At 61.8% G+C, this 42,274-nt stretch carries 42 protein-coding genes, 1 pseudogene and 1 riboswitch; of the genes and pseudogenes, 16 read left to right on the forward strand and 27 right to left on the reverse strand.

Features of this window, described 5'->3' with window-relative positions; translation table 11 throughout:
• Positions 1–126: 126 nt before the first annotated feature.
• The 3 genes and pseudogenes from ATY75_RS35575 to ATY75_RS23290 form a co-directional block, all read left to right on the forward strand.
• A pseudogene (locus ATY75_RS35575) lies at positions 127–309 on the forward strand (amino acid ABC transporter permease); the annotation flags it as partial.
• Positions 310–312: 3 nt separating this feature from the next.
• Positions 313–1,113, forward strand: a complete 801-nt coding sequence (locus tag ATY75_RS23285) for an amino acid ABC transporter ATP-binding protein (RefSeq protein WP_088939399.1) — start codon at positions 313–315, stop codon at positions 1,111–1,113.
• Positions 1,114–1,206: 93 nt separating this feature from the next.
• Complete coding sequence (locus ATY75_RS23290) at positions 1,207–2,403, forward strand: FAD-dependent oxidoreductase (protein ID WP_088939400.1); 1,197 nt, start codon at positions 1,207–1,209, stop codon at positions 2,401–2,403.
• Positions 2,404–2,448: 45 nt separating this feature from the next.
• Here the strand turns inward: ATY75_RS23290 and ATY75_RS23295 are convergent, their stop codons facing one another.
• The 6 genes from ATY75_RS23295 to metA all read right to left on the reverse strand — a co-directional run bounded on the left by ATY75_RS23295 (position 2,449) and on the right by metA (position 8,323).
• The gene (locus ATY75_RS23295) at positions 2,449–3,177 is read right to left on the reverse strand and encodes an SIS domain-containing protein (RefSeq protein ID WP_088939401.1); all 729 of its coding nucleotides are present in this window, start codon (positions 3,175–3,177) and stop codon (positions 2,449–2,451) included.
• A gap of 17 nt (positions 3,178–3,194) precedes the next feature.
• Positions 3,195–4,346, reverse strand: coding sequence for an N-acetylglucosamine-6-phosphate deacetylase (gene nagA, locus ATY75_RS23300; RefSeq protein WP_088939402.1), 1,152 nt, complete (start codon positions 4,344–4,346; stop codon positions 3,195–3,197).
• The gene (locus ATY75_RS23305; RefSeq protein ID WP_088939403.1) at positions 4,346–5,377 is read right to left on the reverse strand and encodes an SIS domain-containing protein; all 1,032 of its coding nucleotides are present in this window, start codon (positions 5,375–5,377) and stop codon (positions 4,346–4,348) included. Before ATY75_RS23305 ends, nagA begins: the two co-directional genes overlap by 1 nt.
• Complete coding sequence (locus tag ATY75_RS23310; RefSeq protein ID WP_088939404.1) at positions 5,374–6,147, reverse strand: GntR family transcriptional regulator; 774 nt, start codon at positions 6,145–6,147, stop codon at positions 5,374–5,376. Before ATY75_RS23310 ends, ATY75_RS23305 begins: the two co-directional genes overlap by 4 nt.
• Positions 6,148–6,283: 136 nt before the next feature.
• Entirely contained in the window at positions 6,284–7,306 is a 1,023-nt protein-coding gene (locus tag ATY75_RS23315) for an aldose epimerase family protein (RefSeq protein ID WP_088939405.1), read from the reverse strand.
• A 93-nt stretch (positions 7,307–7,399) separates the two neighbouring features.
• Positions 7,400–8,323 (reverse strand): homoserine O-succinyltransferase, encoded by a 924-nt coding sequence (metA, locus tag ATY75_RS23320; protein ID WP_088939406.1) that lies wholly within the window; start codon positions 8,321–8,323, stop codon positions 7,400–7,402.
• A gap of 50 nt (positions 8,324–8,373) precedes the next feature.
• Positions 8,374–8,451: riboswitch (SAM riboswitch) on the reverse strand.
• 154 nt (positions 8,452–8,605) lie between these two features.
• On the opposite strand from metA, the gene ATY75_RS23325 reads away from it, so the two are divergent.
• Together ATY75_RS23325 and ATY75_RS23330 are read left to right on the forward strand one after the other, a co-directional pair.
• Positions 8,606–10,468, forward strand: a complete 1,863-nt coding sequence (locus tag ATY75_RS23325) for an ABC transporter ATP-binding protein/permease (protein WP_088939407.1) — start codon at positions 8,606–8,608, stop codon at positions 10,466–10,468.
• A gap of 64 nt (positions 10,469–10,532) precedes the next feature.
• Positions 10,533–10,697 (forward strand): hypothetical protein, encoded by a 165-nt coding sequence (locus tag ATY75_RS23330; protein ID WP_190241412.1) that lies wholly within the window; start codon positions 10,533–10,535, stop codon positions 10,695–10,697.
• Positions 10,698–10,716: 19 nt separating this feature from the next.
• Here the strand turns inward: ATY75_RS23330 and ATY75_RS23335 are convergent, their stop codons facing one another.
• The 4 genes from ATY75_RS23335 to ATY75_RS23350 all read right to left on the reverse strand — a co-directional run bounded on the left by ATY75_RS23335 (position 10,717) and on the right by ATY75_RS23350 (position 14,533).
• Positions 10,717–11,346 (reverse strand): DUF5666 domain-containing protein, encoded by a 630-nt coding sequence (locus ATY75_RS23335; protein WP_088939408.1) that lies wholly within the window; start codon positions 11,344–11,346, stop codon positions 10,717–10,719.
• 114 nt (positions 11,347–11,460) lie between these two features.
• A complete protein-coding gene (locus ATY75_RS23340; RefSeq protein WP_088939409.1) occupies positions 11,461–13,281 on the reverse strand; it encodes an ABC-F family ATP-binding cassette domain-containing protein in 1,821 nt (606 codons plus the stop codon).
• 3 nt (positions 13,282–13,284) lie between these two features.
• The gene (locus ATY75_RS23345) at positions 13,285–13,941 is read right to left on the reverse strand and encodes a thiamine diphosphokinase (protein ID WP_190241413.1); all 657 of its coding nucleotides are present in this window, start codon (positions 13,939–13,941) and stop codon (positions 13,285–13,287) included.
• A 61-nt stretch (positions 13,942–14,002) separates the two neighbouring features.
• A complete protein-coding gene (locus tag ATY75_RS23350) occupies positions 14,003–14,533 on the reverse strand; it encodes a MarR family winged helix-turn-helix transcriptional regulator (RefSeq protein WP_088939411.1) in 531 nt (176 codons plus the stop codon).
• A gap of 116 nt (positions 14,534–14,649) precedes the next feature.
• Between ATY75_RS23350 and ATY75_RS23355 the strand changes: the two genes are divergently transcribed.
• Together ATY75_RS23355 and ATY75_RS23360 are read left to right on the forward strand one after the other, a co-directional pair.
• Positions 14,650–16,188, forward strand: a complete 1,539-nt coding sequence (locus ATY75_RS23355; protein WP_088939412.1) for an MDR family MFS transporter — start codon at positions 14,650–14,652, stop codon at positions 16,186–16,188.
• Positions 16,189–16,575: 387 nt separating this feature from the next.
• Positions 16,576–18,120: a M48 family metalloprotease gene (locus ATY75_RS23360; protein WP_088939413.1), complete on the forward strand. Its 1,545-nt coding sequence runs from the start codon at positions 16,576–16,578 to the stop codon at positions 18,118–18,120.
• 101 nt (positions 18,121–18,221) lie between these two features.
• Here the strand turns inward: ATY75_RS23360 and ATY75_RS23365 are convergent, their stop codons facing one another.
• The 5 genes from ATY75_RS23365 to ATY75_RS23385 all read right to left on the reverse strand — a co-directional run bounded on the left by ATY75_RS23365 (position 18,222) and on the right by ATY75_RS23385 (position 24,606).
• Positions 18,222–19,085: an RNA polymerase factor sigma-32 gene (locus tag ATY75_RS23365; RefSeq protein ID WP_012559312.1), complete on the reverse strand. Its 864-nt coding sequence runs from the start codon at positions 19,083–19,085 to the stop codon at positions 18,222–18,224.
• Between the two features lie 381 nt (positions 19,086–19,466).
• Positions 19,467–20,039 (reverse strand): CarD family transcriptional regulator, encoded by a 573-nt coding sequence (locus tag ATY75_RS23370; protein WP_003543775.1) that lies wholly within the window; start codon positions 20,037–20,039, stop codon positions 19,467–19,469.
• A gap of 394 nt (positions 20,040–20,433) precedes the next feature.
• Positions 20,434–20,772: a ferredoxin FdxA gene (fdxA, locus tag ATY75_RS23375; RefSeq protein ID WP_003567552.1), complete on the reverse strand. Its 339-nt coding sequence runs from the start codon at positions 20,770–20,772 to the stop codon at positions 20,434–20,436.
• Between the two features lie 193 nt (positions 20,773–20,965).
• The gene (locus ATY75_RS23380; protein ID WP_064841098.1) at positions 20,966–21,370 is read right to left on the reverse strand and encodes an RNA-binding S4 domain-containing protein; all 405 of its coding nucleotides are present in this window, start codon (positions 21,368–21,370) and stop codon (positions 20,966–20,968) included.
• 2 nt (positions 21,371–21,372) lie between these two features.
• Complete coding sequence (locus ATY75_RS23385) at positions 21,373–24,606, reverse strand: helicase-related protein (protein ID WP_088939414.1); 3,234 nt, start codon at positions 24,604–24,606, stop codon at positions 21,373–21,375.
• Positions 24,607–25,389: 783 nt separating this feature from the next.
• Here ATY75_RS23385 and ATY75_RS23390 point away from each other — a divergent pair.
• The 3 genes from ATY75_RS23390 (at position 25,390) to ATY75_RS34705 (ending at position 26,180) form a co-directional block, all read left to right on the forward strand.
• Positions 25,390–25,545: a DUF3309 family protein gene (locus ATY75_RS23390; protein ID WP_003543790.1), complete on the forward strand. Its 156-nt coding sequence runs from the start codon at positions 25,390–25,392 to the stop codon at positions 25,543–25,545.
• A gap of 27 nt (positions 25,546–25,572) precedes the next feature.
• Positions 25,573–25,833 (forward strand): glycine zipper domain-containing protein, encoded by a 261-nt coding sequence (locus tag ATY75_RS23395; protein ID WP_003543792.1) that lies wholly within the window; start codon positions 25,573–25,575, stop codon positions 25,831–25,833.
• A gap of 188 nt (positions 25,834–26,021) precedes the next feature.
• Positions 26,022–26,180, forward strand: coding sequence for a hypothetical protein (locus ATY75_RS34705; RefSeq protein WP_190241414.1), 159 nt, complete (start codon positions 26,022–26,024; stop codon positions 26,178–26,180).
• A gap of 91 nt (positions 26,181–26,271) precedes the next feature.
• Here ATY75_RS34705 and ATY75_RS23400 read toward each other — a convergent pair whose 3' ends face one another.
• Positions 26,272–26,997, reverse strand: a complete 726-nt coding sequence (locus ATY75_RS23400; protein ID WP_088939415.1) for a beta-ketoacyl-ACP reductase — start codon at positions 26,995–26,997, stop codon at positions 26,272–26,274.
• A gap of 68 nt (positions 26,998–27,065) precedes the next feature.
• Positions 27,066–28,247, reverse strand: coding sequence for an acetyl-CoA C-acetyltransferase (locus ATY75_RS23405; protein WP_088939416.1), 1,182 nt, complete (start codon positions 28,245–28,247; stop codon positions 27,066–27,068).
• Between the two features lie 238 nt (positions 28,248–28,485).
• Here ATY75_RS23405 and phaR point away from each other — a divergent pair, with 238 nt between their 5' ends.
• The gene (phaR, locus tag ATY75_RS23410; RefSeq protein ID WP_003567563.1) at positions 28,486–29,058 is read left to right on the forward strand and encodes a polyhydroxyalkanoate synthesis repressor PhaR; all 573 of its coding nucleotides are present in this window, start codon (positions 28,486–28,488) and stop codon (positions 29,056–29,058) included.
• On the opposite strand, the gene ATY75_RS23415 is transcribed toward phaR, so the two are convergent.
• The 5 genes from ATY75_RS23415 to mtgA all read right to left on the reverse strand — a co-directional run bounded on the left by ATY75_RS23415 (position 29,053) and on the right by mtgA (position 32,163).
• Entirely contained in the window at positions 29,053–29,460 is a 408-nt protein-coding gene (locus ATY75_RS23415; RefSeq protein ID WP_064841104.1) for a hypothetical protein, read from the reverse strand. The two genes, phaR and ATY75_RS23415, sit on opposite strands and share 6 nt — an antisense overlap.
• A gap of 144 nt (positions 29,461–29,604) precedes the next feature.
• Positions 29,605–29,790, reverse strand: coding sequence for a 50S ribosomal protein L32 (gene rpmF / locus ATY75_RS23420; RefSeq protein ID WP_003543812.1), 186 nt, complete (start codon positions 29,788–29,790; stop codon positions 29,605–29,607).
• A gap of 156 nt (positions 29,791–29,946) precedes the next feature.
• Positions 29,947–30,594, reverse strand: coding sequence for a glutathione S-transferase family protein (locus ATY75_RS23425; protein ID WP_088939417.1), 648 nt, complete (start codon positions 30,592–30,594; stop codon positions 29,947–29,949).
• A 13-nt stretch (positions 30,595–30,607) separates the two neighbouring features.
• The gene (locus ATY75_RS23430) at positions 30,608–31,330 is read right to left on the reverse strand and encodes a DUF1868 domain-containing protein (protein WP_065092543.1); all 723 of its coding nucleotides are present in this window, start codon (positions 31,328–31,330) and stop codon (positions 30,608–30,610) included.
• Positions 31,331–31,425: 95 nt separating this feature from the next.
• Complete coding sequence (mtgA, locus tag ATY75_RS23435) at positions 31,426–32,163, reverse strand: monofunctional biosynthetic peptidoglycan transglycosylase (protein ID WP_088939418.1); 738 nt, start codon at positions 32,161–32,163, stop codon at positions 31,426–31,428.
• A gap of 134 nt (positions 32,164–32,297) precedes the next feature.
• On the opposite strand from mtgA, the gene ATY75_RS23440 reads away from it, so the two are divergent.
• On the forward strand, positions 32,298–33,212 hold the full coding sequence (locus ATY75_RS23440) for a polyprenyl synthetase family protein (RefSeq protein ID WP_088939419.1): 915 nt from the start codon (positions 32,298–32,300) through the stop codon (positions 33,210–33,212).
• A gap of 8 nt (positions 33,213–33,220) precedes the next feature.
• Here ATY75_RS23440 and hisC read toward each other — a convergent pair whose 3' ends face one another.
• From hisC to ATY75_RS23460, 4 genes are all read right to left on the reverse strand, one after another.
• Positions 33,221–34,282 carry a histidinol-phosphate transaminase gene (gene hisC, locus ATY75_RS23445; RefSeq protein WP_088939420.1) on the reverse strand — a complete coding sequence of 354 codons (1,062 nt, stop codon included), beginning with the start codon at positions 34,280–34,282 and terminating at the stop codon, positions 33,221–33,223.
• Positions 34,279–35,529, reverse strand: coding sequence for a flavodoxin-dependent (E)-4-hydroxy-3-methylbut-2-enyl-diphosphate synthase (gene ispG / locus ATY75_RS23450; protein WP_064841110.1), 1,251 nt, complete (start codon positions 35,527–35,529; stop codon positions 34,279–34,281). The genes hisC and ispG overlap by 4 nt, the downstream gene beginning before the upstream one ends.
• A gap of 209 nt (positions 35,530–35,738) precedes the next feature.
• The gene (locus ATY75_RS23455; RefSeq protein ID WP_065092546.1) at positions 35,739–36,932 is read right to left on the reverse strand and encodes an MFS transporter; all 1,194 of its coding nucleotides are present in this window, start codon (positions 36,930–36,932) and stop codon (positions 35,739–35,741) included.
• 65 nt (positions 36,933–36,997) lie between these two features.
• The gene (locus tag ATY75_RS23460) at positions 36,998–37,774 is read right to left on the reverse strand and encodes a DeoR/GlpR family DNA-binding transcription regulator (RefSeq protein ID WP_064841112.1); all 777 of its coding nucleotides are present in this window, start codon (positions 37,772–37,774) and stop codon (positions 36,998–37,000) included.
• Between the two features lie 206 nt (positions 37,775–37,980).
• Between ATY75_RS23460 and ATY75_RS23465 the strand changes: the two genes are divergently transcribed.
• The 4 genes from ATY75_RS23465 to ATY75_RS23480 all read left to right on the forward strand — a co-directional run bounded on the left by ATY75_RS23465 (position 37,981) and on the right by ATY75_RS23480 (position 41,415).
• Positions 37,981–38,850, forward strand: coding sequence for a DMT family transporter (locus ATY75_RS23465; RefSeq protein WP_088939421.1), 870 nt, complete (start codon positions 37,981–37,983; stop codon positions 38,848–38,850).
• Between the two features lie 153 nt (positions 38,851–39,003).
• Positions 39,004–39,777, forward strand: coding sequence for an amino acid ABC transporter substrate-binding protein (locus tag ATY75_RS23470; protein ID WP_065092549.1), 774 nt, complete (start codon positions 39,004–39,006; stop codon positions 39,775–39,777).
• 199 nt (positions 39,778–39,976) lie between these two features.
• Positions 39,977–40,657, forward strand: coding sequence for an amino acid ABC transporter permease (locus ATY75_RS23475; protein ID WP_064841116.1), 681 nt, complete (start codon positions 39,977–39,979; stop codon positions 40,655–40,657).
• A complete protein-coding gene (locus tag ATY75_RS23480; RefSeq protein WP_064841117.1) occupies positions 40,654–41,415 on the forward strand; it encodes an amino acid ABC transporter ATP-binding protein in 762 nt (253 codons plus the stop codon). The genes ATY75_RS23475 and ATY75_RS23480 overlap by 4 nt, the downstream gene beginning before the upstream one ends.
• A 42-nt stretch (positions 41,416–41,457) precedes the next feature.
• Here ATY75_RS23480 and ATY75_RS23485 read toward each other — a convergent pair whose 3' ends face one another.
• Complete coding sequence (locus tag ATY75_RS23485) at positions 41,458–42,030, reverse strand: NAD(P)H-dependent oxidoreductase (RefSeq protein ID WP_088939422.1); 573 nt, start codon at positions 42,028–42,030, stop codon at positions 41,458–41,460.
• Between the last annotated feature and the right edge of the window lie 244 nt (positions 42,031–42,274).

Genomic DNA, 42,274 nt, shown 5'->3' on the forward strand with positions numbered 1-42,274 from the left:
ATCACCATCGCCGTCTTGCACGCTCCCATCAGGGCGATCGCCAGAATCCGGTTGCTCTATCGACTGCGCGAGCCGCCGCGAAGGCGACGATCCATCGCACATAGACAGCTAAGTTAGCGCATATGGGAAACTTTCCGAGCGCTGGAAGTGTATCTCGTGATCTCGGCCGTTTATTTCGGTATCTGCTACCCGGTGTCACAATGTCTGCTTCTGCTCGAGCGCAAGATCCATGCGGGTGTGCCATTGTCATTGGCCAGACGGCGTCGGCTGAAATTGACCAGGGCCTATCTCGCCGAGGGGAAGGTCTGACCCATGACCACCACTCCAACCCAAAATACCTTCGTGGCAAAGCAGCCGGTCGGTCGCCCCGCTGTCAAAATTAGCGGATTGCGCAAGTCTTTCGATGGGCGTCTGGTGCTTGACCGCGTCGATCTCGAGGTTCCCACAGGCAAAATCGTCAGCATCATTGGCCAGAGCGGTGGAGGAAAGACCACCCTCATGCGCTGCGTCAATCTGCTCGAGCGACCCGATCAGGGAACGATCACTGTCGGCGATGAGACGATCTTCGCTAACGGCAAGGTGACCTGCCGCAACCTTGCAAAGCTTCGGCAACGCGTCGGCATGGTGTTCCAGCGTTTCAACCTCTTCCCGCATCTGACGGCCGTGGAGAATGTCATTCTCGCTCAGATGCAAGCAGCCGGGATTGCCGAGAGACAGGCCGTGGAACGGGCCGTGAAACTTCTGACCAGAGTGGGCCTTGCCAAGCGGGCGATGGCTTATCCGGAGCAGATGTCGGGCGGCGAGCAGCAGCGTGTGGCGATTGCACGCGCCCTGGCGCTGGAACCAACGGTTTTGCTGTTCGACGAGCCGACTTCGGCGCTCGATCCTGAATCGACCGGCGAAGTTCTCCGCGTCATGCGGGAGCTCGCCGCCGACGGCATGACGATGATCCTGGTCACCCACGAGTTGCCTTTTGCGAAAGAAGTGTCGGACTGGGTCGTGTTCATCGATGGCGGTCTTATCATCGAGCAAGGAACCGCCGGAGATGTGCTTGACCGTCCAACGGAAGCACGCACGGCTGCCTATGTCGCGCGCTACGCTTCCCCAGGCTAGCTCGAGTGACCTCAATCGCTCCGGCGGCGCATTGCGCCGCAACAGAGTCCGGCCGGCATCAGGCCTCGCTTCTCTAAGGTAAATACATATCCGATGAACAAGCTCACAACAGATATCGCCGTCGTCGGCGGCGGTGTGATCGGCATGGCAACCGCTCTGCGGCTGCGTGCCGACGGTCGCGATGTCGTGCTGATCGAACCGAACAAACCCGGTTCGGGCGCATCTTACGGCAATGCCGGAACGATTGCCGACTATGCGATCATTCCCGTCGGCACACCCGCTGTCCTTAAAAATCTTGCTGCGCTTCTGCTCAATTCCGACAGCCCTTTATCCATCCGCAAGGCCGCATTGCCGACGTTATTTCCATGGCTGGTACGTTTTGCCTACGAATCCCTCCCTCACAGATACAGACACAATACGAGCCGCATCGTCGACCTTCTCTCCGACGCTTCATCGGAATGGCTCGAACTCGCAGCAGAAATCGGCGCATCCGATCTCTTGAGCACGAAGGGATGCCTCTATCTCTACCAGACGCCCGAGGCCTTCCAGACGGCCGCTTCGGATGTCGAACTTCGCCGAAACTACGGGATAGCGCAGCAGCTTCTCACTCCCGACGACGTGCAAAGCCTCGAACCCAAGCTGCCGCAGGTCCATGGCGGAGGGCTTTTCTTTCCGAAGGCGATAAACGTCACCGATCCAGGCCAAGTCATGAGCGTGATGGAAGCCGCCGCCAGACAAGCGGGGGTCGAGTTCGTCCGAGACTCCGTGACGACTATTTCGCGTGAGCGGAATGGAGTGAGGATGCTGGCTTCAGCCCACAGCATTCATGCCAGAGCAGTCGTGATCGCCGCCGGGGCACATTCCCGGAAGCTGGCTCTGCAGCTCGGAGAGCGGGTTCTACTGGATACGGAGCGGGGTTATCATCTCGAGTTCGATATGGAAACATTGCCGGTGGAACGGCCGGTATGCCCGACGCATCATGGATTTTACCTTTGCCCGATGCGTGGCCGCTTGCGCGTGGCCGGCACTGTGGAACTCGGCGGCATTGCTGCTCCTTCGAACCCGAGGCGCCTGGAAGTGTTGCTTGCAAATGCGCGCAGGATTTTCCCAACGCTTGGTGAACCGAGCCGGAGCTGGATGGGTTTCCGCCCTTCCATGCCCGATTCCGTTCCCGTTATCCGGCCTTCAAAGGGAGGCAGGGACGTCGTGTTTGCCTTTGGACACGGGCATATCGGTTTGACGCTGGCACCGCGGACCGCCCGCATGGTCAGCACCATTCTCGCCGCTTGATCGCGTCATGGACCATGCTTGCGAGCAGCAGGCCTTTTATCCGACTCAGAGATGCGGGTTGCGCGGCCGGTATTTCTTGACGAGTTTCTGGTTGATCTCGGCGGCCCCCGGCATGTTGGCGCTGAGATAAACCGGCGCATCGCCGGATTTCGAAAGCTCCGAAGCGACTTCGGCGAAGATCGCATTGATGACCGTCACTCCGACCGCCGTCGAGACCGGCCCGACCCGAAGCCCCGTGCCTTCGAGGTCGAGAACGGCATCACCCGGCGGCAGCCCGTTGTCGAGCACGATATCGGCGACTTCTGCGAGCCGGCGGCGGCCGTTGGCGATCGCCGTGGAATAGGCGATCGAGGTGATGGCGATCACCTTGGCGCCGATCTCATGCGCATAATCGGCGGCCTCGATCGGCGCGGCGTTCACGCCCGAATTGGAGGCGATGATGATGACGTCGCCCGGCTGCATGCCGTAACGCTCCAGCATCGGCCGCACCAGGCCTTGGGTGCGCTCATAAACCGAACTGATGACCGCGCCCTCATGCAGCATGGCTGAGCCGACGAGCACCGGCACGGTGAAGGCGAGCCCGCCGGCACGGTAGTGCACCTCTTCCGCCAGCATATGCGAATGGCCGGTACCGAAGACATAGACCCGCTTGTCGCCGCGGGCAGCATCGAGAATGACACCAGCTGCCTGCGCCATCGGCTCGGCAAGCGTCTGCTTCAACTCTTCCAGCCGGCCGATCAGGTTGGAGAAATAGGCATTGGTGATGTCGGTCATCCCACTTCTCCTTGAGATCACGCCGCTTCGCCGCAAAGCCAGGTGGCGGTAACAGTCAGCGCATCGGTGAGATGCACGAGATCGGCGCGCGCGCCCGGCGAAAGGTGGCCGCGATCGGCAAGCCTGAGGAAGCGGGCCGGATAAAGGGTCGCCATGCGCAGGGCTTCAGCGAGCGTCAGGTCGAGATAGGTGACGCCGTAACGGATCGTCGAGATCATATCGACGTCGGAACCGGCCAGCGTCCCGTCGGAAAGCACCAGCTTCGAACAGAAGCCGCCCTTTTCGCGGCGGACGGTGCGCCCGTTCAAGGTGAAGGAATCCTTCTCCGATCCGACGAGCGACATCGCATCGGTGACGAAGAACAGCTTGCCTTCGCCGCGTTTGGCGCGCAGCGCCGTGCGCAAGGCCTTCGGGTCGACGTGATGTCCGTCGGCAATGATGCCGCACCAGGTCGAGGGATGATCGATCGCCGCGCCGACGAGGCCGGGCGCGCGGTGTCCCATCTGGCTCATGGCGTTGAAGAGATGCGTGACCCCACGCGCCCCGGCATCGAAACGTTGCTCCGCAGCCTCGCTCGAACAATCGGAATGGCCGATGCTGACGGTGACGCCGGCCTCCGCAAGCTCGCGCACCTGGGCAACCGTCACCTGCTCGGCGGCCATGGTGACGAGCAGCGTGCCGATCGCCTCGCGCGCCCGGATGAAGGCCTTGACATCGCGGTCCTCGACCGGCCGCATCAGTTCGGCCAGATGCGCGCCCTTGCGCGCGGGCGCCAGATGCGGGCCTTCCAGATGCAGGCCCGCGACGCCGCGGTTCGCGTTCACCGCCTCCTTGGCTGCCTCGACCGCGGCAATGGAAGCCTCTGACGTATCGGTGATCAGCGTCGGCAACAGCGCGGTCGTGCCATAGGGCCGGTGCCCCTGTGCGATGATCTCCATCGAGGCGACGGAGGGTTCGTCGTTCAGCATGCGTCCGCCGCCGCCATTGACCTGCGCATCGATGAAGCCGGCCGATAGCACGCCGCCGGCAAGTGTCACCGTCTCGCCATCCGGCAGATCGTTTCCAGCGGCGATCGCTTCGACCCGGCCGTCGGCAACGATCAGCGCCCTGTCGTCATGGAAGCGCTCGCCATCGAAGATGCGGGCGCCGACGAAGATCTTGCGGGCCATCAGACCGTCTCCGTCACCTTGAGCAGGTTTGCCGGCCTGTCGGGATCGAAGCCCTTTCGCCGCGTCACCGACTCGATCAGCCGGTAATAGACGAGCAGCGACACCAGGGGATCGATCAGGCCGTTGCCCGTCGTCGGCACCCGAAGATTAAGGCCGGAGAGCGGCTGCGTGGAAAAACCGACGGTGGTGGCGCCGAGCTTCTGCAGGCGCTCCAGCGCCTGGCCGTTATTGGCGAAGGCGGCATCGTCGGGCGCAAAGGCGACGATCGGAAAACCCGGCTGCACCAGGCGCATCGGACCGTGCATCAATTCCGCCAGCGAGAAGGCCTCGGCATGCAGGCCGGAGGTTTCCTTGGCCTTCAGCGCCGCTTCGAGCGCGATCGCGAAGGCCGGGCCGCGGCCGGCCGTATAGAGCGAGGTCGCGTTGAAAAGCACCTCCCCGGCTGCCGCTGTGTCGATCCCGGCGGTGGCCGAAAGCGCCTCCGGCAACTTGGCCAAGGCGGCCCGCAACTCGGACGCGCCGCCGATCGCAGCCGTCACTCCGGAAAGCGCGGCGACCGAGGCGATGAAGGATTTCGTCGCCGCGACGCTCTTTTCGGCGCCGGCATTGAGGCCGAGAACGATATCGGCCTGTTTCGCCAGCGGACTGTCGGTGACGTTGACGACGGCGATCGTCGTCGCCCCGCCCTTCTTGGCCGCATCCTGCAGCGCGACGATATCGGGGCTGGCGCCCGACTGCGAGACGGTGAAATGCACGCCGCCCTTCAGATGCAGGGCAGCACCGTAAACGGAAGCGATCGACGGACCGACCGAGGCGACCGGAACGCCGCAGGTGATCTCGAACAGATATTTGAAGAAGGTGGCGGCGTGGTCGGAAGAGCCACGAGCCGCCGTCGTCACCACGCTCGGGCGGGCTGATGAAAACAGCCGGGCGATCTCGGCAAAGACCGGCTTTTCCTTTTCGAGCAGGGTGGCCACCACTTCCGGCGATTGGCCGGCTTCCTGCAGCATCAGCGACTGATTCTCACTCATAGGTCATCTCCGATTCTCAATTCGGCAACGAAATCATAGGCATCGCCGCGATAATGCGAGCGGGTGTATTCAACGACGCGCTGGTCTTCCAGGCGCGAGACACGTTCGATCAGCAGCGCCGGAGCGCCGACCTCGACATTCAGCATCGCTGCGGAGGACGGGTCGAGCGTGACCGCGGTCAGCCGCTGCAGCGCCCGCACCGGCCGGTGGCCGCTGGCCGTCAGCGCATCATAAAGCGATCCCTCGCCGCCGGCATCCTCGCCCAGGAACTTGATCGGCACCACGGCGCGTTCGATCGCCAGCGGCAGGCCGTCGGCGAGACGCAGCCGGTCGAGCCGCAGCACCGGCTCGTCGCCGCTGAGGCCGAGCAGGAAGGATTCCTCCGGCGACGGCGTATTGACCGCCCGCGACAAGATCCGTGCGGCCGGCAGGCGTCCGCGCGAGCGCATGTCGGCGGAGAAGGAGGAGAGCCGCCAGAGCGACTGCTCCATGCGCTCCACCCTGCTCGATACGAATGTACCGCTGCCGTGGCGCGATTCCAGGGCGCCCGACGCCATCAGATCGCGATAGGCGGTGCGCACGGTGACACGGCCGAGCTTCAAAGCCTCGGCAAGATCGCGCTCCCCCGGCAGCGCCGTGCCGGGCTTCAGCAATCCTTCCTGGATAAGGCCGATCAGTGTCTGCGCCAGCCGCTTGTAGAGCGGCCCGGTCAGCGCCTGGTCACGCAGGCCGCGGCTGTTCAGCTCCGCTATCAGACTGGTTCTATCCATAGGCAGACAATAGAACCTATTTAGAACCAATCAGCAAGACTGAAATCCCGCGCAGGCAAGAAAAAACCTCCCCGGGCGCCGGGGAGGTTTTGATAGCAACAGAATTTGACAGCCGTGCGTCCGCTGAAAAAGACGCTCAGCTCTTGGTGAAGATATAATCCGTCTCCTGGCGCAGCACCTCGCCGGGGCGCAGCACCGCATTCGGGAAACCCTGGTGATTGATGGCGTCCGGCCAGACCTGCGTCTCCAGGCAGAAGCCGGCGAACGGGCCGTATTTGTGCCCGCCGAGGCCGGGAGCGCCGGTGTTGAGCTTGAAGCCGGCATAAAACTGCACGCCGGGCTCCGTACTGCGTACCTCAAGCGACACACCGGAATAGAGGCTGCGGGCGAGCGCGACGCTGCGCTTGGCGGTGCGCTCGCCGGACAGGCAGAAATTATGGTCGTACAGCACCTGTTCGCTGCCGACGAAACGCTTCATCGGCGCCATCTCGCGGAAATCGAATTCCGTGCCGGCGACGGAACGGATCTCGCCGGTCGGCACCTGTTTCTCGTCGGTCGGCAGATAGTGGTCGGCGGCGATCATGATGTCGTGGCCAAGCGCATCCTCGCGGCCGTCGAGATTGAAATAGGCATGCTGGCAGACATTGGCGAGCGTCGGCTGGTCGCTGGTGGATTCGTAGGTCACCGACAATTCGCCGTTGCCATGCACCCGGAACGTTGCCTGAATGGTGCAATTGCCGGGATAGCCGGCGCGGCCATCGGGATCGACGATCTTCAGCACCACGCGGTCGACGTCATGCTCGACGACCGTCCAGTTGCGCTTGGCGACATTGTCGCTGCCGCCATGCAGATGCGTCACGCCGTTTTCGTTCAGCTCGAGCTGATGCTCCTTGCCGTCGAGCGTGAAGGCGCCGCCGCCGACACGATTGGCGCAACGGCCGGGTGTCGCGCCGAAATAGGCCGAATAGAGCGGGTAGCTGTCGAAATCCTCGAAGCCGAGCTGCAGCGGCGCGTCATGCCCTTCCAGGCGCAGATCCTGGATGACCGCGCCCCAGGTAATGATCTTGGCCGTCAGCCCGCCGCCCTTGATGACGACGCGATAGACGGTCTCGCCCGCCTTCGTCTGCCCGAAAACTTCCCGCTCCAACTTATCCGACATGATCGACCGTCCATTTGATATCTAGCAATCCGACCGGAACCTGCCCGCATTTGGTCCAAACCGCAACCGGCCGCGATCAGAAAGGAACATCGCTCACAGATCCGTGCCGATCTCCTCCACATCAAACGGCGTCGTCTGGTAGATCTCGTTGATCCAGTTCCCGAACAAAAGATGCGCATGGCTGCGCCAGCGGTTCTGCGGCGCAAGCGCCGGATCGTTATGCGGGAAATAGTTGTGCGGCATCTTGATCGGCACGCCGGCATTGACGTCGCGGAAATACTCGTCTGACAGCGAGGTGGAATCATATTCGACATGGTTGAACATGTAGAGCCGCCGGCCCCGCTTCTCGTGCACGAGGCAGACGCCCATCTCGCTGGATTCCATCAGGATCTCCAGCTTGTCCGATTTCTCGATATCGTCGCGGCGCACTTCGGTCCAGCGCGATACCGGCACCTCGAAATTGTCGGAAAAGCCGTTGAGATAGATCGAGGCAGGCTTGAGGTTGCGGTGGCGGTAGACGCCGAAGGCTTTCTCTTTCAGCTCGTATTTCGGAACGCCGTGGAAGTGATAGATCGCCGCCATCGCGCCCCAGCAGACATTCATCGTCGAATGCACATTCGTTTCCGTCCAGTCGAGAATCTCCTGCATCTCCGGCCAGTAGGTCACGTCCTCGTAGGGCAGGAGCTCGATCGGCGCCCCGGTGATGATGAAGCCGTCGAATTTACGATGCTTCACCTCCTCCCAGGTCTGGTAAAAGGCAAGCAGGTGATCTTCGGAGGTGTTCTTCGCCTTGTGGCCGCCGATGCGGATCAGCGACAGTTCGACCTGCAGCGGCGAGGCGCCAACGAGGCGGGCCATCTGCAATTCAGTCTTGATCTTGTTCGGCATCAAGTTGAGCAGCCCGATCTGCAGCGGTCTTATATCCTGACGGATCGCCAGCGTCTCGGTCATCACCCGCACACCCTCTTGCACCAGGGTTTCAAAGGCGGGCAGCGTATCGGGGATCTTGATGGGCATTGCGGTCACTCGATCAAAAAAGCAAAAAACCGGCGGCGAAAAAAATCGCTACCGGTCCGCACGCGGCCCTTTAGCGAATTTTTTAACGTGGCTGCAAGCCGGCCGGCCAAATCACCACGGATGCTTAATTAGACCCAGTCGTGCCGCGAATCAACTGCCGAATGCATGCGGGAGCGACCCATGCAAGCATCATCACAGTTTAATGACTGATAGAATCTGTTGATAGACCGGTAACGCCACCATGTTAATAATGGTAAGCATGGGCGATGTTGGAAAAGCGTAATGGCAGATAAGACCGAGGGGAGGCCGGGCATCCGAAGGCAGGATAGGGTAGGGTATGATCTCAGCCTGACTTACCGCCTCGGAGTGATGTTCTCCGCATTCTGGAATTCTGAGGTGCGTGGCAAGGTGCTGTTTCTGGCGACCGTGCTGATCCTCGTCATCCTGGCGACGGCCTATGGCCAGGTCATCCTCAACGAGTGGAACGCCCCCTTCTACGATTCGCTGGAGCGCCGCGACCTCGGCGAATTCTTCCATCAGCTTGAAATCTTCGCGATGATCGCCGGTACGCTGCTGCTGCTCAACGTGCTGCAGGCCTGGCTGAACCAGATGACGGCGCTCTATATGCGCGAAGGCCTGTCGCGCGATCTGGTCGATCAGTGGCTGAAGCGCAAGCGGGCGCTGCGGCTCTCCTCCAGCGGCCTGATCGGCGTCAATCCCGACCAGCGCCTGCACGAGGATTCCCGCAACCTCGCCGAAAGCACGACGGGCCTCGTTCTCGGCCTGCTGCAGGCGACCATTCTTCTCGTCAGCTTCATCGGCGTGCTCTGGGAGCTTTCCAGCGGCTTCATCTTCCACATCAGCGGCCATAGCTTCTCGATTCCGGGCTACATGGTCTGGGCGGCAATTTTCTACGCCGCCTCCGCCTCGGTGCTGAGCCAGGTCGTCGGCCGCAAGCTGGTCAAGCTCAATGCCGACCGCTTCTCGAAGGAAGCCGAGCTTCGCTTCACCCTGATGCATGCCAATGAGAACATGCCGGCGATCACCGTCGCCCGCGGCGAGGAGAATGAACGTCGGCGCATCAACACCGACATCAGCTCGGTGCTGAGGGTCGTGAAGCGGCTCGCCATGGCCAATACCAACCTCACCTGGGTTTCGGCCGGTTACGGCTGGCTGGTGATCGTCATTCCGATCATCGTCGCCGCGCCAGCCTATTTCTCCGGCGGCCTCACGCTTGGCCAGCTGATGATGTCGGTCGGCGCCTTCAACCAGGTCAATACGGCCCTGCGCTGGTATGTCGCCAATTTCGGTCCGATCGCCGAATGGCGCGCCACGCTGATGCGCGTCACCGATTTCCGCGAGGCGCTGCTGGAGACCGACGAGGACTTCGAGCTGAAGGATGGCATCACGTATGAAAACACCGCGGCCGACACGCTGACGCTGAAAGACGTGGTGATCGTCGCCAAGATCGGCGAAGACATCGAGGAATGCGGCGGCTTCCGCCTGCTCGAAACCGATGTCGTGATCAAGGCTGGCGAAAAGATCATGATCAACGGCGACCACAGCGTCAACCGCAAGCTGCTGTTCCAGGCGATGGCCGGCCTCTGGCCGTGCGGCAGCGGCACGATGGGTCTGCCGCCGATCGACGACATGCTGTTCGTCCCGCAGATCGCCTATATCCCCGGCGGCACGCTGCGTGAAGCGCTGGCCTTCCCCGAAAGCCCCGATGCCCACGAGAAAGCCGCCGTCGAGGCAGCCCTCGAGAAGGCCGGCCTGCATTCGCTGATCTCAAGGCTCGATACCCGCGCCCGCTGGGACAAATTGCTCGACAGCGACGAACAGAAGGCAATCGGCTTCGCCCGCCTGCTTCTCGTGCGCCCGCGCTGGATCATTTTCGACGAAGTGCTTGAGGGCATGGAGCCGGAATGGCAGGAAACCATGGCCGGGCTGCTCACCTCCATGCCCGAAACCGGCATGATCTATATCGGCCGCTCCGAGGCCTATCTCGAGATGCTGAAGCCGCGCGTGCTGCACTTACAGGCGCTGCCGTCAAAATCCGAGGAACCGCAGCAAGATCAGCAAGCCGCCCGTCCTGGCGCCAGCGCCGGTACGGGCGCTGCCGCCATGCCCGCCCCGGCGCTGTAGAGCGCCCGCGCGTCCAACAGACGCTCGATGATTTTGCATGTCATGACGTTGGCGAGGCAGGGACATGTCTATGATGAAACGCCGCAATCAAGAGCGTTTGGAAAAGCTGACGGAATTGCAGCGTTTGATCACCGACGGATTGGATAGCGGCATCAGTGATCGTTCCAAAGACGAAATTATTCAAGTCGCGCGCGAACGACTGGCTGCGCCAGATGGAAGAAATCTATAGGCTTTCCTAAACCAGCCGGTCACATCGGAGGCGTGATACCATTGAGGCCGACGGCCACCTGGCTGGCCGAAATGCTGCCATCCGCCGCTTTCTCGCCGGTGACGATGACCTTGGCGCCGGCCTTCAGATCGTCCTTGGTCGCCGGCGCCAAGGTCACGATCGGCGTGCCGTCTGATATGGTGATGGTTTTTTCCTTGCCCTGATAGGTCAGCGTGATCGTATGGCCGTCGACGGATTTGACGGCATTGCTGACTGTCGCGTTGGTCATCTGGCTGTTCGGCTGGGCATCCCAGGGACGGTTGCCCTCACCGGTCCCCCTCATCGACGCCGGAAAGATCAGCACCTCGATCGCCCCATCCGGGCCGCTGCTTTTCGGCAGCGAGGCGACGCCGACGAAATCGCCGGGCTTGATATCCTCGACCGACGCTTTTTTGATGCCGCCGACTTTCCAGCCGGCTTTCAGCGTAATCGTCGCATCGCTGCCTTCGCGCGTCTTGACGATGAGACTATCGCCGCTCAGACTTTCGATCGCGCCGCGGACGCGAATGCGCTGGCTGTCCTGCGCCTGTGCGGCCTGCGATAGGCCAAGCGCGACCAGACTGCCGGCGGCAAGTGCTGTGAAAAAACGGGAACGAAGCGTGCGAGACATCTGACTTTTCCTTGTCGCCCTTGCGATCGGCGCTATCCCCGGTTGCCGGACGGCACCTTATGCCGCCTGGCAACGGGCTGACGAATCAATGAAAAGTGAGCCGCGAGGAAAAGCTCAGCCTTCCAGCTCTTCCCGCAGCATTTCGAGCTCCAGCCACTCCTCTTCCATCTTGGTAAGGCTGGCGCGCAGCTTCTCCATCTCGCCGGCGAGCCTGTTGAAAGCAGCGGCATCACGGGTAAAGAGATTGGGGTCGGCCATCACCTGTTCACGTTTGGCGATCTCGGCTTCGGCTTTCGCCATCTCCTTCGGCAGATTGTCCAACGCGAATTTCTGCTTGAAGGAGAGCTTGCTCTTCGAGCCTGCTCCAGAAGGTGCGGCACCTTGCGTCTTCGGCTTCTCCGCCGCCTTCTCGGCTCGCTTGCGCTCCTCGAGCGCGCCCTTGCGCTGGGCGAGCATGTCGGAATAGCCGCCGGCATATTCGATCCAGCGGCCGTCCGGCGCGTCCGGCACGGCGGGTGCGATCGTCGAGGTCACGGTGCGGTCGAGAAAATCGCGGTCATGGCTGACGAGAATGACCGTGCCGGGAAAACCGGCGACGATCTCCTGCAGCAGATCGAGCGTTTCGATATCGAGATCGTTCGTGGGTTCGTCGAGGATCAACAGGTTCGCCGGGCGCGACAGAATGCGCGCCAGCATCAGCCGGGCGCGCTCGCCGCCCGACAGGCTTCTGATCGGCGTCCGCGCCTGTTCCGGCTGGAACAGGAATTCCTTCATATAGCCGGTGACATGACGCTGCTCGCCGTTGACGAGCAGGTTTTCGCCGCGCCCATCCGTCAGATAATTGGCCAGCGTGTCCTCGGGATCGAGATCCTCGCGCTTCTGGTCGAGCGTGGCGATCTCCAGATTGGTGCCGAGCTTGATCGTGCCGCTATCCGGCGAAAGCTGCCCGGTCAGCATCTTCAACAGCGTCGTCTTGCCGGCGCCGTTCGGACCGACCAAACCGATGCAATCGCCGCGATGCACCCGAATCGAAAAGGGCGTGACGATCGGCCGGTCGCCGAAGCTCTTGGTGATCTTGTCGGCCTCGATCACCAGCTTGCCGGATTCCTGCGCGTCCGAAGCCGTCGCCTGCACGGTGCCCTGCGGCCCCTTGTGGCCGCGATATTGCGAGCGCATCGTCTGCAACTCCCCGAGGCGGCGCATGTTGCGCTTGCGCCGTGCCGTGACGCCGTAGCGCAGCCAGTGCTCTTCGCGCTCGATCGCCTTGCCGAGCTTGTGCTGCTCGAGTTCCTCTGCCTCCAGCACCTGATCGCGCCAGGCCTCGAAATGCGCAAATCCCCTGTCGAGCCGGCGCGAGCTGCCGCGGTCGAGCCAGACGGTTGCCGTCGAGACCTTTTCGAGGAAACGCCGATCGTGCGAGATCAGCACCAGGGCGCTGCGCGTCTTCTGCAACTCGCCTTCCAGCCATTCGATGGTGGGAAGGTCGAGATGGTTGGTCGGCTCGTCGAGCAGCAGAATGTCGGGCTCGGGCGCCAGCACGCGGGCAAGGGCGGCGCGGCGCGATTCGCCGCCGGAAAGGGTTCTCGGATCCTCCTCGCCGGTCAGCCCGAGATGGGAGAGCAGATAGGTGACGCGATAAGGATCGTCGCCTGGCCCGAGGCCGGCCTCGGCATAGGCCTGAACGCTGTGGAAGCCGACAAAATCCGGCGCCTGTTCGAGGTAGCGCACCGTCGAGGACGGATGGCGGAAGACCTCGCCGGACTGCGCCTCGACCAGGCCGGCGGCGATCTTCAGAAGCGTCGATTTTCCCGAGCCGTTGCGGCCGACGAGGCAGATCTTGTCACCGGGCTCGATCTGCAGGCTGGCACCCGCCAGAAGCGGTGCACCGCCGAAGCTCAGGAAGATATCGTCGAGTTTTAGAATGGGAGGGGCCAAAAATCAGACTCCGGAAAGATCATAGGGCCTGGCGAGCACGATCGCCCGGCCGCTGCCGAGCGAAAAGCGAACCTTGCCTTCCGCGACATTGGAAATGGTGCGCGACGAGCCGAAAGGCAGATGGAAATCGGCCAGCGGATAACGCGCATTCTCGATCGAAAGCCCGGTCAGCGCGCTGAATCCCAGCACGGAAAACAGGCTGTTCTTGGGAAGATCCAGCTCGACCGCACCGACAAGCAGCGGCACCGCTTCCTCCTTGCCCGAGGTCAGCAGCACGTTGAAACCTTCTTCCGCCAGGCTGACGGCCGACAGCAGATGCTGAAGCGCGTGGTCCGAGCGTTCGCCGCCGAGCGCACCCGCCAGGATCAGCCGCCGCCCACCCCGCGCAATCGCTTCCGAGACGGCTATTTCGCCATCCGTCGCCGCCTTTGCCGCGGGATAGGGCTGTTTCGGCACATGGGGAAAGGCACCCTCGAGATCATCGGGCGTCGAATCGAAATCGCCGACCCAGAGCTCCGGCGTGACACCGAGGGCGGCCGCATGCCGCATGCCGCCATCGGCCGCGATGAAGCGGGTGCCGGCGACGGCATGGCGCAAACGCTCCGTCAGGCTAAGTTCGCCGCCGAGCAGAATGGTAAAGGTGGATTGGCTCATGGGCATTGCCCTTAGCGCAAACCGGGGGTGGAGGGGAAGGGGCGCCGGCCGATCCGCCACGTTCACCTCAGCCCGGCGTATCCTTATCGCGGGACAGAAAGATCGCTTCGTAACCGCCGATGAAACGATCGAACAGGGCCGCGAAGCGATCGACATCCTCTTCGGGCCAATCGGAAACAATCTCGGAAATGATCGCAAGTTTCTGTGCGCGGATTTCTGCAAGCAGCGCCTCGCCCGCTGCCGTCATGACCACGACGATCCGCCGCGCATCGGCCTGCGAGGCCTCGCGGCGCAGAACGTTGCGGGTCACCATCTCGGCCACCACCCGGCTAGCCCGGGACGGATCGATGCGCAGCATCTCCGCGATCAGGCCGACCGTCACCTCGCCGGCGGGCTGCGCCCTGCGCACGGCATCGAGCACATCGAGATGCGAAAGCTCGAGACCCGGTGCGGCGCTCTGGATCGCCAGCCGGCCGATCAGCCGCCGCCCGGTCATCAGCCGCATACGCGCCATGCTCCGGCCGATAAGAGACACGTTTTCGTCGTCCGGCTCGGCGGCCTGGCTGCTGGACAGGATCCTGGTCAGGGCTTCATTCATGACGACACCATAACAGAGCGGAAGCCGAAATTGAATATGCCGAGGTCATTAATGTGCCATTGACAACTATATGCTAATAGCACATAAATTATCCATCGGATCGGAATGATGCTCCCATGGACATGCAACTCGCGCCTGCGCCGCTCGTGACGGATCCTCGTCGCCGGCTTATCCTCTTTTTCTTCCTGATGACCGCCATGTTCATGGCGACGCTGGATAATCAGATCGTTTCCACAGCGCTGCCGACGATCGTCGGCGAATTCGGCCATCTCGAGCGTTTCGGCTGGATCGGCTCGGCCTATCTCCTGTCGCTCAGCGCCGTCATGCCGCTCTATGGTAAACTCGGCGATCTCTTCGGCCGAAAATATGTGATGATGACGGCGATCATGATCTTCACCCTCGGCTCGGCGGTCTGCGGCCTCGCGGTCTCGATGAACACGCTGATCGCCGCCCGCGTGCTGCAGGGTCTCGGCGGCGGCGGCATTATGGTGTCGATCTTCGCCGTCAACGCCGATCTGTTCGAGCCGCGCGAGCGGGCGCGTTATCAGAGTTATTCCAGCCTCGTGCTGATGGCGTCGGGCGCGATCGGTCCGGTGCTCGGCGGCACGATGAGCGATCTTTTCGGCTGGCGCTCGATCTTCCTCGTCAACGTGCCGATCGGCGTCATCGTCCTCACCGGTCTCGCCTTCATGCTGCCCTATCGCAGGCCGCATCGCCGCCCCAGGATCGATTATGCCGGCGCGCTGCTGCTCGCCCTGACGACGACCAGCATGGTGCTTGCCACCGACAGCAGCGAATTGTTCGGCGCATTGGTCTCGCCGCAGAGTATCGGCATCGTCGCCTTCGGAATCGTCTGCGCCGTCACCTGGGTGTTCGTCGAGCGCCGCGCGCCGGAGCCGATCGTGCCGCTGGACCTCTTTCGCAATTCCACCTTCAGCCTGCTGTTGCTGATCTCGATCATGGGTGGTGCCATCGCTATCGGCATGGTCAACTATCTCGCCCTCTTTCTGCAGACAACCACCGGCCTTTCGCCCTCTGCCGCCGGCCTTCTCTTCATCCTTCTGACGGGCGGCCTCGTCTGTGGATCGCTGTCGGCCGGCCGCATCATCTCGAAGACCGGCCGCTACAAGCCCTTCGCCATTGCAAGCCTGACCTGCAGCGCCATCGCCTTCGCACTGATGTCGCAGATCCACGCGGGAACGTCGATCGCTCTCATCGGCGCGATCATGATGCTGCATGGCATCGGCATCGGCCTTGCCCAGCAGGTTCCCGTCATCGGCGTCCAGAATGCAGCGCCTGCCCGCGACGTCGGCGCCGCCACCGGCTCGGTGACGCTGTCGCGCATGGGAGGCGCGTCGATCGCCATCTCCATCTATGGCGCCATCATCGCTTCCGGGCTCGGCAAGGTCGGCGTCTCGATTCCCGGTGTCGCCGACATCGAACAGCTGACGCCGAAAATGATGGCTTCCCTTCCCGAAGCGAGCCGCCGGGCCGTCGCCGATATCTATGCGGCCGCCTTCTCGCCGCTCTTCATGACCGCCTGCGCCATTGCGCTGATCGGCCTTACCGCCGCCATCATGCTGAAACCTGTGCAGCTGCCTCGCACCGGTGAGGTGAAGATGCCGCAACCGACGACGGCGGAAGCCGCGGAATAACCGAATCGGACCCGCGGATACCTCATCCCAAGGCGTTGCTTCCCCATAGCAGCTATCTGGGATTGCAATTTTCTCGCATTGCCGCCGCTGTTGGCCCGGTTGTTTCAATCAACCCGTTCTTTTTCTGCGCCGCCGACGAATCTCGGCTTCGTGACGGAACTTTCGCCATAATTTCATCCGAGCGAAGGGAGGCCTCATGCCCCGAGGCTTGCCAAAATGCAACGCCGCCACATTTAAGCAGAGTCTCGCTATGCAACCGATGCGTAAATCAGCTACAGCAAGGACTTGTATCGGCCGATTGTGCAGCGCGAAATCAGGGGTGCGCACCTGTTGAATTCCCCTTGCCACGGTCGGTGCCAATCTGCGGCGAATCGGCAAAATAGCGACATGATGCGGAGAACCAGACTGGACAGCTTGACGACGTGGAAATCGCCCGCGCTTTCCAGTGATGCCATCTCCGCGCCGTGGCGCATCGCGCGCCGCCTGATGCTGCTGTCGGCCGTCGCAATGGCGCTGAATGGCTGTCAAACGCTGATCGAGCAATCCTATCAGCCGAGCGTCTCGCCGTCTTCCAATCCGCAGATCGTCGACGAGGTGCAGAAGAACGACCCGCGCGCGGCGATGGGCGCCCGTGAACATCCGCGCATCGTCGCAAGCTACGGCGGCGAATACAAGGACGCCAAGACCGAGCGCCTGGTCGCCCGCATCGCCGGCGCGCTGACGGCGGTGTCGGAAAATCCGAGCCAGTCCTACCGCATCACCATCCTGAATTCGCCGGCGATCAACGCCTTTGCGCTGCCGGGCGGTTATCTCTACGTCACCCGCGGCCTGCTTGCCCTTGCCAACGACGCCTCCGAGGTTGCCGCTGTGCTGTCGCACGAGATGGGCCACGTGACGGCGAACCACGGCATCGAGCGACAGAAGCGCGAAGAGGCCGAGGTCATCGCCAGCCGCGTTGTCGCCGAGGTCCTCTCCAGCGATATCGCCGGCAAGCAGGCGCTGGCCCGCGGCAAGCTGCGGCTCGCCGCCTTCTCCCGCCAGCAGGAATTGCAGGCCGATGTCATCGGCGTGCGCATGCTCGGCGAAGCCGGCTACGACCCCTATGCCGCTGCCCGTTTCCTCGATTCCATGGCGGCGTACAGTCGCTTCATGTCGGTCGATCCCGAAGCCGACCAGAGCCTCGACTTCCTGTCGAGCCATCCGAACTCGGCCCAGCGCATCGAGCTTGCCCGCACCCATGCGCGCGCCTTCGGCCAGGAAGGCGCGGTCGGCGACAAGGGCCGTGACTATTATCTCGACGGCATAGACGGCCTGCTCTACGGCGACAGCCCTGAGGAAGGCTATGTGCGCGGCCAGACCTTCCTGCATGGCGGCCTCGGCATCCGCTTCGACGTGCCGCCCGACTTCCACATCGACAACAAGGTCGAAGCGGTGATGGCGACCGGCCCGAACGACATCGCCGTCCGCTTCGACGGCGTCGCCGACAATCAGAACCAGAGCCTTACCAACTATATCTCCAGCGGCTGGGTGACCGGCCTCGACCCCTCGACCATACAGCCGGTCACCATCAACGGCATGGAAGCGGCCACCGCGCGCGCCAGCGCCGACCGCTGGGATTTCGACGTCACCGTCATCCGCAACAATTCGCAGATCTTCCGCTTCCTGACCGCCGTTCCGAAAGGCAGCGACGCGCTCGAGCCGACGGCCAATGTCCTGCGCGCGAGTTTCCGGCGCATGACGCCGGCAGAGGCGGCCTCGCTGAAGCCGCTGCGCATCCGCGTCGTCACCGTCCGGCCGGGTGAAAACATCTCGACGCTCGCCGCCCGCATGATGGGCACCGATCGCAAGCTCGATCTCTTCAAACTCATCAATGCCCTGCCCACCGGTGCAGCCGTTTCACCAGGCGATCGCGTCAAGATCATCGCCGAATAAAAAAGCCCGGCTTACGCCGGGCGAGTCAGTGCTGCTGGAGGGAATGAATTTTACCGCGCCGTGCGTCTCTCGACGCGTTACGGGCGCTGTAGCGCTTAAATCTAAGCATAGGCCGCCATGTGCGGATCGGCGCTGACCAATGCGCTGCGGAGCTTCTCCATTGCCCGGCTTTCGATCTGCCGCACGCGCTCCTTGGAAATACCGAGATCGGCACCGAGTTCTTCGAGCGTGGCGCCGTCTTCGGCCAGACGCCGGGCGCTGATGATCTTCATCTCGCGTTCGTTGAGATGTTTCAGCGCCGAGGCCAGCCAGACGCGGCGGCGCTCGCCGTCGATCATGTTGGAAACCTGCTCGTCCGGCAGGGGATCATCGCTGACGAGGAAATCCATCTTCTCCGCGCTCTCGGCATCGCCGGAGACCGAAGGCGCCTGCAGCGAGGCGTCGTTGCCGGAAAGCCTGGCATCCATCGTCTGCACGTCGGCGAGGCTGACGCCGAGCGCGGCGGCGATTTCCTGGTGAATGGACTGCAGTGTCAGCTGCGTGTCGCCCTTGGCGAGCTTGGCGCGCAGACGGCGCAGATTGAAGAACAGCGCCTTCTGCGCCGAACTCGTGCCGCCGCGCACGATCGACCAGTTGCGCAGGATATAATCCTGGATCGACGCCCTGATCCACCAGCTTGCATACGTGGAAAAGCGCACGTCGCGTTCCGGCTCGAAGCGGGCGGCCGCCTCCAGAAGGCCGACATAGCCCTCCTGCACGAGATCGCTCATCGGCAGGCCGAAATTGCGGAACTTGCCCGCCATGGATATGACGAGCCGCATATGAGCCATGGCGATCTGGTTGCGCGCGCCGCGATCGTCATGATCCTTCCAGCGGATGGCGAGATCGTGTTCTTCCTGACGGGCGAGATAGGGGGCGGCCATCGCGATCTTGATCATGCGCCGGTCTGCAGACATGTTCTTCATTTCGATCTCCTGAAACAGGCCTCTCGCCCTAAATGAACAATAAAACGCGCCTTCCGGAACATCGCTGTCCGGACTGAATGGGGTTCTGAATGCATGAAGGCCTCGCCCCTGGACTTTTCAGGGGGAGGCCCTATTTCTCATCATGGGCCGTTGAGACGGCCGGGCTGGACCTGTTTCTTCACCTTGCCGGATGGGCAATATTGAAAAGGCATGATCCGCTCCTCATCGAACATTGACGGAATGGCAGTTCGCCCGTCGAGGCCCATCGCGCCCCGCGAGCAGTCCGCAGTTACGTATGTTAAACGCGGCAGTCGGGAAAAAGTTCCAATAAAAAAACCCGGCTTGCGCCGGGTTTTTTGATCGGGAAAAAACTGAAGCGCCTTAGGCGGCTTCGTCCTGCGAATCGTCTTCTTCGATCGCCTTGCCGCGCTTCGGACCCTTGTTGAGATTGGTCTCGACGAGGCGAACGGCTTCGGTTTCCGACATCTTGTTGACGGCGGCGATTTCGCGCGCCATGCGGTCGAGCGCAGCCTCATAAAGCTGGCGCTCGGAATAGGACTGCTCGGGCTGGTTCTCGGCACGATAGAGATCACGCACGACTTCAGCGATCGAAATCAGGTCGCCGGAATTGATCTTGGCATCATATTCCTGAGCGCGGCGGGACCACATGGTGCGCTTGACGCGCGCCTTGCCCTGCACGACCTTCAATGCACGCTCGACGAAATCCGTTTCCGAAAGCTTGCGCATGCCGATGCTCATCGCCTTGGCGACCGGAACCTTCAGACGCATCTTGTCCTTTTCGAAATCGATAACGAAAAGTTCAAGCTTCATGCCGGCAACTTCTTGCTCTTCGATTGCGGTGATGGTACCGACGCCGTGAGCGGGGTAGACGATCGATTCACCGGTCTTGAAGCCATGGCGAGCTGTGGAAGGCTTTTTCTGCTGAGTCGTCATTCTATTCAAAAACTCCCTGTTACGCTTCCGGCGGCGGCCGGAGCCGGGTCAGTCAGGCCCGGGTGAGACGGTAGTATCCGTCGGGTGACTTCACTCTGGTCCCATCGGTCAAAAGCAAAGAACTTCTTGCGCACGATCTTGGGACCCGGCGCTCAAAGCGTTGATATGTCACGGAAACCGCGTACGGATTTGTTTTGCTTTCGTGATGGTTTTGGGCATGCGTCATGCCACAAATGGAACAGTATGCAAAACCTATCATAAAAATATGAGGAAATCAATAATTTGCTTCACTTGAGTCATGCGGGCAACACATGTCACCCATATGCCTCGCGCAGCTTTTAAACCATTTTGCCCCGCAGCCGCCCAAATCCGGCAACCGAATTCAGGCGCCGTCTCAGTCGCCGGAACCGGGTTTCTCAGAGAAATATTTCTCGAACTTTCCGGTCTCGCCGTCCATTTCCTTCGCCTCGGGCAAAGGGTCCTTCTTGACCGTGATATTCGGCCAGATGGTGGCATATTCGGTATTGATCTTCAGCCATTTGTCGAGGCCCGGCTCAGTATCGGGCTTGATCGCCTCGGCGGGACATTCCGGCTCGCAGACGCCGCAATCGATGCATTCGTCAGGATGGATGACGAGGAAATTCTCGCCCTCATAGAAGCAGTCGACAGGGCAGACTTCCACGCAGTCGGTGTATTTGCACTTGATGCAATTGTCGGTCACGACATAGGTCATGAAGAACTCCAGGATTCCATGCGGATGGGGCCGGGCAACCTGGAACGTCGCGCCTATCCCCGTGCCGGAGGAAAAGCGTGGGCAGGCTTGGGAGGCAAGCACGCTTCCGGCAGGTTGTCAGTGACGTATCGGCTTTAACGCCGGATTTCAAGGACAAACGATCTGCAAAAGCCGCCGCCGCGGGCAGAGTTTTCTAATCCTCGTCCGACATCAGCCTATCGATTGCGCGTCGTTCCTTTTTGGTCGGACGGCCGGCGCCGGTCGCCCGGATCGCCTGCTCGTAGGGGGTGAGGCGTTTTGCCTCATCGGGCGGCGGCGACAGGTCCTCGTAGAGCAGGCGGGCCTCCTCGTAGGGGCCGCGCCGCTCGCCCGCCAGGCGCATGATGAGAACGACATCGCGCCGCTCCAGCGTCAGCTCGATCCGGTCGCCCGGCTTGACCATCTGGCTTGGATGGTTGCAACGCTCGCCGTTGATGCGCACATGGCCCGACTGGATATGGCTCTGCGCCAATGAGCGCGACTTCACCATGCGCGCGAAGAACAGCCACTTGTCGATGCGCTGGCGCGAACCGCTTGTCGGCTGTGTCTCCCCGCTCATGATTACTTCTTCATCTGCTCCTTGAGAGCCGCGAGCTTGGCGAAGGGTGAATCCGGATCGATCGGCTTCTCCTTGCGCGGCGGCTTGGCCTCGAAGCGCAGCGGCTGCGAACCGCCGCGGTTGTTGTTGCGATCGTTGCGGTCATTTCGCTCGCCGCGATCCTTGCGGTCCTGCCGATCGCCACGCGGCTGGTCGCTCCGTGGCTGGTTGTTGCGGTCGCCTCTTGCCTGCTGCGGCCGGCCGCCATCGCGGCCGCCGCCGTCCTTGCCGCGGCTGTGACGATTATTGTCGCGCCCTTCCCCGCCGCGATTGCCTTCGCCGCCTTCACCGCCGCCCGGCCGGCGATTGCGATCGCCGCGGTCCTGGTTCTGACCGCGCTCCTGGCCCTGGCCGCCACGGCGATCGCCGTGCCCACCGCGCGCCTGGCGCTGATTGTCGTTGCGGCCGCCGAGACGCCACAGAAGAACCGGCTTCGGTTCCGCCGGCTCGCCGGCTTCCCCGGAAGCGGATGCCTCAGACGTCGATGCCGTCTCCGTGGGAGCGGAAGCGTCATCCGGAGCGGATGCCTCGATCGCTTGATCAGGAGCGGCGGTTTCGGCCGCCACCGGCGTGTCGACATCAGCCGAAGCCGCCTCGGTTGCGGATGGCTCGGCAGCCGTCTCTTCCGCCGCGCCGTCGGCATCGTCGTGATCGGCCTTTTCGGCCGTCTCGTCGGCAGGCGTTTCCGCGGTCGTTACTGGCACTGCGGCGGTATCCTGCGTCGCAAGATGTGCCGATGCTTCTTCCGCCTTCACCGCATCGGCGCGATAGCCGAGACCCTTGAGGATTTCTTCCATGTCCTCGAGCGTCGCGCCGAGGATCGACAGCATCGCCGTCGTCGTCGTGAAGCGGCGGCCGTCATAGGCGCCCTCCGGGCGATTTGCCTGACCTGGCTTCCACTGCAGCAGCGGCCGGATGATATCGGCAAGCCGTTCGAGGATGTCGATGCGCACGGCGCGCTTGCCGAGGAAGCGGAAGCCGGCGAGCTTGTAGAACATCCGCTCGAAACTCGGATCGGTGACGACGGAGGTGCGGCCGGCGGCAAGCACCGGAATGAGATCGCCGTAGCCCGGTTTGTCCAGACCGTCGTTCTTCAGCGCCCAGAGCAGCGTGATGAGTTCGGCCGGCGCCGGCTTCAGAAGTGCCGGGACGAAGATATGGTAGGCGCCGAAACGCACGCCGTAGCGGCGCATCGAGGCGCGCGCCTCCTGGTCGAGCGATTTGACCTCCTCGGTCACGTCGCGGCGGAACAGCACGCCGAGATTCTCGACGAGCTGGAAGGCCAGCCCCTTGGCCAGACCCTGCAGGTCCTCGGCGCGCGATAGATCGTCGAGCGGCTTCAGCACCGTGCTAATATGATGATTGACGAAGCGCTCGACACGGGCGGCGACATGATCGCGGGCATTGCCCGTCAACTGTTCGTCGGCCAGCAGAATCACGCGCGGACGCATGACGTGCTCGCTGCCCGAAAGCCGCGCCACCGGGTCGCCGATCCAACGGATCAACCCGTCCGAGCCGATTGCCAGGTCGCTGTTGCCGGCGGCGTGGATTCGCGCCGCACGGGCCTCGAATTCGAGCGCAAGCGCTTTCTGCGACGCAGCCTGAACCGCCTTGGCATCCGGTCCGTCCGTTCCCGCCACCGGCGTGAAACGGAATCCGCTCAATTGCCCTACATGATGTCCTTCAACGAAGACATCGCCATTCACACTGATTTCAGCTTCCAGCATCGCATTCTCTCTCAGGCGCTTCATGAGCACAGATGTCCTGCGATCAACAAAGCGTTTCGTCAACCTTTCATGTAACGCGTCGGACAATCGATCTTCGATTTCCCGCGTCTTTTCCTGCCAGTGTGTCGGATCGGCAAGCCAACCAGGCCGATTCGAAACATAGGTCCAGGTTCTTATCTGCGCGATTCGCGCCGAAAGCGTGTCAATTTCCCCATCTGTCCGATCGGAGCGATGAACCTGCTCCGCAAGAAATTGCTCATTCACCGTGCCATAGCGGACGAGATCGGAAAAGAGGGTCGAGATAAGATCGGCATGTTGTGCCGGGGTGATACGCCGATAGTCGGGAAGCGCGCAAGCCTCCCACAGTTTTTCGACGCGGGCCGGCCTGTCGGCAAGGTCGATGACCTCGGGATAACGCGAAAGCTGTTCCAGCGCCTGCTGGTCGACCGCAGGCAGCGCCCGCGTCAGCCCCGGCACGCGCGGCCCCGCCTCGAGGCTTATCCGCAAGGATTGAATCGAGGAGAAGTCCATCTCGGTCGTGCGCCACTGCAAAACCTTGACGTTGTCGAATTCGTGCCCCTCGATGCGCTGCACCAGTTCCTCGTCGAAGGGCGAGACCTGCCCGGTGACGCCGAAGGTACCGTCGCGCACGTGCCGCCCGGCGCGCCCGGCAATCTGGCCGAGTTCTCCCGGATTGAGATTGCGGAACTGGTAGCCGTCGAATTTCCGGTCCTGGGCGAAGGCGACGTGATCGACATCGAGGTTGAGACCCATGCCGATCGCATCGGTCGCCACCAGATATTCGACATCGCCAGCCTGATAAAGCGCCACCTGCGCATTGCGGGTGCGCGGGCTGAGCGCGCCGAGCACCACAGCCGCGCCGCCGCGCTGCCGGCGGATAAGCTCGGCGATGGCATAGACCTCGTCGGCCGAGAAGGCGACGATGGCCGAGCGCTGCGGCAGCCGGGTGATCTTCTTCTGCCCGGCATAGAAAAGATGCGAAAGCCGCGGCCGCTCGACGATCGTGATGCCGGGCAGGAGCTGCTGCAGGATCGGCTGCATCGTCGCAGCACCAAGCAGCAGCGTTTCCTCGCGGCCGCGAAGATGCAGGATCCGGTCGGTAAAGATATGGCCTCGCTCGAGATCGCCGGCGAGTTGCACCTCGTCGATCGCGACGAAGGCGGCCTTGGTCTCGCGCGGCATCGCCTCGACGGTGCAGACAGAAAATCGGGCATTGGGCGGCGAAATCTTTTCCTCGCCGGTGACCAGCGCCACATTCTGCGCGCCGACCTTCTCCACCACCCGCGTATAGACCTCGCGCGCCAGCAGCCGGAGCGGCAGGCCGATCACGCCGGTCCCGTGCGCGACCATGCGCTCGATGGCATAATGGGTCTTACCGGTATTGGTCGGCCCGAGCACCGCGGTCACACCGCGTCCGCTCAGAATCATCGGCTGCGAAGTCAGAGTCATGGTCCATGCAAATGAGGCAGGCAGCCCCCGGGAAAAGAGTGCCTCCGCGAGGGAAGCCAGAGAACACATGGACAGCCGCCGCCGCAAACGCAAGGGCAGATTTCAAAATGCTTCGGCGATTACGACCTTTGCGAGTCACGCGTAGCGCCCGGATCTGCGAATCGGAACAGCGTGAGAACGAATCAGCGACGAATCGCTGACTCCTGCTGATTCAGCTTTTGTTCACGGCTAAGTATTGATTTTGAATCACTTTTTTCCACTAGATGCTGAATCACCGTACTCCCTGTCCCTCGCATTTTCGTCGCCACGAACAACGACTCCGTCCGGCGGCGAGCAATCGTAAATTGCGCCCGAAATTAACCTGTCGACCAAAGCCGGAACGAATCGGCGACGAATCGCCGACCCTGTCGGTTTCGCGTTTCGTTCACGGCCACATCTGGTGGCGACATTGCGTCCATGCGCTAGATGCGGATCGCCGACCGGCCTCCCTGCTCCGCCTTGCCCCATCGGCATTAATCTTTCGAAAGCCGGATTCAGATGCCGTTAAGATCGATGGCGCCCGATCAAAAACGGAACGAATCGCTGACGAATCGGCGACATCGGGACCTTCTTGCTTTGTTCACCGCAACATATTGTATTTAAAGATCTTTTTAACCATATGAGCAGGTTTCCGCTGGGTCGTGGGTCAGGAGGCGTCACATTTCCTGGCGTAACCGGGAACAAAAATCGCCAATGCGTGTTTCTCGTCCATTCAAATTGCCGATGAAATGAAGGAAACACACCATGCTTGGCACGATACTTCTTGTTATCCTCATTCTGCTCTTGATCGGAGCCTTGCCGAATTGGGGTTATAGCCGTGGCTGGGGCTATGGACCTTCTGGCGGTTTGGGGCTAGTTCTCGTGATTATCATTATCCTTGTACTCATGGGCCGCATCTAAAGGCCAACAAACCTGGGGAGTTACGACATGATGAAGAAGATTGTTCTTATTGGTGCCCTCGTCGGCGCCCTGGCATCCTGCACAGCGACCGAGCAGGGCACGGCGATCGGCGCCGGCACCGGTGCGGTCATCGGCGGTGCCGTCACCAACAGCTGGGGTGGTGCCGCCGTCGGCGCCGTTGCCGGCGGTCTCACCGGCGCTCTCATCGGCCAGTCGGTCGAACGCCGCGGCTACTGCGTCTATCGCGACCGCTACGGCCGCCGCTACGAGGCCCGTTGCCGCTACTGACCAGCAAAAGCATTTCGGACTTCCCAACGGGCGCTTCGGCGCCCGTTTTTCTTTGCCCGCCTGTCAACACGGTGTTGACGATCGGTCGCGAAAGCCGAACCTACCGACTCCGTCGGGCAGGGGCATATTTCCTTCATGAGCGCAGTGGGTAGGCCAAGCCGCCCGGCGCATTTGAAAGGAACGTTTCCATGGGTCAGATTTTCCTGAATTCCGCCGTCGCCATTCTCATCGCCTCGGCTTTCCTGGCAACCGCGATCTCAGCTCTTCGCGGCCAGGATCGCCCGCTGCAGCGCGTACCGGCCAAGGCTCCCCGACGGCATCCCCCAAACGCCGGCGACCGCTCCTGAACTTCCCCAGGAGGGCATCCATACAAAAAGCGATAGCGCATCCGGCAGGACACACTATCGCTTTCAAATCGAATCCGATTTTCGAGGTAGGTTAGACGAAGAACTGCCCGCCATTGGCCGTCAGCGTCGAGCCGGTGATGAAGCCGGCATCGTCGGAGGCGAGGAAGGTCACGCAGCGCGCGATCTCCTCGGGTTCGCCGAGGCGGCCGACGGGAATCTGCGGAATGATGCGTTCGTTCAGCACCTTCTCCGGCACGGCGAGCACCATCTCGGTCCCGATGTAACCGGGGCAGATGGCGTTGACGGTGATGTTCTTGGCCGCCCCTTCCTGGGCCAGCGCCTTGGTGAAGCCGAGATCGCCGGCTTTGGCCGCCGAATAATTCGCCTGACCCATCTGTCCCTTCTGGCCGTTGATCGACGAGATATTGACGATGCGGCCGAAGCTGCGGTCGCGCATGCCGGTCCAGACCTGATGCGTCATATTGAACAGGCCGGTGAGGTTGGTATTGATCACCTCGTGCCATTGCTGCGGCGTCATCTTGTGGAACATCGCGTCGCGGGTGATGCCGGCATTGTTGACGAGCACGTCGACCGGCCCGATCTCGCTTTCGATCCTGGCAATCCCCTCGCCGCAGGCGGCATAATCCGAAACGTCCCATTTGAACACCGGAACGCCGGTGGCCTCGTGGAAGGCTTTGGCTTTCTCGTCGTTGCCGGCATAATTGGCGGCAACCCTGTATCCGGCGTTTTTCAGCGCCACGGATATCGCCGCGCCGATGCCGCGTGTACCCCCGGTGACCAAAGCCACTCTGCTCATGTTCCGCTCCCTTTTTGTTTTCGCCCCGCCGTGGCGGGATTTTCAATCAATGACGGATCGCATGCTGTTTAAAGTGCTTCGAAGCACATGGCGACACCCATGCCGCCGCCGATGCAAAGCGTCGCCAGGCCCTTCTTGGCACCGCGGCGCTTCATTTCGAACAGCAGCGTGTTGAGAACGCGCGCCCCCGAAGCGCCGATCGGATGGCCGATCGCGATCGCCCCGCCGTTGACGTTGACGATCGCCGGATCCCAGCCGAGATCCTTGGTGACGGCGCAGGCCTGCGCCGCAAAAGCCTCGTTGGCTTCGACGAGATCGAGATCGCCGACCAACCAGCCGGCCTTTTCGAGCGCCTTGCGGGACGCCGGAATCGGGCCGGTGCCCATGATGGAAGGATCGACGCCCGCCGTTGCCCAGGAAACGATGCGGGCGAGCGGCTGGATGCCGCGCCGGACCGCTTCAGCTTCGCTCATCAGCACCGCCGCGGCCGCACCGTCGTTGAGGCCGGAGGCATTCGCGGCCGTAACCGTGCCCTCCTTGTCGAAGGCCGGGCGCAGCTTGCCCATTGCCTCCAGTGTGGCGCCGTGGCGGATATATTCGTCGGCATCGACGGTCACGTCGCCCTTACGCGTCTGGATGACATAGGGGATGATCTCGTCGGCAAAGCGGCCGGCCTTCTGCGCCGCCTCCGCCTTGTTCTGCGAGGCGACGGCGAACTGATCCTGCTCGTCGCGCGAAAGCTGCCACTGACGCGCGATATTCTCGGCGGTGATACCCATGTGGTAACCGTGGAAGGCGTCCGTCAGGCCGTCCTTGATCATCGTGTCGACCATCTTCGCGTCGCCCATCTTGACGCCACCGCGCAAGTGCATGGCATGCGGCGCCATCGACATGGATTCCTGGCCGCCGGCAACGATGATCTTGGCGTCGCCGGTGGCGATCTGCTGCATGCCGAGTGCGACGGCGCGCAGACCGGACCCGCAGAGTTGATTGACGCCCCAAGCCGTCGCCTCCTTCGGAATTCCGGCCTTCATCGCCGCCTGGCGGGCGGGGTTCTGGCCCTCGCCGGCAGCGAGCACCTGGCCGAGGATCACCTCATCCACTTCGCCGGCATCGACGCCGGCGCGCGCGAGCGCACCCTTGATGACGGCCGCGCCGAGTTCATGCGCGGGGACTGATGCGAAAGCGCCGTTGAACGAGCCAACGGCCGTTCGACCTGCGCTGGCGATGACGATGGATGAATTGCTCATGGTGACGCTCCTCGTTTTCGTCTCACTTACATAAGACGAAACTGGCAAAGCTTGGAGCGCAAGTCAAACGCGAAGACCGGCCGCCGTCATTTTTCGGCGGTCGCCGCGAAAGCCCGATTCATCTGCTCTGTGAAAGGTTTGCCGCATCGCACAAAGAGATTGTCACCGGCCTTCTTTTGCGTCTACAGTCTGAAGTGGAGGAATATCCATAATTCAGACGGGGGTCCAGGAGACTGATATGGCGAAGCATGAGGGTCAGATAGTCATCAAGAAATACGCCAATCGCCGGCTATACAATACGGGCACCAGCACCTACGTCACGCTGGAAGACCTGGCGGAGATGGTGAAGAAGGGCGAAGAATTTACCGTCCAGGATGCAAAAAGCGGAGATGACATCACCCATTCGGTGCTGACCCAGATCATCTTCGAACAGGAATCGAAGACCGGCAACACGCTTCTCCCGATCTCCTTCCTGCGCCAGCTCATCACCTATTACGGCGACCAGATGCAGATGGTCGTGCCGAGCTTCCTCGAACATTCGATGCGCGCCTTCACCGAACAGCAGTCGCAGATGCGCGAGCAGGTGAACCGCGCCTTCGGCGAAACACCGCTCGGCAAGAACCTGCAACTGCCGATGCAGATGGTCGAAGATCAGGTGCGCCGCAATACCGAGCTATTTCAGCAGGCGATGCAGATGTTCTCGCCCTTCATGACGCCGCCTGCCAAGGAAAGCCGCAAGGCCGAAGCCAAGGATATCGATGAGCTGAAGGAACAGCTCCGCGCCCTTCAGAACAAGCTCGACAACCTATAATCCGATCGAGACATCCCGCCCGGCGCTTCGGATCGAGACGGCAAACCCGCCGATCACATCGATCAGAGCGATCGTCATCAAAATGAAGAAGACCTGCGTCGCAGCATCCCGGACGAGCAGAAACTCGACCAGGAAGGCGATGAATACCAGCATCGACAAGATGTGGTTGATGAGGTTGCCCGGGCCGGTTCTGGTTGCCTTCAGGATTTCGAAAAACAGCACGACAAGCGCTATGACGATGAAAAGGTCGCCGAGCGCCATGCTCCAGATCGCGCCTGATATCATCGACAATACGATGACATCGTGCTGCAGTGCCGGAATACCGCCATCGCCCATCAGGCCGAGCATCGCCAGATTGTAGAGAATAAACGGGATAATCATCAGCGGCATTGCGGCTATCATCGGCAATCTCCTTGGCGGGTGGAGGAATACTGCCGCAAACCGTTGCCCCACGGCAAGTCGCCGCAAATATTATATCGCCGAATATGAAAAGGCCGGCGTGACGCCGGCCTTGAAATTAGTCGATCGGACGAGCCGGATCGGAAATTATGCGCTTTCCTTCGGCGTCAGAACCTGGCGGCCGCGGTACATGCCGGTCTTCAGGTCGATATGATGCGGGCGGCGCAGTTCGCCGGAGTTCTTGTCTTCGACATAGGTCGGAGCCTTCAGCGCGTCAGCCGAACGGCGCATACCGCGCTTGGACGGGCTTGTTTTTCTCTTCGGTACAGCCATTTCTCTTACTCCACTTGCGGGCAGAACATTCCCACGGCCAGACTGGCGGCCGAAACGGACATGTCGCGATTTCGGAAATTTTGCGCGCTTATACATGCAAGGGGCGGCCTTGACCAGTCCCCACGCATATTTTTTGACACACCGACGATTCGCCGTTCAGACTTCGTCTTCCGGCACGATCCAAGGCTCGGCGCGCGCCGCCTCTTCCCATTTCCGCCAGGCCGGATGCGCCTTCATGGTCTGCATATAGGCAAGCGTATCGCTTCGGTTGACGAGGTCATAAATCTCGAAGCGGTTGACGACGGGCGCAAACATCGCATCTGCGCCTCCGAACGCGCCGAAGAGAAACGGCCCGCCGGATTGCTGCAACAGGTCGCGCCAGATCGCCTCGATGCGGCGAATATCGGCATCGACGCCATCCAGCAATGCGATCCTGGCTTTCGGCCGGCGGATATTCATCGGGCAGGCGCTCCGCAGAGCCCGGAAGCTTGAGAGCATTTCCATCGAAACCGAACGGGCGAGCGCCCGCTGGGCGCGATCCGCAGGCAGAAGACCGGCGTCCGGATAAAGCTCGGCGGCATATTCGATGATCGCCAGCGATTCCCAGATCTTCAATGCGCCATGCCGCAGAAGCGGCACGCGCCCGGTCGGAGATACCGCCTTGATATTGGGATTGCCGCCGGCGTCGTCGAAGGGGATCAGAACCTCCTCGAAATCGATGCCGACGCCCGTCAGCGCCATCCAGGGCCGGAACGACCAGGAGGAATAGTTCTTGTTGGCGATATAGAGCGTCGGTCTGTCCATGGGCGTCTCCCGTTCAGGCGTCGAAATCGAAGATCAGCAATTCGTGGAAATGGTTCATGTCCTCGAACACGCAGAATGCCGGCGGCATCAACTCGAAAACAGGAGCCTTGCGGCGGACATCCTCGGCCACCTCGTCGAGCATCGCCTGCCAGCGCGGCAAGGCTTCGTCCTCCAGCCGCTCGATCGGATAGGAGAAGGTCATGTGGAACCTGTAGTCTTCATGGTTGGGCTGGCGATAGCCGAGAAGATCAGCAAAGGCGTCGCGCCAGGCGCGCATCACCTTGCGGTCGTTCTCCGTCGCTCCGTCGACCAGCAGGCCCGACGGGCGAGCTCCGACGACGGCGACCTTGAAGGGGGCCGCCATCGAGAAACCTTCGAGCCGCGCCGCCATCAGTTCGGTCATGTCGTCGATCGGCGTCTCGAGCGGCAGATCGACCGGCCAGCAATCCTGCCGGCGCCTGGTCTCGATGGTCCCTTCGAAAAGCGTCATGTGGAGGCTTGATATCGGCGTGAAGAGGAACTGCCGGGCCTCCGGCATCGCCAGATATTTGTCACGCGCCTCGATCAGCACCGTCTGCGTCCGCGAGCCTTTCTCGGTATGACAGACGATGGTGTTGCCGGCCTCAGGCAGAAAGCCGCCGGCCTTGCGATAGCGGCTGCCGAGATGGGCGGGCGGGTTCGGATTGTGCGTCTTCGAATATAGAAGAAGCTCGGGTGAAAACGTCGTGGCGATCATGGGCGACTCGGGAGCTCGGGTTTGACTGCGTCGCCCATACGGCAGAACCAAGAATGTCAGATGACGCTCGAGGCTACCAATGACAAGTTCTGATTTCAGTCATAGATGCATTTGATGTAATCGCCGGAACCCTGTGCGCGTCTCTCGATCACGCCGGCAAGCCGGCGAAGGCCGCGGCCGGGTTTGCCGGCGTTGCGGTCGATCGGGTTCGGCAGCGAGACCGCAAGCAGCGATGCCTGGCGCCGCGTCAGCTTCGAGGCCGGCACCTTGAAATGATGCTGGGCCGCTGCCTCGATGCCGTAGATGCCCGGACCCCATTCGGCGATATTGAGATAGATTTCCATCAGCCTCCGTTTCGACAGAACGAAATCGGTGGAGACGGCCAGCGGAAGCTCCATCGCCTTGCGCACGAAGGAGCGGCTGTTCCAGAGAAAGAGGTTCTTCGCCGTCTGCATCGGGATGGTGCTGCCGCCGCGGGTTGCCTGGCCTTTCAGCGTATCTTCGACCAGCATGCGCATTTCCGCCCAGTCGACGCCGCCGTGAAAGCAATACTGCCCGTCTTCGGACATCATCACCGACTGCACCAGAACCGGAGCAATTTCGTCAAGCGACACCCATCGCCTGTCATAACCACGCAGCAACACGAGATCGCGCAGCATCAGCGTCGAGACCGGGTGAATGAAAGGCAGCAGATAAAAAAAGATCAGCGCGTAGGGAAGGATGACTAGCGCCAGCACGGCAAGAACGATGCGTTTCAACACACGCCGGTCTCCGAACCATTGCCGACGGGCCGGCATGTCGGCGATGTCCTCTCTCTCCGGCGCTATATCCAATGTCCCCAGCCCGATTTCGCTCCTGTCGTTCTCATAACGCCTGTAGGCCGCTTATGCCAGAGCACGCGGCGAATCTTGCTGCGCCATCGACAATTCCGTTGCAAGCCCGGGGGCGCTCATGCCAAACAGCGCCCATGGACGCGAATAGGGACACTTTCGAGACGAGGCTGAAGAACAACGCCGGCGAGATCGAGGCGCTGCTCGAGGCATTGCTTTTGCCGAGCGCCCTCTCCGACGAAATCGCCAGGCCCGAGACGCTGCGCAGCGCCATGCATTATGCCGTGCTGAACGGCGGCAAGCGCCTGCGCCCGTTCCTGGTCGTCGAAAGTGCCGCCCTTCTCGGCGGCGATGCCGAGGCCGCACGCCGCGTCGGCGCCGCTCTCGAATGCGTCCACTGCTATTCGCTCGTGCATGACGATCTGCCGGCCATGGACGACGATGATCTGCGCCGCGGCAAGCCGACTGTCCACATCAAGTTCGATGAAGCCACCGCGATCCTCGCCGGCGATAGCCTGCTGACCTACGCCTTCGACATCATTGCAGCGCCGGAAACGGCGCTTGCCGATACGAACAAGGCAGCGCTGGTGCTGGCGCTTGCCCGCGCTGCCGGTCTCGGCGGCATGGCCGGCGGCCAGGCGCTCGATCTCGCGGCGGAAAAGCAGGCTCCAGACGAGGCGGGTATCATCCGCCTGCAGGCGATGAAAACCGGAGCGCTGATCCGCTTCGCCTGCGAAGCCGGCGCCCTCATCGCGGCAAGCCCGCCGGAAGACCGCCGCCGTCTGCGCGCCTTCGGCGAAAAAATCGGCCTTGCCTTTCAGCTCGCCGACGACATTCTCGACCTGACCTCCGATGCCGCCACCATGGGCAAGGCGACCGGCAAGGATGCCGCCCGCGGCAAGGGAACGCTCGTGGCGCTGCACGGCATGGAATGGGCCGAGACCGAGCTCCGCCGGCATGTCCACGATGCCGAGGCATTGCTTGCCCCCTACGGCGCCCGCGCCTCGACCCTGATTGCCGCGGCGCATTTCATCGCCGACCGGAAGAGCTGAACCATAACTCAGGCCGCCAGTATTTCCTTGAGAGCGGAAACCAGACGGGCGCATTCCACGTCGGTGCCGATGCTGATGCGCAGGAAATCCGAAATACGCGGCTTGGCGAAATGCCGGACGAGAACGCGACGCTCCCGCAGAGCCGCTTGAAGCCCAGCGCCCGACCGGCTTTCATGCCGTGCGAAAACGAAATTCGCCTGAGACGGCAGCACCTCGAAATCCAGCGCTTCGAGTTCCCTGATGAGACCGTCCCGGCTGGCGATGAGTTTCTTGCGGCATGTCTCGAACCATGCCTCGTCCTTGATCGCCGCCGTCGCCGCGACCTGCGCCAGGCGATCGAGCGGATAGGAATTGAAGCTGTCCTTGACGCGCACCAGCGCCTCGATCAGTTCCCGCTGCCCCAGCGCGAAGCCGACGCGCAGGCCGGCAAAGGAGCGGGATTTCGACAGGGTCTGAACGACGAGCAGGTTGGGATATTTGGAAATAAGCGGGATGGCGCTGTCACCGCCGAAATCGACATAGGCCTCGTCGATCACCACGACCGCATCCGGATGGGCGGCGACAAGCGCCTCTATGTCGGCAAGCGGCAGGCCGATGCCGGTCGGCGCATTCGGATTGGGAATGATGATCGCACCGCACGGCCTGTCGTAATCCGCCAGCCGGATCTGGAACTGATCATCGACGGGAATCTCGATCGCGTCGATGTCGTATAGCAGGCTATATGTCGGATAGAAGCTATAGCTCACATCGGGATAGAGAAGCGGCAAGTCGTGTTTCAGCAGCGCCTGAAACGCATGGGCGAGGACCTCATCCGAGCCGTTGCCGACGAAGATTTCATCCACCGTCAACCCGTGACGGGCCGCAATCGTCTCGCGCAATTCCGTCGCGGCCGGATCGGGATAAAGCCGCAGACGATCGTCCGCTGCCTGGCCGATCGCCTCGAGCGCCGCGGGAGACGGTCCATAAGGATTCTCGTTGGTGTTGAGCTTGATCAGATCGGCGATACGGGGTTGCTCCCCCGCCACGTAGGGCTGAAGCCTGTTGACGATGGGCGACCAGTACCGGCTCATTCCGCCGCCGTCCGCTGGCCGAAACGCTTCTCGATATAGTCAACCACAAGCGCCTCGAAGTCGGCAGCGATATTCGGACCGCGCAGCGTCAGCGCCTTCCGGCCATCGATGAAGACGGGGGCCGCCGGCGTCTCGCCGGTGCCGGGAAGCGAAATGCCGATATCGGCATGTTTGCTTTCGCCGGGCCCGTTGACGATGCAGCCCATGACGGCGACGTTCAACGCCTCGACGCCGGGATATTTCTCGCGCCAGATCGGCATGTTCTTGCGGATGTCGTTCTGGATGTTCTGGGCCAGTTCCTGGAACACCGTCGACGTCGTGCGTCCGCAGCCGGGACAGGCGGCGACGACGGGGATGAACTGGCGGAAACCCATGACCTGCAGGATTTCCTGCGCCACCTGGACTTCGCGTGTGCGGTCGCCGTTCGGCTCCGGCGTCAGCGACACGCGGATCGTGTCGCCGATGCCGTGCTGCAGCACGAAGCCCATTGCGGCCGAGGAGGCGACGATACCCTTGGTGCCCATGCCGGCTTCGGTCAGGCCGAGATGCAGGGCGTGATTGGAACGCTCGGCGAGCATGGAATTGACGGCGATCAGGTCCTGGACCTGGCTGACCTTGGCCGACAGGATGATGCGGTTACGGGGCAAGCCGATCTCTTCGGCCAGCGCTGCCGAAAGCAGCGCCGATTGCACGATCGCCTCGCGGGTCACCTGCCGGGCCGAAAGCGGCGAACCGGCTGCCGCATTCTCGTCCATCAGTGCCGTCAGGAGATCCTGATCGAGCGAGCCCCAGTTGACGCCGATGCGCACCGGCTTGTCGTAGCGGATCGCCATCTCGATGATCTCGGCGAACTGCTTGTCCTTCTTGTCCTTGAAGCCGACATTGCCGGGATTGATGCGGTATTTCGCCAGCGCTGCGGCACAATCGGGGTGATCGGCAAGCAGTTTGTGGCCGATATAGTGGAAATCGCCGATCAATGGCACGTCCATGCCGAGCCGCAGCAGCCGCTCGCGGATCTTCGGCACGGCGGCCGCGCTCTCGTCACGATCGACAGTGATGCGCACCAGCTCGGAGCCCGCCCGGTGGAGAGCGGCGACCTGAGCGACGGTCGAATCGATATCGGCCGTATCGGTGTTCGTCATCGATTGCACGACGACCGGCGCCCCGCCGCCGACGATGACACCGCCGACATCGACGGCGACGGAAGCGCGGCGCGGTTTCGGATCAAAATCGGCGGCTGACAACATGAAAAGCTCTTGCATCCCTTGAAATGGTGCCTTTCAGGTGGATCAAGCCCGGCTGCTTGTCAACCGCCTCGCATATCACTTTTGTTTGGAGGCGGCTCGCAGCATGATGGCGAAAAGTGAGAGCGGTTTTCTCATGACATCACGCTCTGACTTTTGATTGGAGAACAGGATTCAGATTTTAGGCCGTCCCGACCTAAAATCATCCGGTTCTAGTGGCCGCCGCCGGAAGTGCCATCGGCATAATGGGCCAGCTTGGAGAACAGCAGAACGAACAGCAGCAGCACCGGCAGCGCCATGAAGACGACTGCAAAGCCGATATGTTCGGCAACGAAGCCGATCACGGACGGCGCGACAAGCATGCCCGAATAACCCATGGTCGTTACCACCGAGATACCGATGCCCGGCTTGAGTCCCGGAATATTGCCGGCAGCCGAGAAGGCGATCGGCACCATATTGGAAATGCCGATGCCGCAGAGCGCAAAGCCCAGGATGGCGATTTCGGCATCTGGCGCAAGACTCGCGAGCAGCATGCCGGCGATGGCAAACAGCGTGCAGATGCGCAGCGTCTTGACGCCGCCGAGACGGTCGCGCACCAGGTCGCCGGCAAAACGCATGATCGCCATGGTCGCCGAAAAGGCCGCGAAACCAAGACCGGAAAGCGCGACCGACGCATCCATTTCCTGACGGAGATAGAGCGCGCCCCAATCCAGAACCGCACCTTCCGGCACCATCGAGAACAGAGCCATCAATCCGAGCAGCCAGGGCAGCGGCACCATCGGCAGCTTCGTCTTTTCCTTCCTGGCATCGGGATGCGGCGGATCGGCAAGGACCATCGGCCAGGCGACGGCCACGAAGATCGCCGCGAGCACCGTCGCCAACTGCGCATGGCCAAGAATGCCGAGCTTGGAAATCACGATGCCGCCGAGGCCTGAGCCGATCAGGCCGCCAAGGCTCCAGAACGCGTGGCAGGACGACATGATGGCGCGGCGCATCGATTTTTCGACGGACACCGCATTGGCGTTCATCGCCACGTCCATTGCGCCGATGAAGCCGCCGAACAGGAAGAGCGAGATTGCGCCGGTGATCACATTCGGCGCCAGCGTCAAGGCCAGCAGCAGCGGCAGCACGCAGACGGCCGTTACCCGAGCGACGACGCGCGAACCATGTCTGGCGATCTGCGCCCCGGCGATCGGCATCATGACCAGCGAGCCGACGCCGAAGACGAGGATCATCAGCCCAAGCTCGAACTTGGAGAGCGCCAGACGCTCGGCAAAATCCGGGATCTTCGGCGCCCAGCAACCGACGACGAAGCCGTTCATGAGAAAGAGCAGGGAAACCGCCGCCCTGCTTCTGGTAATGAAGCCGCTCCGAGCTGCCGGCGGCGCATTCACATGACTATCCATTTCTCGGTCTTTCCTCATTGCCGGGCTTGCACTCGCCCGGTTTCCCTAAACTCGATGGCAACTGCCTAGTTCGTTTTCTCGGCGACAACGGTTCTGCATCCGCGCGCGCGGTAATCTGCGAGAACAGCCGGATCGGCATCGTGCTCGACGACAAGACACTCGCAATGGGCAATCGGCAGAATGCTGTGCGGAGCAGCGGTGCCGAATTTCTCCGAGGTTGCCGCCACCAGCACTTTTCTGCTTCTCGACGCCGCATATCGCTTGAACTCGGCATCTTCGAAACCGAACACGGTGATGCCGGCTTCAAGATCGACGCCGCAGGCGCCGAGAATGCAGAGATCGGGCAAAAGCTGCTCCATATCCCGCAAGGCTTTGGCACCGAGCGAACCGCCCGTCTGCCGGTCCACCATTCCGCCGATCAGAATGACGTTGACGGCAGGCTTGTCGATCAGCGCCGCGGCGATCGCCGGCGCATTCGTTGCAGCCGTCAGCGCAAGTTCAGCCGGCAGTGCGTTGGCAATCGCCAGATTGGTGCTGCCGGCATCGAAGAATACTGTCGAACCCGCGGCAATCTGCGGTATCGCAGCGCGCGCCAGCGCCTGTTTCCGGTCGACGGCCAAACCGATCCGCTGCGTCAGGCTTCCATGCGCCGGCGAGATCGGCAACGCGCCGCCGTAAACTCGCTCACAGAGCCCTGCCGCCGCCATCTCGCGCAGATCGCGCCGCACCGTATCTTCGGAGACGCCGAATTCGACCGCAAGTTCCGTCGCCAGCACGCGGCCGTTCAGCCGCAGCCTCTCGGAAATCACACCCTGGCGCTCGCGCAACAAAAAATCCTGCATGTTCTTACCGGATCACCATTTTGAAGAACCGGAAACGTGCATAAACACTTATGATCAGGCGCGCAATACGCACAAACACACGTTTCCTGACGCTTTGAAACAAAGCTGTACTACCAGAGCGAAAGATCACCTATTGACCGGTCAATAGGCCGGGAATATCGATAGCCATTCCCCTTCCCACCGGCATTCCGCCATCTGGTGTTCCCTTGAAAAACTCGGTCAGTCTGGGCATTCTGCTCACGAGCGCCGCCTATATGGCGTTCACCTTCCATGACGCGATCATCAAGATCCTGACTTCAAGCATTCCGGTCTGGCAGATCCTGTTTTTCCGCAGTCTCACCATCCTCGTCGGCTGTCTCGCCTTTGGCCGCGGCCAGCTCATCCGTCAGACGATCACATCGCCGATCATCAAGCCGATGATCGCCCGCAGCGTCCTTCTTCTCTGTGCCTGGCTTTCCTATTATTCCGCCGCAAGCCGACTGCAACTCGCCGAGGTGACCACCCTCTATTACGCAGCACCCGTCGTCGGAACCATGCTTGCATGGTTCATCCTGAAGGAAGAAGTCACCCCTGCGCGCTGGCTTGCCGTCGGCGTTGGCTTCCTCGGCGTCCTCGTTGCCTGCAACCCGATGGGTCTCACCATCTCCTGGCCGGTCTATCTGGCCCTGCAGGCGGCTGTCCTCTGGGCTGGCGCCATGGTGCTGCTGCGCAAGACCTCGCTGCACGAGAAGACCATCGTGCAGCTTGTCGTTTCAAACGTCTTTTTCCTTGTCATGACCGGCGTTGCCGTTCTCTACATCTGGAAGACCCCCGATACGACACAGCTGGCGTTTCTCATTGCCACCGGCATCGTCGCCGGCTGCGCGCAGTTCGCTCTCTTCGAGGGCATGCGGCAGGCGCCGGTCTCCGTGCTTGCGCCATTCGAATATACATCCCTCATCTGGGCTTTCCTCTTGGGTTATCTGATATGGGCCGATATCCCCACGCCCAATGTCGTCTTCGGCGCCGCCATGATCCTCGCCGCCGGACTGATTATCATCGTCAGCGAAAGGCTGCGCCGCCGCATCACGGCGTGATGCCTGTTTCTTTCTAGATTGACGGTTCAACCGGCGGCTGGAGAAAAATATTTGCAGTTGCTGCTTTTATTCGCAGTTTTTTACGCTTCCGGCGCCCTAAATTTCTGCGAACTATCCCTCATCCGATCACAACCTCCCAAGGATGGATAAACAATGAACTGGTTGAAAACCGTCGCCACCGCCGCCCTCATTCAGGCCGCCGCCCTCCTACCTGCCCATGCCGGTGAAAACCTTGCCGCGATCAAATCGGCCGGCGTCTTCAAGATCGGCACCGAGGGCACCTATGCGCCCTTCACCTATCATGACGAAAGCGGCAAGCTCGTCGGCTTCGACGTCGAGATCGGCGAAGCGGTCGCCGCCAAGCTCGGCGTCAAGGCCGAATTCGTTGAAGGCAAGTGGGATGGCCTGATTGCCGGCCTCGACGCCAAGCGCTACGACACCGTCATCAACCAGGTCGGCATCACCGAAGCCCGCAAGCAGAAATATGATTTCTCCGAACCCTATATCGCCTCCAAGGCCGTGCTGATCGTTCGCGATGGCGACGACAGCATCAAGACCTTCGCCGACCTGAAGGGCAAGAAATCCGCCCAGTCGCTGACCAGCAATTTCGGCAAGATCGCAACCGAAGCGGGCGCCGAGCTCGTCGGCACCGACGGTTTCGACCAGTCGATCCAGCTGGTGCTGACCAAGCGCGCCGACGCCACGATCAACGACAGCCTCTCCTTCCTCGATTTCAAGAAGCACAAGCCGGACGCGCCGGTGAAGATCGCTGCCGAGCAGGAAAATGCCGACTATTCCGGCATCATCATCCGCAAGAACGAGCCGGAGCTTCTGGCCGAAATCAACAAGGCGCTCGCCGACATCAAGGCCGACGGCACTTACAAGAAGATCGCCGACAAGTATTTTGGCCAGGACGTTTCGAAGTAAGCTCCGCGAAAAGACCCCTCCCCACAAGGGGGAGGGACTAACCCGCAGCATCCGCCTGCAGAAAACATCGGCCTTTCTGCACGTGAAACGTTGAAGTGAAAAAGCGTCGGAAGCGACATCCGAGCCCCTCCCCCTTGTGGGGAGGGGTTGGGGAGGGGTACATCTCCGGCCCACCAAATCCACGAGAGGGAGCACCCCTTTGCCTCACTGGCTTCAACTGATGGCGGAATCGCTCCCCTCGCTCCTCTGGGCGGGCTTGATCTTCACCATTCCCCTCACGCTGCTGTCCTTCGTCTTCGGCCTGATCCTCGGCCTGATCACCGCGATTGCCCGGCTTTTCGGCCCGGGGCCTGTCGCGGCCATCGCCCGTTTTTATGTCTGGGTCATCCGCGGCACGCCGCTGCTCGTGCAGCTCTTCGTGATTTTCTACGGCCTGCCGAGCATCGGCATTCTGCTCGATGCCTTTCCCGCCGCCCTCATCGGCTTTACCCTGAATATCGGCGCCTACAGCTCCGAGATCATTCGCGCCGTCATCTCCTCGGTGCCCAAAGGCCAATGGGAGGCCGCCTATTCGATCGGCATGAGCTGGCGGCAGGCAATGAGCCGCACCATCCTGCCGCAGGCCGCCCGCGTCGCCGTGCCGCCGCTGTCGAACACCTTCATCTCGCTGGTCAAGGATACCTCGCTGGCTGCGGCCATCACCGTGCCGGAGCTTTTCCAGGCGGCGCAACGCATCGTTGCCACCACTTATGAGCCGCTGATCCTCTATATCGAGGCGGCGCTGCTCTATCTTGTCCTCAGCTCCGTCCTCTCGCAGCTGCAGGTGCGGCTGGAACGCCGCTTCGCACGGTATGGCGGCATGCTGGAGGCCAATGCATGATCGAGCTTTCCAACATCGAAAAGCGCTTCGGCGACGCCGTCATCCTGAAGGATATCAGCATCCGTATTCCCGAAGGCAGCGTCACCGCGCTGGTCGGCCCCTCAGGCGGCGGCAAGAGCACGCTGCTGCGCTGCATCAACCTGCTCGAAATCCCGACATCAGGCGCGATCCGCCTCGGCGAGGAAACGCTGTCCTTTGCGCCGGGCAAACGAACGAGCTGGCAGGCAATCCAGAAGATCCGCCGCCAGACCGGCATGGTCTTCCAGAACTTTCAGCTTTTCCCGCATCAGACCGCGATCGAGAATGTCATGGAGGGCCTGGTGACGGTGCTGAAATGGCCGAGGGAAAAGGCGCGCGAACGCGCCATGGAACTCCTGACCAAAGTCGGCATGACCCACAAGGCCGACGCCTGGCCGTCGACGCTTTCAGGAGGTCAGCAGCAGCGTGTGGCGATCGCGCGCGCCTTGGCGCCGTCGCCGCGCGTGCTTCTCTGCGACGAGCCGACCTCGGCGCTCGATCCGGAACTCTCGGCCGAAGTGGTCGACGTGCTGGGTCAGCTGGCCCGCGAAGGCACGACGATGGTGATGGCGACCCATGATCTCCGGCTCGCCTCGAAGATCGCCAATGACGTCGTCTTCCTGGAAGCCGGCAGCGTGGTCGAAACCGGCAGCGCCAGAGCGATCTTCACGGCGCCGGAACGCGAACGCACCAAGCGCTTCATCTCGACCATCAACGCCGCCCATACCTACGACATCTGAAGCGATGCCGGGCGTTTCGACCCGGCATCGAAGACGGTTCGATTAGTCGGCCGTAACGACGGCGCGCGCGACCTTCAGCGCATTGCCCCACCAGGTGATCTGGTCGAGCAGGTTCTTGGCGGCTTCGTTGAGATGCGGATAGTCGCCAAGGCTCTTGCCCTCCTTGAGAACGGCAAGGTATTCGCTGAATGCGATGTGGACGCCGGTCTTGACGGAAGCAGCGCTCATTTCCACGAAGATCAGCCGCAACTGCTCGACCGCGCGTGCGCCGCCGACGCCGCCGTAACCGACGAAACCGACCGGCTTCTGGATGAATTCGCCGAGATCGATCGCGTTTTTCAGAACCGCCGTCGGGGCATGGTTGTACTCGGCGACGGTGAAGATGAAGCCGTCGAATTCGCGCAGCTTCTTTTTCCAGCGTTCGGCGGATTCGCTTTCCGCCGTGGTGGCGCGCTCTTCGCCGAAGAAATGCATGGGATAGTCGAGAAGATCAAGAACCTCGACGTCGAGATCGGAACGCTCGCCGACCAGTTCGGCGATCCACTTGGCCGGATGCTGGGCGAAACGGCCTATACGCGTGCTGCCGACAATGACGGCAATCTTCAGCTTGCTCATGGGGATCTTTCCTGTTGAATGACGGGTTTGCTGGAACGCTACGGCCGATAGGACGCGCTACGAACGCTCCTCGCTTTGAATGGCGTATAATCCTTTGGGGTTATGCGCCCGCCATTTCTAGAGTCTGTCAGGGTTATTCTGAACCATACCCTGCATGTCTGAGGTAGTTGGAGCACTCCTGGGGACTGAACGCCTTCAAGAGTTCTCCAATGCGTCTCCATGTAGTTTCAACGGTTCGTTCGTC

The organism is Rhizobium sp. N122, assembly GCF_002211295.1.
Classification (GTDB): domain Bacteria; phylum Pseudomonadota; class Alphaproteobacteria; order Rhizobiales; family Rhizobiaceae; genus Rhizobium.

What these genes read in the sequence shown, in the direction of transcription:
- ATY75_RS23315 (WP_088939405.1), bottom strand. Translation starts at nt 7,306, where the DNA reads ATGTCGGATAAGTTGGAGCGGGAAGTTTTCGGGCAGACGAAGGCGGGC.
- ATY75_RS23285 (WP_088939399.1), top strand. Translation starts at nt 313, where the DNA reads ATGACCACCACTCCAACCCAAAATACCTTCGTGGCAAAGCAGCCGGTC.
- ATY75_RS23430 (WP_065092543.1), bottom strand. Translation starts at nt 31,330, where the DNA reads ATGATCGCCACGACGTTTTCACCCGAGCTTCTTCTATATTCGAAGACG.
- ATY75_RS23425 (WP_088939417.1), bottom strand. Translation starts at nt 30,594, where the DNA reads ATGGACAGACCGACGCTCTATATCGCCAACAAGAACTATTCCTCCTGG.
- ATY75_RS23470 (WP_065092549.1), top strand. Translation starts at nt 39,004, where the DNA reads ATGAACTGGTTGAAAACCGTCGCCACCGCCGCCCTCATTCAGGCCGCC.
- fdxA (WP_003567552.1), bottom strand. Translation starts at nt 20,772, where the DNA reads ATGACCTATGTCGTGACCGACAATTGCATCAAGTGCAAATACACCGAC.
- ATY75_RS23295 (WP_088939401.1), bottom strand. Translation starts at nt 3,177, where the DNA reads ATGACCGACATCACCAATGCCTATTTCTCCAACCTGATCGGCCGGCTG.
- ATY75_RS23360 (WP_088939413.1), top strand. Translation starts at nt 16,576, where the DNA reads ATGATGCGGAGAACCAGACTGGACAGCTTGACGACGTGGAAATCGCCC.
- ATY75_RS23310 (WP_088939404.1), bottom strand. Translation starts at nt 6,147, where the DNA reads ATGGATAGAACCAGTCTGATAGCGGAGCTGAACAGCCGCGGCCTGCGT.
- ATY75_RS23345 (WP_190241413.1), bottom strand. Translation starts at nt 13,941, where the DNA reads ATGCCCATGAGCCAATCCACCTTTACCATTCTGCTCGGCGGCGAACTT.
- ATY75_RS23325 (WP_088939407.1), top strand. Translation starts at nt 8,606, where the DNA reads ATGGCAGATAAGACCGAGGGGAGGCCGGGCATCCGAAGGCAGGATAGG.
- ATY75_RS23305 (WP_088939403.1), bottom strand. Translation starts at nt 5,377, where the DNA reads ATGAGTGAGAATCAGTCGCTGATGCTGCAGGAAGCCGGCCAATCGCCG.
- ATY75_RS23330 (WP_190241412.1), top strand. Translation starts at nt 10,533, where the DNA reads ATGTCTATGATGAAACGCCGCAATCAAGAGCGTTTGGAAAAGCTGACG.
- ATY75_RS23455 (WP_065092546.1), bottom strand. Translation starts at nt 36,932, where the DNA reads ATGGATAGTCATGTGAATGCGCCGCCGGCAGCTCGGAGCGGCTTCATT.
- ATY75_RS23350 (WP_088939411.1), bottom strand. Translation starts at nt 14,533, where the DNA reads ATGAATGAAGCCCTGACCAGGATCCTGTCCAGCAGCCAGGCCGCCGAG.
- ATY75_RS23335 (WP_088939408.1), bottom strand. Translation starts at nt 11,346, where the DNA reads ATGTCTCGCACGCTTCGTTCCCGTTTTTTCACAGCACTTGCCGCCGGC.
- ATY75_RS34705 (WP_190241414.1), top strand. Translation starts at nt 26,022, where the DNA reads ATGGGTCAGATTTTCCTGAATTCCGCCGTCGCCATTCTCATCGCCTCG.
- ATY75_RS23370 (WP_003543775.1), bottom strand. Translation starts at nt 20,039, where the DNA reads ATGACGACTCAGCAGAAAAAGCCTTCCACAGCTCGCCATGGCTTCAAG.
- ATY75_RS23380 (WP_064841098.1), bottom strand. Translation starts at nt 21,370, where the DNA reads ATGAGCGGGGAGACACAGCCGACAAGCGGTTCGCGCCAGCGCATCGAC.
- rpmF (WP_003543812.1), bottom strand. Translation starts at nt 29,790, where the DNA reads ATGGCTGTACCGAAGAGAAAAACAAGCCCGTCCAAGCGCGGTATGCGC.
- ATY75_RS23390 (WP_003543790.1), top strand. Translation starts at nt 25,390, where the DNA reads ATGCTTGGCACGATACTTCTTGTTATCCTCATTCTGCTCTTGATCGGA.
- ispG (WP_064841110.1), bottom strand. Translation starts at nt 35,529, where the DNA reads ATGTTGTCAGCCGCCGATTTTGATCCGAAACCGCGCCGCGCTTCCGTC.
- ATY75_RS23440 (WP_088939419.1), top strand. Translation starts at nt 32,298, where the DNA reads ATGGACGCGAATAGGGACACTTTCGAGACGAGGCTGAAGAACAACGCC.
- hisC (WP_088939420.1), bottom strand. Translation starts at nt 34,282, where the DNA reads ATGAGCCGGTACTGGTCGCCCATCGTCAACAGGCTTCAGCCCTACGTG.
- ATY75_RS23485 (WP_088939422.1), bottom strand. Translation starts at nt 42,030, where the DNA reads ATGAGCAAGCTGAAGATTGCCGTCATTGTCGGCAGCACGCGTATAGGC.
- ATY75_RS23405 (WP_088939416.1), bottom strand. Translation starts at nt 28,247, where the DNA reads ATGAGCAATTCATCCATCGTCATCGCCAGCGCAGGTCGAACGGCCGTT.
- ATY75_RS23395 (WP_003543792.1), top strand. Translation starts at nt 25,573, where the DNA reads ATGATGAAGAAGATTGTTCTTATTGGTGCCCTCGTCGGCGCCCTGGCA.
- nagA (WP_088939402.1), bottom strand. Translation starts at nt 4,346, where the DNA reads ATGGCCCGCAAGATCTTCGTCGGCGCCCGCATCTTCGATGGCGAGCGC.
- metA (WP_088939406.1), bottom strand. Translation starts at nt 8,323, where the DNA reads ATGCCCATCAAGATCCCCGATACGCTGCCCGCCTTTGAAACCCTGGTG.
- ATY75_RS23355 (WP_088939412.1), top strand. Translation starts at nt 14,650, where the DNA reads ATGGACATGCAACTCGCGCCTGCGCCGCTCGTGACGGATCCTCGTCGC.
- ATY75_RS23415 (WP_064841104.1), bottom strand. Translation starts at nt 29,460, where the DNA reads ATGATAGCCGCAATGCCGCTGATGATTATCCCGTTTATTCTCTACAAT.
- ATY75_RS23365 (WP_012559312.1), bottom strand. Translation starts at nt 19,085, where the DNA reads ATGAAGAACATGTCTGCAGACCGGCGCATGATCAAGATCGCGATGGCC.
- ATY75_RS23400 (WP_088939415.1), bottom strand. Translation starts at nt 26,997, where the DNA reads ATGAGCAGAGTGGCTTTGGTCACCGGGGGTACACGCGGCATCGGCGCG.
- ATY75_RS23290 (WP_088939400.1), top strand. Translation starts at nt 1,207, where the DNA reads ATGAACAAGCTCACAACAGATATCGCCGTCGTCGGCGGCGGTGTGATC.
- ATY75_RS23385 (WP_088939414.1), bottom strand. Translation starts at nt 24,606, where the DNA reads ATGACTCTGACTTCGCAGCCGATGATTCTGAGCGGACGCGGTGTGACC.
- ATY75_RS23460 (WP_064841112.1), bottom strand. Translation starts at nt 37,774, where the DNA reads ATGCAGGATTTTTTGTTGCGCGAGCGCCAGGGTGTGATTTCCGAGAGG.
- phaR (WP_003567563.1), top strand. Translation starts at nt 28,486, where the DNA reads ATGGCGAAGCATGAGGGTCAGATAGTCATCAAGAAATACGCCAATCGC.
- ATY75_RS23480 (WP_064841117.1), top strand. Translation starts at nt 40,654, where the DNA reads ATGATCGAGCTTTCCAACATCGAAAAGCGCTTCGGCGACGCCGTCATC.